The sequence below is a fragment of the Actinomadura sp. NPDC047616 genome, from assembly GCF_040642915.1.
GTDB classification, from domain to species: domain Bacteria; phylum Actinomycetota; class Actinomycetes; order Streptosporangiales; family Streptosporangiaceae; genus Spirillospora; species Spirillospora miaoliensis.
This window is the reverse complement of sequence record NZ_JBEYTB010000013.1, coordinates 57,672-113,913: the sequence shown is the minus strand read 5'-3', so window position 1 is coordinate 113,913 and position 56,242 is coordinate 57,672. Positions and strand designations below refer to the sequence as shown.

Annotated in this window: 56 protein-coding genes (2 of these 56 only partly in view); 22 read left to right on the top strand and 34 right to left on the bottom strand. The window is 72.8% G+C overall.

What is annotated here, in order from left to right:
• From ABZ801_RS28385 to ABZ801_RS28370, 4 genes are all read right to left on the bottom strand, one after another.
• Positions 1–309, bottom strand: partial view of a TIGR00730 family Rossman fold protein gene (locus ABZ801_RS28385; RefSeq protein ID WP_344944463.1) — the 5' portion only. 306 nt of this gene lie to the left of the window's left edge; 309 of the gene's 615 nt are visible here — the first part of the coding sequence; its start codon is at positions 307–309; its stop codon lies off the left edge, out of view.
• The gene (locus ABZ801_RS28380; RefSeq protein WP_344944460.1) at positions 309–1,118 is read right to left on the bottom strand and encodes a TIGR00730 family Rossman fold protein; all 810 of its coding nucleotides are present in this window, start codon (positions 1,116–1,118) and stop codon (positions 309–311) included. Before ABZ801_RS28380 ends, ABZ801_RS28385 begins: the two co-directional genes overlap by 1 nt.
• Positions 1,119–1,220: 102 nt before the next feature.
• Positions 1,221–2,279, bottom strand: a complete 1,059-nt coding sequence (dapE, locus tag ABZ801_RS28375) for a succinyl-diaminopimelate desuccinylase (RefSeq protein ID WP_360703368.1) — start codon at positions 2,277–2,279, stop codon at positions 1,221–1,223.
• Positions 2,280–2,289: 10 nt separating this feature from the next.
• On the bottom strand, positions 2,290–3,126 hold the full coding sequence (locus ABZ801_RS28370; RefSeq protein WP_344944451.1) for a 2,3,4,5-tetrahydropyridine-2,6-dicarboxylate N-succinyltransferase: 837 nt from the start codon (positions 3,124–3,126) through the stop codon (positions 2,290–2,292).
• A 44-nt stretch (positions 3,127–3,170) separates the two neighbouring features.
• On the opposite strand from ABZ801_RS28370, the gene ABZ801_RS28365 reads away from it, so the two are divergent.
• The 3 genes from ABZ801_RS28365 to ABZ801_RS28355 all read left to right on the top strand — a co-directional run bounded on the left by ABZ801_RS28365 (position 3,171) and on the right by ABZ801_RS28355 (position 6,966).
• Positions 3,171–4,070: a hypothetical protein gene (locus ABZ801_RS28365; RefSeq protein ID WP_360703364.1), complete on the top strand. Its 900-nt coding sequence runs from the start codon at positions 3,171–3,173 to the stop codon at positions 4,068–4,070.
• A gap of 56 nt (positions 4,071–4,126) precedes the next feature.
• Positions 4,127–6,028, top strand: a complete 1,902-nt coding sequence (locus ABZ801_RS28360) for a serine/threonine-protein kinase (RefSeq protein WP_360703361.1) — start codon at positions 4,127–4,129, stop codon at positions 6,026–6,028.
• Between the two features lie 113 nt (positions 6,029–6,141).
• Complete coding sequence (locus tag ABZ801_RS28355) at positions 6,142–6,966, top strand: SAM-dependent methyltransferase (RefSeq protein WP_360703358.1); 825 nt, start codon at positions 6,142–6,144, stop codon at positions 6,964–6,966.
• On the opposite strand, the gene ABZ801_RS28350 is transcribed toward ABZ801_RS28355, so the two are convergent.
• On the bottom strand, positions 6,967–8,106 hold the full coding sequence (locus ABZ801_RS28350; protein WP_360703355.1) for an acyl-CoA dehydrogenase family protein: 1,140 nt from the start codon (positions 8,104–8,106) through the stop codon (positions 6,967–6,969).
• Between the two features lie 88 nt (positions 8,107–8,194).
• On the opposite strand from ABZ801_RS28350, the gene ABZ801_RS28345 reads away from it, so the two are divergent.
• Complete coding sequence (locus tag ABZ801_RS28345) at positions 8,195–8,992, top strand: MerR family transcriptional regulator (protein ID WP_360703352.1); 798 nt, start codon at positions 8,195–8,197, stop codon at positions 8,990–8,992.
• Between the two features lie 119 nt (positions 8,993–9,111).
• On the opposite strand, the gene ABZ801_RS28340 is transcribed toward ABZ801_RS28345, so the two are convergent.
• The 7 genes from ABZ801_RS28340 to fdxA all read right to left on the bottom strand — a co-directional run bounded on the left by ABZ801_RS28340 (position 9,112) and on the right by fdxA (position 14,595).
• Positions 9,112–10,656: a polyamine aminopropyltransferase gene (locus ABZ801_RS28340; protein WP_360703705.1), complete on the bottom strand. Its 1,545-nt coding sequence runs from the start codon at positions 10,654–10,656 to the stop codon at positions 9,112–9,114.
• A 38-nt stretch (positions 10,657–10,694) separates the two neighbouring features.
• Positions 10,695–11,120 carry a DUF350 domain-containing protein gene (locus ABZ801_RS28335; RefSeq protein WP_344944437.1) on the bottom strand — a complete coding sequence of 142 codons (426 nt, stop codon included), beginning with the start codon at positions 11,118–11,120 and terminating at the stop codon, positions 10,695–10,697.
• 10 nt (positions 11,121–11,130) lie between these two features.
• Positions 11,131–11,574, bottom strand: coding sequence for a DUF4247 domain-containing protein (locus ABZ801_RS28330; RefSeq protein ID WP_344944434.1), 444 nt, complete (start codon positions 11,572–11,574; stop codon positions 11,131–11,133).
• Positions 11,571–12,080 carry a DUF2617 family protein gene (locus ABZ801_RS28325; RefSeq protein WP_360703348.1) on the bottom strand — a complete coding sequence of 170 codons (510 nt, stop codon included), beginning with the start codon at positions 12,078–12,080 and terminating at the stop codon, positions 11,571–11,573. The genes ABZ801_RS28330 and ABZ801_RS28325 overlap by 4 nt, the downstream gene beginning before the upstream one ends.
• A 4-nt stretch (positions 12,081–12,084) precedes the next feature.
• Entirely contained in the window at positions 12,085–12,711 is a 627-nt protein-coding gene (locus tag ABZ801_RS28320) for a DUF4178 domain-containing protein (protein WP_360703345.1), read from the bottom strand.
• A 164-nt stretch (positions 12,712–12,875) separates the two neighbouring features.
• Positions 12,876–13,967, bottom strand: coding sequence for a succinyldiaminopimelate transaminase (gene dapC, locus ABZ801_RS28315; RefSeq protein WP_344944482.1), 1,092 nt, complete (start codon positions 13,965–13,967; stop codon positions 12,876–12,878).
• 304 nt (positions 13,968–14,271) lie between these two features.
• Positions 14,272–14,595 (bottom strand): ferredoxin, encoded by a 324-nt coding sequence (fdxA, locus tag ABZ801_RS28310; protein ID WP_344944426.1) that lies wholly within the window; start codon positions 14,593–14,595, stop codon positions 14,272–14,274.
• Between the two features lie 113 nt (positions 14,596–14,708).
• On the opposite strand from fdxA, the gene ABZ801_RS28305 reads away from it, so the two are divergent.
• A complete protein-coding gene (locus ABZ801_RS28305; protein WP_344944422.1) occupies positions 14,709–14,957 on the top strand; it encodes a hypothetical protein in 249 nt (82 codons plus the stop codon).
• Positions 14,958–15,035: 78 nt separating this feature from the next.
• On the opposite strand, the gene ABZ801_RS28300 is transcribed toward ABZ801_RS28305, so the two are convergent.
• From ABZ801_RS28300 to ABZ801_RS28290, 3 genes are all read right to left on the bottom strand, one after another.
• Positions 15,036–15,908 (bottom strand): polysaccharide deacetylase family protein, encoded by an 873-nt coding sequence (locus ABZ801_RS28300; protein ID WP_360703341.1) that lies wholly within the window; start codon positions 15,906–15,908, stop codon positions 15,036–15,038.
• Between the two features lie 70 nt (positions 15,909–15,978).
• Positions 15,979–16,854, bottom strand: a complete 876-nt coding sequence (locus ABZ801_RS28295; RefSeq protein WP_344944417.1) for a crotonase/enoyl-CoA hydratase family protein — start codon at positions 16,852–16,854, stop codon at positions 15,979–15,981.
• Positions 16,855–16,925: 71 nt separating this feature from the next.
• Positions 16,926–17,282, bottom strand: a complete 357-nt coding sequence (locus tag ABZ801_RS28290; protein WP_360703338.1) for a hypothetical protein — start codon at positions 17,280–17,282, stop codon at positions 16,926–16,928.
• A 136-nt stretch (positions 17,283–17,418) separates the two neighbouring features.
• Between ABZ801_RS28290 and ABZ801_RS28285 the strand changes: the two genes are divergently transcribed.
• Both ABZ801_RS28285 and ABZ801_RS28280 read left to right on the top strand, forming a co-directional pair.
• Positions 17,419–18,213, top strand: a complete 795-nt coding sequence (locus ABZ801_RS28285) for a class I SAM-dependent methyltransferase (RefSeq protein ID WP_360703335.1) — start codon at positions 17,419–17,421, stop codon at positions 18,211–18,213.
• Positions 18,214–18,222: 9 nt separating this feature from the next.
• Positions 18,223–18,876: a hypothetical protein gene (locus ABZ801_RS28280; RefSeq protein WP_360703332.1), complete on the top strand. Its 654-nt coding sequence runs from the start codon at positions 18,223–18,225 to the stop codon at positions 18,874–18,876.
• A gap of 8 nt (positions 18,877–18,884) precedes the next feature.
• On the opposite strand, the gene ABZ801_RS28275 is transcribed toward ABZ801_RS28280, so the two are convergent.
• Entirely contained in the window at positions 18,885–21,155 is a 2,271-nt protein-coding gene (locus tag ABZ801_RS28275) for a TNT domain-containing protein (protein ID WP_360703329.1), read from the bottom strand.
• A gap of 114 nt (positions 21,156–21,269) precedes the next feature.
• Here ABZ801_RS28275 and ABZ801_RS28270 point away from each other — a divergent pair, with 114 nt between their 5' ends.
• Positions 21,270–21,803: an NADAR family protein gene (locus tag ABZ801_RS28270; RefSeq protein WP_360703326.1), complete on the top strand. Its 534-nt coding sequence runs from the start codon at positions 21,270–21,272 to the stop codon at positions 21,801–21,803.
• Positions 21,804–21,822: 19 nt separating this feature from the next.
• Entirely contained in the window at positions 21,823–23,001 is a 1,179-nt protein-coding gene (locus ABZ801_RS28265) for an alpha/beta fold hydrolase (protein ID WP_360703323.1), read from the top strand.
• On the opposite strand, the gene ABZ801_RS28260 is transcribed toward ABZ801_RS28265, so the two are convergent.
• The 4 genes from ABZ801_RS28260 to ABZ801_RS28245 all read right to left on the bottom strand — a co-directional run bounded on the left by ABZ801_RS28260 (position 22,991) and on the right by ABZ801_RS28245 (position 26,563).
• A complete protein-coding gene (locus ABZ801_RS28260) occupies positions 22,991–23,887 on the bottom strand; it encodes an LLM class flavin-dependent oxidoreductase (RefSeq protein ID WP_344944397.1) in 897 nt (298 codons plus the stop codon). The two genes, ABZ801_RS28265 and ABZ801_RS28260, sit on opposite strands and share 11 nt — an antisense overlap.
• Entirely contained in the window at positions 23,887–24,822 is a 936-nt protein-coding gene (locus tag ABZ801_RS28255; RefSeq protein WP_360703320.1) for a zinc-binding dehydrogenase, read from the bottom strand. The genes ABZ801_RS28260 and ABZ801_RS28255 overlap by 1 nt, the downstream gene beginning before the upstream one ends.
• Before the next feature lie 77 nt (positions 24,823–24,899).
• The gene (locus ABZ801_RS28250; RefSeq protein WP_344944391.1) at positions 24,900–25,679 is read right to left on the bottom strand and encodes an ABC transporter permease; all 780 of its coding nucleotides are present in this window, start codon (positions 25,677–25,679) and stop codon (positions 24,900–24,902) included.
• Positions 25,676–26,563, bottom strand: a complete 888-nt coding sequence (locus tag ABZ801_RS28245) for an ABC transporter ATP-binding protein (RefSeq protein WP_360703317.1) — start codon at positions 26,561–26,563, stop codon at positions 25,676–25,678. The genes ABZ801_RS28250 and ABZ801_RS28245 overlap by 4 nt, the downstream gene beginning before the upstream one ends.
• A gap of 162 nt (positions 26,564–26,725) precedes the next feature.
• On the opposite strand from ABZ801_RS28245, the gene ABZ801_RS28240 reads away from it, so the two are divergent.
• Together ABZ801_RS28240 and ABZ801_RS28235 are read left to right on the top strand one after the other, a co-directional pair.
• On the top strand, positions 26,726–27,322 hold the full coding sequence (locus ABZ801_RS28240; protein ID WP_360703314.1) for a hypothetical protein: 597 nt from the start codon (positions 26,726–26,728) through the stop codon (positions 27,320–27,322).
• On the top strand, positions 27,316–28,077 hold the full coding sequence (locus ABZ801_RS28235; protein ID WP_360703311.1) for a hypothetical protein: 762 nt from the start codon (positions 27,316–27,318) through the stop codon (positions 28,075–28,077). The genes ABZ801_RS28240 and ABZ801_RS28235 overlap by 7 nt, the downstream gene beginning before the upstream one ends.
• Before the next feature lie 123 nt (positions 28,078–28,200).
• On the opposite strand, the gene ABZ801_RS28230 is transcribed toward ABZ801_RS28235, so the two are convergent.
• The 5 genes from ABZ801_RS28230 to ABZ801_RS28210 form a co-directional block, all read right to left on the bottom strand.
• On the bottom strand, positions 28,201–28,797 hold the full coding sequence (locus ABZ801_RS28230) for an HDIG domain-containing metalloprotein (RefSeq protein WP_360703308.1): 597 nt from the start codon (positions 28,795–28,797) through the stop codon (positions 28,201–28,203).
• A gap of 10 nt (positions 28,798–28,807) precedes the next feature.
• Positions 28,808–29,098 carry a glyoxalase/bleomycin resistance/dioxygenase family protein gene (locus ABZ801_RS28225; RefSeq protein WP_360703305.1) on the bottom strand — a complete coding sequence of 97 codons (291 nt, stop codon included), beginning with the start codon at positions 29,096–29,098 and terminating at the stop codon, positions 28,808–28,810.
• A gap of 65 nt (positions 29,099–29,163) precedes the next feature.
• Positions 29,164–31,203 carry a M6 family metalloprotease domain-containing protein gene (locus ABZ801_RS28220; RefSeq protein WP_360703302.1) on the bottom strand — a complete coding sequence of 680 codons (2,040 nt, stop codon included), beginning with the start codon at positions 31,201–31,203 and terminating at the stop codon, positions 29,164–29,166.
• A gap of 320 nt (positions 31,204–31,523) precedes the next feature.
• On the bottom strand, positions 31,524–32,006 hold the full coding sequence (gene rraA / locus ABZ801_RS28215; protein WP_360703299.1) for a ribonuclease E activity regulator RraA: 483 nt from the start codon (positions 32,004–32,006) through the stop codon (positions 31,524–31,526).
• A gap of 16 nt (positions 32,007–32,022) precedes the next feature.
• Positions 32,023–32,502 carry an Lrp/AsnC family transcriptional regulator gene (locus tag ABZ801_RS28210; RefSeq protein WP_360703295.1) on the bottom strand — a complete coding sequence of 160 codons (480 nt, stop codon included), beginning with the start codon at positions 32,500–32,502 and terminating at the stop codon, positions 32,023–32,025.
• A gap of 163 nt (positions 32,503–32,665) precedes the next feature.
• Here ABZ801_RS28210 and rocD point away from each other — a divergent pair, with 163 nt between their 5' ends.
• From rocD to ABZ801_RS28195, 3 genes are all read left to right on the top strand, one after another.
• Positions 32,666–33,877 (top strand): ornithine--oxo-acid transaminase, encoded by a 1,212-nt coding sequence (gene rocD, locus ABZ801_RS28205; RefSeq protein ID WP_360703701.1) that lies wholly within the window; start codon positions 32,666–32,668, stop codon positions 33,875–33,877.
• 164 nt (positions 33,878–34,041) lie between these two features.
• Positions 34,042–34,665 carry a PadR family transcriptional regulator gene (locus ABZ801_RS28200; RefSeq protein WP_344944364.1) on the top strand — a complete coding sequence of 208 codons (624 nt, stop codon included), beginning with the start codon at positions 34,042–34,044 and terminating at the stop codon, positions 34,663–34,665.
• The gene (locus ABZ801_RS28195) at positions 34,662–36,275 is read left to right on the top strand and encodes a DHA2 family efflux MFS transporter permease subunit (RefSeq protein WP_360703292.1); all 1,614 of its coding nucleotides are present in this window, start codon (positions 34,662–34,664) and stop codon (positions 36,273–36,275) included. Before ABZ801_RS28200 ends, ABZ801_RS28195 begins: the two co-directional genes overlap by 4 nt.
• A gap of 49 nt (positions 36,276–36,324) precedes the next feature.
• Here ABZ801_RS28195 and ABZ801_RS28190 read toward each other — a convergent pair whose 3' ends face one another.
• The 4 genes from ABZ801_RS28190 to ABZ801_RS28175 all read right to left on the bottom strand — a co-directional run bounded on the left by ABZ801_RS28190 (position 36,325) and on the right by ABZ801_RS28175 (position 40,162).
• A complete protein-coding gene (locus ABZ801_RS28190) occupies positions 36,325–36,870 on the bottom strand; it encodes a flavin reductase family protein (protein WP_360703289.1) in 546 nt (181 codons plus the stop codon).
• Positions 36,871–36,882: 12 nt separating this feature from the next.
• The gene (locus tag ABZ801_RS28185) at positions 36,883–37,530 is read right to left on the bottom strand and encodes a DUF6113 family protein (RefSeq protein ID WP_360703286.1); all 648 of its coding nucleotides are present in this window, start codon (positions 37,528–37,530) and stop codon (positions 36,883–36,885) included.
• 81 nt (positions 37,531–37,611) lie between these two features.
• Positions 37,612–38,517 (bottom strand): N-acetyl-1-D-myo-inositol-2-amino-2-deoxy-alpha-D-glucopyranoside deacetylase, encoded by a 906-nt coding sequence (gene mshB, locus ABZ801_RS28180; protein ID WP_360703283.1) that lies wholly within the window; start codon positions 38,515–38,517, stop codon positions 37,612–37,614.
• 136 nt (positions 38,518–38,653) lie between these two features.
• Complete coding sequence (locus ABZ801_RS28175) at positions 38,654–40,162, bottom strand: protein kinase (protein ID WP_360703280.1); 1,509 nt, start codon at positions 40,160–40,162, stop codon at positions 38,654–38,656.
• A gap of 355 nt (positions 40,163–40,517) precedes the next feature.
• Between ABZ801_RS28175 and ABZ801_RS28170 the strand changes: the two genes are divergently transcribed.
• Complete coding sequence (locus ABZ801_RS28170; RefSeq protein ID WP_360703278.1) at positions 40,518–42,611, top strand: prolyl oligopeptidase family serine peptidase; 2,094 nt, start codon at positions 40,518–40,520, stop codon at positions 42,609–42,611.
• Between the two features lies 1 nt (position 42,612).
• On the opposite strand, the gene ABZ801_RS28165 is transcribed toward ABZ801_RS28170, so the two are convergent.
• Both ABZ801_RS28165 and ABZ801_RS28160 read right to left on the bottom strand, forming a co-directional pair.
• Positions 42,613–44,391, bottom strand: coding sequence for an ABC transporter ATP-binding protein (locus ABZ801_RS28165; protein ID WP_360703275.1), 1,779 nt, complete (start codon positions 44,389–44,391; stop codon positions 42,613–42,615).
• A 65-nt stretch (positions 44,392–44,456) separates the two neighbouring features.
• On the bottom strand, positions 44,457–46,154 hold the full coding sequence (locus ABZ801_RS28160) for an ABC transporter ATP-binding protein (protein ID WP_360703272.1): 1,698 nt from the start codon (positions 46,152–46,154) through the stop codon (positions 44,457–44,459).
• Positions 46,155–46,452: 298 nt separating this feature from the next.
• Here ABZ801_RS28160 and ABZ801_RS28155 point away from each other — a divergent pair, with 298 nt between their 5' ends.
• From ABZ801_RS28155 to ABZ801_RS28125, 7 genes are all read left to right on the top strand, one after another.
• Positions 46,453–47,712: a SpoIIE family protein phosphatase gene (locus ABZ801_RS28155; protein WP_360703270.1), complete on the top strand. Its 1,260-nt coding sequence runs from the start codon at positions 46,453–46,455 to the stop codon at positions 47,710–47,712.
• Positions 47,713–47,925: 213 nt separating this feature from the next.
• Entirely contained in the window at positions 47,926–48,615 is a 690-nt protein-coding gene (locus ABZ801_RS28150; RefSeq protein WP_360703267.1) for a succinate dehydrogenase cytochrome b subunit, read from the top strand.
• A gap of 1 nt (position 48,616) precedes the next feature.
• Positions 48,617–50,560 carry a fumarate reductase/succinate dehydrogenase flavoprotein subunit gene (locus ABZ801_RS28145; RefSeq protein ID WP_360703265.1) on the top strand — a complete coding sequence of 648 codons (1,944 nt, stop codon included), beginning with the start codon at positions 48,617–48,619 and terminating at the stop codon, positions 50,558–50,560.
• A 169-nt stretch (positions 50,561–50,729) separates the two neighbouring features.
• Complete coding sequence (locus tag ABZ801_RS28140) at positions 50,730–51,482, top strand: succinate dehydrogenase/fumarate reductase iron-sulfur subunit (RefSeq protein ID WP_360703262.1); 753 nt, start codon at positions 50,730–50,732, stop codon at positions 51,480–51,482.
• A 171-nt stretch (positions 51,483–51,653) separates the two neighbouring features.
• Complete coding sequence (locus ABZ801_RS28135) at positions 51,654–51,905, top strand: hypothetical protein (RefSeq protein ID WP_360703259.1); 252 nt, start codon at positions 51,654–51,656, stop codon at positions 51,903–51,905.
• Positions 51,902–52,753: a methyltransferase domain-containing protein gene (locus ABZ801_RS28130; RefSeq protein ID WP_360703256.1), complete on the top strand. Its 852-nt coding sequence runs from the start codon at positions 51,902–51,904 to the stop codon at positions 52,751–52,753. The genes ABZ801_RS28135 and ABZ801_RS28130 overlap by 4 nt, the downstream gene beginning before the upstream one ends.
• 220 nt (positions 52,754–52,973) lie before the next feature.
• Positions 52,974–53,591: a hypothetical protein gene (locus ABZ801_RS28125; protein WP_360703253.1), complete on the top strand. Its 618-nt coding sequence runs from the start codon at positions 52,974–52,976 to the stop codon at positions 53,589–53,591.
• Positions 53,592–53,635: 44 nt separating this feature from the next.
• Here the strand turns inward: ABZ801_RS28125 and ABZ801_RS28120 are convergent, their stop codons facing one another.
• From ABZ801_RS28120 to ABZ801_RS28110, 3 genes are all read right to left on the bottom strand, one after another.
• Positions 53,636–54,880, bottom strand: coding sequence for a M14 family zinc carboxypeptidase (locus ABZ801_RS28120; RefSeq protein ID WP_360703250.1), 1,245 nt, complete (start codon positions 54,878–54,880; stop codon positions 53,636–53,638).
• 136 nt (positions 54,881–55,016) lie between these two features.
• Complete coding sequence (locus ABZ801_RS28115) at positions 55,017–56,015, bottom strand: LysR family transcriptional regulator (RefSeq protein WP_360703247.1); 999 nt, start codon at positions 56,013–56,015, stop codon at positions 55,017–55,019.
• Positions 56,016–56,094: 79 nt separating this feature from the next.
• Positions 56,095–56,242, bottom strand: partial view of an FG-GAP repeat protein gene (locus ABZ801_RS28110; protein WP_360703244.1) — the 3' portion only. 1,400 nt of this gene lie beyond the right edge of the window; only the last 148 of its 1,548 coding nucleotides appear in the window; the start codon falls outside the window, past its right edge — the gene reads right to left on this strand; the stop codon is at positions 56,095–56,097.

Genomic DNA, 56,242 nt, shown 5'->3' with positions numbered 1-56,242 from the left:
CATCTCGCCCTTGCGGCTGCGCATGTCCGGCGTGACGATCAGCTCGTCGCTGTCGTGGTCGGCTATCTCCAGACTGGCCAGGCCCTCGGGGATCACCCCGACGGTGCGGGCGCCGCCCGCCCGCGCGGCGCGGGCCACCGCGCCCATGCACGACACCTGGCCGCCGCCGCTGACCAGGCTGTGGCCGCGGCGGGCCAGCTCGGCGCCGACCTCGGCGGCCAGCTCGACGAACTTGCGGTCGATCCGGCCGCTGGAGGCGCAGAACACGCACACCGCCATGCCGGAGTCCGCGGACTGGGGCCGGCTCATCAGGTGCCGTCCACCCCCGCCTCGGCCGCCGCCGCGCGGGCCGCCTCCTCCTCCTGGATCCGCCGCTCCTGCAGCCGGTGCGCCTCGACGATGACGCGCACGACCTCGTCGGGGTCGTCGGTGAGGTGCACCAGGTCGAGGTCCTCGGGGGAGATCTTGCCGGACGGCAGCATGGTCGCCTTGATCCACTCCAGCAGGCCGCCCCAGAACTCGGTGCCGACCAGCACGATCGGGAACCGGGTGATCTTGCGGGTCTGGACCAGGGTAATGGCCTCGAACAGCTCGTCCAGCGTGCCGAACCCGCCGGGCAGGACGACGAATGCCTGTGAGTACTTCACGAACATCGTCTTGCGGACGAAGAAGTAACGGAACTCCAGCCCGATGTCGACGTGGTCGTTGAGCTTCTGCTCGAAGGGCAGCTCGATGCCCAACCCCACCGACAGGCCGCCCGCGTCGTCGCAGCCCTTGTTGGCCGCCTCCATGATCCCCGGCCCGCCGCCGGTGATCACCGCGTAGCCCGCCTCGTGCAGCCGGGCGCCGATGTCGACGGCCAGCTCGTACTCCTCCGAGCCGGGCTTGGTGCGGGCGCTGCCGAACACGCTGACCGCCTGCGGCAGCTCGGCCAGCAGCCCGAAGCCCTCCACGAACTCCGCCTGGATCCGCAGCACCCGCCACGGGTCGGCGTGGACCCAGTCGACCGGTCCGCGGCCGTCCAGCAGCCGCTGGTCGGTGGTCGTCTGTGGTACGGCGTTGCCCCGCAGCACCGCGGGCCCCTGCCGTCGCTTCCGGGGACTCACATCCGATGTCATGCCCTCACCGTAACCAAGGGCCCCGGGCGGGGCCCTCCGATTAATACCGAGGTGTGACGGCCGGGGCAGGGGAAACCTCCGGCACGCCCCGGGTGGACTCGCTCAGGACGTGAGCCAGGTGCGCATGCGGCGCTCGCACTCGCCGATCAGCGGAATCTCGACGTACTCGTCCTTGGTGTGGGCCAGGGTGGGCTCGCCGGGGCCGTAGTTGACGGCCGGGACGCCGAGCTCGGCGAACTGGGCGACGTCGGTCCAGCCCAGCTTGGCGCGCACCGGGGCGTCGGTGGCCGCGACGAAGGCGGCGGCCGCCGGGTGGTTGAGGCCGGGGCGGGCGGCGGGGGCCGCGTCCGTGACCGTCACGTCGAACCCCGCGAACAGGTCCCGCAGGTACGCCACGGCCTTGTCGAGCGACTTGTCCGGGGCGAAGCGGTAGTTGACGGTCACGACGCACTCGTCGGGGATCACGTTGCCGGCGACGCCGCCCCTGATGAACACCGCGTTGACGCCCTCGTGGTACTCCAGGCCGTCCACGACCGGACGCGCGGGCTCGTAGGCGCGCAGCACGTCCAGGATCGTGCCGGCGGAGTGGATGGCGTTGGAGCCCATCCAGGCGCGCGCGCTGTGCGCCCGCGCGCCCGTCGCGGTGACCTCGACGCGCACCGTGCCCTGGCAGCCGCCCTCGATCTGCCCGGCGGTGGGCTCCATCAGCACCGCGAAGTCGCCCTCCAGCAGCTCCGGGCGCACCGCGGCCAGGCGGCGCAGGCCGTTGCGGTCGGCCTCGACCTCCTCGCACTCGTAGAACACGTAGGTGACGTCGCGGCTCGGCTCCGGCACGGTGGCGGCCAGCCGCAGCGCCACGGCCAGGCCGGACTTCATGTCGGTGGTGCCGCACCCGTACAGCCGGTCGCCCTCCACCCGGGACGGCAGGTTGTCGTTGAGCGGGACGGTGTCCAGATGTCCCGCGATCACGACGCGCTCGGCGCGTCCCAGGCCGGTGCGGGCGACGACGGTGTCGCCGTCGCGCTCCACCGACAGGTGCGGCAGGGGCCGCAGGGCCGCCTCGACCGCGTCGGCGAGGGCGCGCTCGGCGCCGCTCACCGACTCGATGTCGACGATCGCCGCGGTCAGCTCCGCCACGTCCGCGTGCAGGTCGAGCCGCATGCCGCCGTCCTCAGGTGTTGATGCCGTGGTCGCGGAGGATGTCGTTGAGCTCGGCCTTGTCATGCCGCCGCCCCTCCTCCAGCCGCTTGAGGACCAGCACGGCGGGCAGGCCGAACGTGCCGCCCTTGAACTCCTTGATCCGGGTGCCGCCGACCGCCACGCACCAGTCGGGGATGCGGCCCCGGCTGATCTCCTCGCCCGTCTCCACGTCGATGACCGGCATGGACGCCGACAGGTTCGTCCCGGAGCCGACCACCGCGCCGCGGCCGACCCGGGCCCCTTCGACGATCATCGACCGGCTGCCGATCATGGCCTCGTCCTCGATGACCACCGGCACCGCGTTCGGCGGCTCCAGCACACCGCCGATGCCCACGCCGCCCGACAGGTGGACGTTCTTGCCGATCTGCGCGCACGACCCCACGGTCGCCCAGGTGTCGACCATGGTGCCGGAGTCGACGTAGGCGCCGATGTTGGTGAACGACGGCATCAGCACCACGCCGGGCGCCAGGTAGGAGCCCCACCGGGCGATCGCGCCGGGCACCACGCGCACGCCGTCCAGGCGGCTCTTGAGCGGGATGCGGTCGTGGTACTGGAAGTCGCCCACCTGCGACCGCACCATGCCGAGGACCTTGAAGCTGAGCAGGATCGCCCGCTTGGCGCGCTCGTCGACGACGACCTCGTCGGTCTCGGGGTCCACCTGGGCGACCCGGGCCTGGCCGGTGTCGATCTGGTCGACGGCGGCCACGATGGCCGCGCGGGCCTCGGAGTCGTCCGGAGAGAGATCGGCTCGCCGCTCCCACAGCTCGTCGATGACGCCGGAGATCGGGCTGGTGAACGTTTGGGTCATGGCTCCTGAGCTTACTGGGGGCCATTCCCCGGTACGGTCGTCGCGTGACCGCATGGGCGAGGAGGCTGACGACCACCCGGTGGCGCTGGGCCGCCGTCACACTGGCCGTGGTGGTGGGGCTGGCCGCGGGCGGGTACGCGCTGTACTCGCGGGCCCGCCCGTACCTGCACGGCTCCAACTGCGAGGTGCGCACGACGCTGGGCAAGATGCCGCTCGACCTGGAGCAGGCCGCCAACGCCGCCACCATCGCCGCGGTGGCGTACCGCAAGGAGCTGCCCGAACGGGCGGCGGTGATCGCCTACGCCACCGCGATCCAGGAGTCGCACATCCGCAACCTGCCGGACGGCGACCGCGACTCGGTGGGCATGTTCCAGCAGCGCCCGTCGCAGGGCTGGGGCACACCGGACAAGCTGCGCGACCCGGTGCAGTCCACCAGCAAGTTCTTCGACGCGCTGGTCAAGGTGAAGGACTACCTGGACCGCGACCTGCACGACGCGGCCCAGCGGGTGCAGCGCAGCGCCGACGGCCGCGCCTACGCCCAGCACGAGCCGGACGGCAAGCTGCTGGCGCGGGCGTTCACCGGCCGTGAGGCGGCGGCGGTGCGGTGCTGGTTCTCCCCCGACAAGCGCACCTCGCCCCGGCGTCCCGAGGCGATCCGCGAGATGCGGCGCGCGTTCGGCAGCCGCCTGCAGGTGGACACGGCGGCGCAGCGCGCGGTGGGCGGCGCGAACGGGCATGCGAGCGCGGCCGGGCGCGATTTCGAGGCGATCCGCGTCTCCGGCGCCCGCACCGGGTGGGCGGTGGCCTCGTGGGCGGTCACCCACGCCCAGGTGTACGGGCTGACGGAGGTCCGGTACGCGGGCCGGCACTGGACCGTCGACGAGGGCCACGACGGGTGGACCGAGGACGCCAAGGCCCCCTCGGGCAAGGTCATCATCCGCTGATATCCGGTCGGAATCACATTGTGCGAACCTTCGCGACCTCCGCGTGATCTCATGTCGTGGATTCGGAGGTGGCCATGGTGGACGAGTGGCGGATCGACGGCTTCGACGAGGTGCGCGAACTGGGGCGCGGCGCCCAGGGACGCGTGGTCCTCGCCAGGCACGCGGGCAGCGGGACCCCCGTGGCCATCAAGTACCTGTCGCGCGCCGCGAACGTGGAGCGCCTGCGTGAGGAAGCCGTCCTGCTGGGGCGGGTGTCGGACCCGCATGTGGCGCGCCTGTACCGCCTGGTGGAGAGCGAGCACGGCGCGGCGCTCGTCATGGAGGCCGTCAACGGCGTCTCCCTGAAAAGGGTGCTGGCGGAGCACGGCGCCCTCGGGCCGGAGGCGTCCCTGACCGTGCTCAAGGGGTCGCTGCTGGGCCTGGCCGCCGCCCATGCCGCAGGCGTGGTGCACCGCGACTACAAGCCCGCCAACGTGGTGGTGCAGGCCGACGGCCTGAGCAAGCTCATCGACTTCGGCATCGCCGCGCTGGAAGGCGGGGGCGACCGCTCGGGAACGCCCGCGTACATGCCGCCCGAACAGTGGCGCGGCGAACCCGCGACCCCCGCCGCGGACGTGTACGCCGCCACGTGCGTCTTCTTCGAGTGCGTCACGGGCCGCCGCCCCTACGAGGCCGACAACCCGGTCGCGATGCAGGCGCTGCACCTGAACGCGGCCGTCCCCGTGGAGTCCGTGCCCGAGCCCTTGCGGAACCTGCTCGCCCGGGGCATGGCCAAGGACCCCACGCACCGTCCCTGGGGCGCGGCGTCCTTCGTCGCCGAACTGGAAGAAGCGGCGGTCGCCGCGTACGGCCCCGGCTGGGAGACGAGCGGCATCCGCGTTCTGGCCGGAACCGCCGTGGCCCTGGCCGCCCTCTTCCCCTTGGTCGCCGCCGGGATCACCCCCGCCGCGTCCGTCACGGCGGGAGCCGCCGCCTCCGGCGCGGCCGGCGCCGCAGGGGCCTCGGGCGCGGGCGCGGCAGGGGCCTCGGGCGCGGGCGCGGCAGGAGCCTCGGGGGCCGGTGCCTCGGGGGCCGCCGGTGCCTCCGGCGCCGCCGGTGTCTCGGGCGCGTCGGGGGCAGGGGGTTCCGGCATCCTGGCGGGCGCGGGCGCGAAGGTGGCGGTGGCCGTGGCGGGCACCGCCGTCGCGGCGAGCGCGGGAGGCGTCGCCGTCTACGCGGGCATGGACGACGAACCCGCACCGGCGGCACGCCCGGTGTCGGCGACCGTGGCCGTCCAGAACCAGACCCTCACCGACGCCCCCGTGGCCATCCAGAACGCCCAGTACGTGCAGATCTCTGGGCACCGCGACCCCGCCCTGCAGCGCCGCATCAACCAGGAACTGCGGGCGCCCCTCGATCGCGTCATCACCTGGATGCGCGGCAACACCAAGGCGTCGGTCTGCGGCTCACGCAGATCGACGCTGAGCACCACCGCGCAGATCGGATTGCGCGGCCCCGCACTCATCTCCGTCGTCTACACACCCGACGTCAAGTTCTGCGCGCCCGCCGACGGCATGATCCCGGCCGGGGCCGTGACGATCGACCTCAGAAACGGACGCGTCCTCACCGCCGACGACGTCTTCCGGCCCTCCACCCTGACGCCCTCCGGCATCAGAACCCTCTGGACCCGGCTGACCAGCAGCAACCGCTACATGTGGGGCCCGCAGGGCTGCCGCAGGATCGACTCGATCACGCCCGGCGAATTCGCCCCGAACCGAACCGACTCCGGCCCACCGACCCTGGGGGCCGCCTTCACCGCCTTCCCCACCCCCGACCGGTTCGAGCTGAACTACTCGGTCTTCGGGAGCGACTGCCCGCGAGACCGCCTGACCGCCCCCTACGCCAAAGTCCGCGACCTGCTCAAACCCGAATTCCTCGCCCTCGTCGAGGCCGAATCCCCCACCCCGCGGCGAACGTGACGCCGAATTGGCGCGCACTCCTGACGGGGAATGGGGCGTGTCTTTCATGCCGGATCTGCCGGGAGAAGTAACATCGCACCGTCAACAACTGGACAGTAGGAGTTAAGTCCCCCATGGCGGAACGCGTACAAGGCTCTCAGACGCCCCGGACGTCGAAGATCGACAGCAGCGTGCCGCATTCGGCGCGCATCTGGAACTACTGGCTCGGCGGCAAGGACAACTACCCCGTGGACCGGGAGGCCGGCGACCGGTACCGCGAGCAGGCGCCCGGCGTCGTCGACATGGCCCTCGCGTCCAGGGTGTTCCTGACCCGCGCCGTCCGGTACGTCGCCGCCGAGGAGGGCCTGCGCCAGTTCCTCGACATCGGCACCGGGCTGCCGACGATGGACAACACCCACGAGGTGGCCCAGCGCGCCGCCCCCGACGCCAAGATCGTCTACGTGGACAACGACCCCCTGGTGCTGGTGCACGCCGAGGCGCTGCTGACCAACACCACCGCCGAGGGCGTCACCACCTACGTCGAGGCCGACCTGCGCGACCCGGACACGATCCTCGCCGAGGCCGGCAGGACGCTCGACCTCGGCGAGCCGGTCGCGCTCATGCTGATGGGGATCCTCGGGCACATCCAGGACTGGGACGAGGCCAAGGCGATCGTGCGGCGGCTGCTGGACGCCCTTCCGTCCGGCAGTTTCCTCCTCCACTACGACGGCACCTACGAAGTGCAGGGAGAGGCGCTCCAGCAGGCCCAGGAGGAATACGACGACACCGGCGCGGTGCCCTACGTGCTGCGCGAACCCGCCCAGCTCGCCGAGCTCTACGAGGGTCTCGAACTCGTCGAGCCGGGCCAGGTGTCGTGCCTGAAGTGGCGGCCGGAATCCATGGCCTTCGGCGAGCCGGAGGACGTCGACGTCTACGGAGCCGTCGCCCGCAAGCCGTGATCACAGCAGGCTGCGGCCGATGATCTCCTTCATGATCTCGGTGGTGCCGCCGAAGATCGTCTGGATGCGGGCGTCCTGGTAGGCCTTGGCGATCGGATATTCGGTCATGTAGCCGTAGCCGCCGTACAACTGGACGCACCGGTCGACGACGCGCTTGAGCAGTTCGGTGTTCCAGTACTTGAGCATCGCGGCCTCTTCGACGCTCAGTTCGCCGCGCGATTCCTTGTCGACGCATTCGTCGGTGAACGCGCGGGTCACGGTCAGCTCGGTCTTCATCTCGGCCAGCGTGAAGCGGTTGTGCTGGAACTTGCCGATGGGGCGGCCGAACGCCTCGCGGGTGCGGCAGTACTCGAGGGTCTGCTCGAACGCCGCCTCGGCCCCGGCCTGGGCGCTGACCCCGATGGACAGCCGTTCCCGGGCCAGGTTCTGCATCAGGTAGATGAAGCCCATTCCCTCCTCGCCGAGGAGGTTCTCCTTGGGCACCCGCACGTCGTTGAAGATCAGCTCGGCGGTGTCCTGGGCGTGCATGCCGACCTTCTCCAGGTTCCGGCCGCGTTCGAAACCCTCCATGCCGCGCTCGACGACCAGCAGGCTGACGCCCTTGTGCCCGGCGTCCGGGTCGGTCTTGGCGACGACGATCACCAGGTCGGCGAGGATGCCGTTGGAGATGAAGGTCTTGGAGCCGTTGAGGACGTAGTGGTCGCCGTCGGGGATCGCGGTGGTGCGGATGCCCTGCAGGTCCGACCCGGCGGCGGGCTCGGTCATCGCGATCGCGGTGATGATCTCGCCGGAGCAGTAGCCGGGCAGCCAGCGCCGCTTCTGCTCCTCGTTGGTCAGGCGCAGCAGGTAGGAGCCGTTGATGTCGTTGTGCACGGCGAACCCGGGCCCGGACACGCCGGCGCGGGCCAGCTCCTCGTTCAGCACGACGTAGTAGCGGTAGTCGGTGTTGCCGCCGCCCCCGTACTCCTCGGGGACCTCGATGCCGAGCAGGCCCTGCCGTCCCGCGGCCAGCCAGACCTCGCGGGAGACGATGCCGTCCCGTTCCCACTGCTCGTGGTGGGGGGCGATCTCCTTGGCGATGAAGGACCGCACCATGTCGCGGAACGCCTCGTGCTCCTCGGTGAAGATCTCGCGCGCCATCCGTGTCCCCGGCTTCCTCGATAAGTGCCTGCTGATACGGCTTCAATGTAACACTAGAACTGTCACATAGGGGGAGGGGTCCCGGGCGGTGCACAACGAGGAGCTGACGGTCGACGAGCTGGCCGCGCGGGCCGGGCTCACGGTCCGGACCGTGCGGTTCTACGCCGGTCGCGGGATGCTGCCGCCGCCCCGGCTGCGCGGGCGCACCGGCCTGTACGGACCCGACCACCTGGCCCGGCTGGAGCTGATCCGGGAGCTGCAGTCACTGGGGCTGACGCTGGCGGCGATCGAACGGCACCTGGCGCGCCTGCCCGACCACGCCTCCCCCGAGGACCTGGCGCTGCACCGGGCCCTGCTGTCGCCGTGGGCCCCGGAGGCGCCCGAGGAGGTCGACCGGCACGAGCTCGACCGCCGCACGGGGCAGCGCCTGGACGACGCGGCGCTCGAACGGCTGCAGGCCCTCGGCATCGTCGAACCTTCGGGGGACGGCCGCGTGCGCGTCGTCAGCCCGGCGCTGCTGGGCATCGGCGCGGAGCTGGCCAGCCTGTCCATGCCCCTGGAGACGCTGCTGGCCACCCACGAGGCCGTCGAACGGCACACCCGGGCGCTGGCCACGGAACTGCAGCAGGTGTTCCAGGACACGGTCGTCCGCCCCTACCGCGAACGCGGCCGCCCGCCCGACGAACGCCAACGCCTGATCGAGCTGTCGGGCAGGCTCAAGCCCCTGGTGATCCAGTCACTGGTCACCGCCTTCCGCCGCGCCGTCGACGACGCCATCCGAGGGCAGGTGACCGCAGCGGAGCGCCAGCGGAGTGAGGATCACCTGCCCCGGAGGGCGGGCGACCGCAGCGGAGCGCAGCGGAGTGAGGATCGCCCGGCCGACTGACGGGGGGTGTAGGGGGGTCGCCCCCCCACATAAACAACGTGACCGCAGCGGAGCGCCAGCGGAGTGAGGACCGCCCGGCCGACTAACAGGGGGCGTAGGGGGGTCGTCCCCCCACAAGATCACCCGTCGCGCCATTCCTGGTTTTCGTAGTCGACGAGGCGGGGGTGGGTGAGGGTGTTGACGTCGACGTCGCGGTGGCGCAGGTCCTTGCCGAAGACGGTGGCGGCGCGCAGGACGTCGGGGTCCAGGAAGCGCAGCGGCGGGGCGGCGGGGGCGAGGGTCAGCGGCGGTCGGGCCGTGCCGGGGGCGGCCAGGACGAAGCCCCAGTCGCCGAAGCTGGGAACGTCCACGTGGTAGGGGGCGGTGGCCAGCCCGGCGGCGCGGATGGACTTCTCGATGCACCAGAACGAGCGGGGCGCGAAGTACGGCGAGCCGGACTGCACCACCATCCGTCCGCCCGGCGCCAGCACCCGTTTGACGAGCCCGTAGAACTCCACCGAGTACAGCTTGGCCGTGGACACGTCGTCGGGGTCCGGCATGTCCACGATCACCGCGTCGTACTGCCGGGACGCGCCGCGCAGCCAGGAGAAGGCGTCGGCGCCGACGGTGCGCACGCGCGGGTCGGTGAAGGCATGCCCGTTGAGGTCGGCCAGGTCGCGGTAGGTGCGGGCCAGGCGGAGCATCTCCGGGTCCAGCTCGACGAGCGTCACCTCGCGCACGTCCCGGTAGCGCAGCACCTCGCGCAGCGCCAGGCCGTCGCCGCCGCCGAGCACCAGCACCCTGCCCCGGCCGCCCGACAGCGCCGGATGCACCAGCGACTCGTGGTAGCGGTACTCGTCGACGGACGAGAACTGCAGATCGCCGTTCAGGAACAGCCGCAGGTCGGGACGGCCCGACACCGCGACCTTCCGGGTGATCACGATCTCCTGGTACGGGGTGCGCTCGGCCAGCGCGATCGGGTCGCGGTACAGGGCCTGCCGCGCGGTCACCTCGAATCCGTCCGCCAGGGCGTAGGTGGCGCCGAGGACCGCCAGCACGCCCGCCATGCCCGCCCACAGCCCAGCGCCCGCGCCGCGTCCCACCTGCCGCCGGAACAGCCACAGCACCACGGCGATGCCCGCGACCGCGTTGACCACGCCGACGACCAGGGCGCCCTTGATGTGCCCGAACATCGGCAGCAGCACGAACGGGAAGGCCAGCCCGCCCACCAGCGCGCCCACGTAGTCGGCGGCGAACAGGTCGGCGACCGCGCTGCCCGCGTCCTGCCGCCGGATCCGCTGCAGCAGCGTCATCAGCAGCGGGATCTCCGCGCCGATCAGCGCGCCCACCGTGAAGGCGACCACCACCAGCGCCGGGACGTACAGGTCCAGCCAGGCGAACGCGGCGTACAGCGCCAGCACCGACAGTCCGCCCGTCAGCGCCAGCGCCGCCTCGACCAGCGCGAACGCGGCGACCGGGCGGCGCTGCAGGGGCTTGGCGGCCAGTGAGCCGACGCCCATCGCGAACACCATGACCGACAGCACGATCGACGCCTGGGTGACCGAGTTGCCCACCAGGTAGCTGCCGAGGGCGACGAGCGCCAGCTCGTACACCAGCCCGCACGCGGCGCAGGTGAACACGGCCGCCAGCACCAGGGCGCGCGCGGCCCGGGCGGGCAGCCGCAGCCCCCCGCCCTCGCCGGCCCGGTCCGGGTGGACGGCGGTCAGGAGACCGCCCCGGCCACGATCGCCGCCACGGCGAGGTCGGCGGCGGCCACCACCCAGCCCGCCGGGTGCACCCCCGCGCCGTCCACCAGCGTCGCGCCGAGTTTGCCGGGGGTGAGCAGGTCCAGCAGGTAGAACGCGACGACCATCAGCACGATGCCGAGCAGCCCGTAGACGGCGGTGTCGACCAGGCCCTGGCCGAGGTCGTCGTCGCTGGTGACGATGGCGGTGGTGACGATCGCGCCGACGCCGAGGAGCTTGACCGACAGCAGCAGCGCGGCGCCGCGGTTGCCCTCGCTCCAGATCTGGTGGCCGAGCCGCCCGGGGGTGGTCACCTCGACCACCAGGTAGCCCAGCGCCATCAGCGCGATGCCGAGCGCCCCGTAGGCGAGCGTGGCGCCGCCCTCGTGCAGGATGTCGTTCAACGGTTGCTCCTCACTTGCCCGACCCGGGGCCGCCGCCGCGGAAGGACGCGCTGCCGCTGCTGGTCCAGCCGTTGCTGCCGGGGCTGGACCAATGGCTGCCGACGTGGCTGTGGTACCGGCTGTAGCCGGCTCTCGCGTCGTCGACGGTGATCCGGCTGCCCGACCCGTCCGGCAGGACCCCGACGACGAGCTTGGGGTAGCGCAGGAAGATCCCGCCGTCCCGGCCCAGCGCGGTCATGTCGTCCACCCGGTCGATGGCCTTGTGCTTGGCGTTGATCTCGCGGGCGACGGCCTGCGGGGGCTTCGGCGAACGGTAGGTGTCGGTGTAGAGCCGCGTGTACCGGTCGGCGATGAAGCCGCGCGGCCCGCCGTCCCGCGCCAGCACCGCGACCAGCACGATGACGCCGACGACGGCCGCCGCCACGCCGCCGATCACCCAGTACCTGCGTCTCACGATGACCTCACCAGCCGGCTGCGCGTCATGACGATCTCCCGGGTCTGCGGGTAGGCGTGCCAGGTGCGCCAGCCGACTCCGGCCCCGGGCGTGCCGGTGTCGTCGAGTGCCAGCGCGGTGACCGCGTGGTCCGATCCCGGGAACGTCCCGGTCAGCGCGTCGGGACGGCCGGCGAGCCGGTCGCGCAGGGCGTCGACGGCGCGGGCGAACGCGGCGTCGTCGTCGTGGACGGCGGTGCGCGCGGCGAAGTCGTAGGACCATCCGGGCAGGGCGTCGCGCATCCGCGCGGGCAGCGGGCGGGCGCCGTCCGGCAGGTCGCAGGCCACGGTCTCGCTGAGCGGGCCCGCGATCACCTGGTGGGACGCGCCGAGCAGCCGCATCTGCACGCGCAGGCCGGCGCGCTCCAGGGGCAGGACGGCCAGGGCGTCGCGCGGCGGCAGCCCGACCGCGAACGACAGGGCGTCGGCGCGGGTGTCGGCGTAGGGGGTGTCGAGCGTGGCGAGCAAGGCGTCAGCTTCCCGGGTAGATGGTCAGCGTGCCGTTCGGCACCCGTTCGCCGGTGCCCATCTCCCACTCGGCGCCACCGAACCGCTCGAACGACAGGTAGCGGCCGCCGGGGGCGGCGTAGTCGACGTACTCCACCCGGCCCCGGTCGCCGAGGCCCGTGGTGCCCTCGCTGCCGTACTCGGCGGTGCCGTGCTCCTCGCGGTGGTACTCCACGCCGTCCACCGTGAGCGTCCGGCGGTCGGGGCGCAGGTCGCCGGGGTCGCGGGCGGTCCACCAGACGACCTCCAGGTCCGGGTCCTCCTCGACGGAGATCCAGATCTTGGCGCCCTCGGCGGTGTCGGCGTCCAGCAGGTGCTCGCTCCAGGTGAACCCGCCCTCGCGCATGCGCAGCGAGCCCCGCACGAAGTACCGGACGCCCAGGTACTCGATCATGTCGCCGGCCTTGATGGCGCGCGGGTCGCCGCCCACCGCGTCGGCGGCGGCGAACGGGTCGCGCGGCACGGCGGGCGCGGCTCCCGGCGCCGCGGGCCCCGGGCCGCGCCGCCGCAGCAGCACCACCAGCAGCACGCCGATGACGAGCAGGGCGGCAAGGATCAGGACGAGCAGGACCGGGACCGCTGCTCCGCCCATGCGGACCTCCACGGATTCGACTACAGCGCCGGGATGGACCTGCGGATCCTATCGATATCGGTCACGCAGGAACATCGGCAGCATAGACGTCACCGCCGTCCCAATGGTTTCGATCCGCGCGTAACAGATGCGTCCCGGCGCGAAGCGCCGTGCACGGCCGCGCGTCAGAGGCGGGAGGCGGCTGCGGCGACGCGTTCGTCGGTCGCGGTGAAGGCGATGCGGACGTGCCGCGCCCCGCCCTGGCCGTAGAAGTCGCCGGGGCCGACGAGGATGCCGAGGCCGGCCAGGTAGCCGACGGTGTCCCAGCAGGGCTCGTCGCGGGTCGCCCACAGGTACAGCGACGCCTCGGAGTGGTCGATGCGGAAGCCGTGCCGCTCGAACGCCTCGCGCAGGGCGGCGCGGCGGCGGGCGTAGCGCTCGCGCTGGGCGTCCACGTGCGCGTCGTCGTCGAACGCGGCGGTCATCGCGGCCTGCACCGGCGCGGGGACGATCATCCCGGCGTGCTTGCGGACCTCCAGCAGCCGCTTGACCAGCGCCGGGTCGCCGGTGACGATCCCGGCCCGGTAGCCCGCCATGTTGGAGCGCTTGGACAGCGAGTTGACCGCCAGCAGCCCCTCGTGCGAGCCCTCGCACACGTCCGGGTGCAGGATCGAGATCGGCCGCCGCTCGGGGTCGGCGTCCCAGCCGAACTCCAGGTAGCACTCGTCGCTGACCACGATCGCGCCGCGGCCGCGCGCCCAGGCCACCACCTTGCGCAGGTGCTCGGTGGGCAGCACCCGGCCCGTCGGGTTGGACGGGGAGTTCACCCAGACGATCTTCGGGTTGACCGGGCCGAGGGACAGCAGCCCGTCGGCGGGCACCGGCTCGGCCCCGGCCAGGCGGGCGCCCACGTCGTAGGTCGGGTAGGCCAGCTCGGGGAACACGACCCGGTCGCCGGGGCCCGCGCCGAGCAGGGTCGGCAGCCACGCCACCAGCTCCTTGGTGCCGATCACCGGCAGCACCGCGTCGGGGTCGGCGCCGGTCACGCCGAGCCGCCGCCGCAGCCAGCCGGCGACGGCCTCGCGCAGCCGGGGCGTCCCGTAGGTCTGCGGGTAGCCGGGGGCGTCGGCGGCCTCGGCCAGCGCCGCGCGCACGGGTTCGGGCGTGGGGTCCACGGGGGTGCCGACCGACAGGTCGACGAGCCCGCCGGGGTGCGCGGCGGCGCGTTCCCGGTAGGGCTGCAGCCGATCCCATGGGAAGTCCGGCAGCGTGAACACCACAGATGGCTCCGTTTCTGCGACAGGCGTATGGGTCAGCCGGGCACCGTCCCGGCGGCCCCGGCATTCGGGGCGGCGGCGCACGGGAGGACGGCGTCCCCGGTCAGCACGAAGGCCGTGGCCCCGATGTCGGGGCCACGGCCTTGAGCGTACGCGACCGGTGCCGGTCCTGCGCGCAGGAGTCCTGCGCCTCCGGCCCCTGTCATCAGGGTTTCCGGGGGTTCGTCCCCGGGCGGACGCTCCGGGCCCCGGCGAAGGCGGACGGACCGCCGCGCCCCGGTCGGCCGCACGGCGTCGGCAGGGGTTACTCCTCGCCCTGCGGAGGCAGGGCGGCCACGATCGGGTGGTCCCTGTCGATCTTGCCCACCTTGGAGGCGCCGCCGGGCGAGCCGAGCTCGTCGAAGAACTCCACGTTGGCCTTGTAGAAGTCCTTCCACTGCTCGGGGGTGTCGTCCTCGTAGTAGATGGCCTCCACCGGGCAGACAGGCTCGCACGCACCGCAGTCGACGCACTCGTCGGGGTGAATGTAGAGCATTCGCTTCCCCTCGTAGATGCAGTCGACAGGGCACTCCTCGATGCACGCCTTGTCGAGCACGTCCACGCAGGGCTGCGCGATGACGTAGGTCACGTTAGTGACTCCTCTCGGATCCTTCGGCCCCGCCGTACGCCACGGCTCACCGCAAGCTCGCTGTGAATAGTATTGCCACCACGGCGTAGTCGATTCGACATGGGGGTCCTCACATGTCAGACCGTCGCGCCGCGCGGCCACTGGTGTCGATCACACCGGCCGACGCGGGGCAGCGGATCTCGCTGCGCCGCCGGCTGCCCACCGGAGAGTACAGCGACGTGGTCGGCGTCCTCGAGTCGTGGTCCGGTCGTCTGCTGCGGGTCCGCCGGCGGCACGGCGAGGTGGTCGAGGTGCCCGAGGACATCGTGGTGGCCGCCAAGGTCGTCCCGCCCGCTCCCCCGCCCCGCCGTCCCCGCACCTGATCGTTTCCGCGCCGTGCCGGGCCGCGACACGCCGTGGGGCGCAGGGCACGGCAAAACCTCGGTGAAGCGTCCCGGGGCTCAGCGTCCGGCGTACCGGTGGCCGGGCGTGAGGGTGCGGCCGTCGAACAGCTCCGAGACGGTGACGAACGTGAAGCCGCGTTCCCGCAGCCCCTCCAGGACGCTCGGCACGGCGGCGACGGTGGGCCGGTGGATGTCGTGGAACAGCACGATGCCGCCCCGGCGGGGCTGGCGGACCCCGACGATGATGTTGCGGCGGACGTCGCGGTGCAGCCAGTCCAGGGAGTCGACGCTCCACAGGACCAGGGGCATGCCAACGGCGTCCGCCACCCGTCCGTCGACGGCCCCGTACGGCGGGCGGAACAGCACGGGGGCGACCCCGGTGACGTCCTGGACGGCCTGCTGCGTGCGCCGCACCTGGGCCCGCACCTCCCAGGACGGCAGCGTCGTCAGGTCGGGATGGGACCAGCTGTGGTTGCCCACCTCGTGCCCCTCCTCCACCATCCGCCGCACCAGGCCGCGGTGCCCGGCCACGTTCTGCCCGAGCAGGAAGAACGTGGCGTGCACGTGGGCGGCGCGCAGCTGGTCGAGCAGCCGGCCGGTGTAGGCGCCGGGCCCGTCGTCGAAGGTCAGCGCGACGCACTTGCGCAGGGAGCAGTCGACGCGGGAGGACGGCGGCACGGGCGGCTCCGCCGTGGGCGGCTCGGGCTCGGGCTCGGGCCGCTGCGGCGCGACCTCGTCCTCCTGCGAGGCGGGCGACGTGGACGGGTCGTGACCGGGCTCGGTGGAGGCGGAGGGCTGCGGGTCGCCGGTGCGGTCGCCGGCGTCCCTCGTCCTGGACGGTTCGGCGCGCTGGGTCGTGGAGTGCCCGCATCCCGCGGCGAGCATCAGCCCGAGCAGGGCGAAGACGACACAACTCCTGCCGCGCACCACGCCCCCCGGTAGATCCCGCCCTGCCGCTGGGCGCTGCATACCCCGTGCCGGGCCCAGCACACCCCGGCATCTAGGCCCGAACCGGCCACTCCGGGACCTCGGGCGGCAGATCGGTCGTGACCTTCATGGGGAACGCGGCGGCGCGCTTCTCCAGGAATGCCGTGACGCCTTCGCGGGCGTCGGCGGCGCCGCCCAGCGCGGCCATCAGCCGGGAGTCGGCGGCGTGCGCGTCCCAGGGGGACGGGGCCGACAGGCCCGACCACATCAGGCGGCGGATCGCGGCCACCGAGACGGCGGAGGTGTTGTCGCGGATCTCGGCGGCCAGCTCGTAGGCGGCGGGCAGCAGGTCCTCCGGGGCGACGACCCGCGAGACCAGGCCGCCGCGCAGGGCCTCGTCCGCGTCGAACACCCGTCCCGTCACCGCCCACTCCATGGCCTGGGAGATGCCGACCAGGCGCGGCAGGAACCAGCTCGACGCGGCCTCGGTGACGATGCCGCGCCGGGCGAACACGAACCCGAACCTGGCGTTGCCGGCGGCCAGCCGCACGTCCATGGGCAGCGTCATGGTGACGCCGACGCCGACGGCCGCGCCGTTGAACGCGGCGATGACCGGCTTGAGGCAGCGCGCGACGCGCAGCGCGACCGTGCCGCCGCCGTCGCGGGGCGTGCCGTCCTCCAGGACGTCGTCCTCGCCCGCGAACATCTCCTGGGACTTGCCCCGGTCGAAGGTGTCGCCGCCCGCCTCCAGGTCGGCCCCGGCGCAGAACGCCCGGCCCGCCCCCGTCACCACGACCGCCCGCACCTCGTCGTCGGCGTCGACGCGGTCGAAGGCGTCCAGCATCTCGTTGCGCATGGTGTAGGTGTAGGCGTTCATGCGTTCCGGACGGTTGAGCGTGAGCGTGGCGATCCCGTCCCGCACCCGGTAGTCGATCTCGCTGTACGGCACCTGCGACCCCTCTCCGGCGATGTTTCCGAACAGGATTCTAGAAAGCCGCCGGTACGGCTCGGGCGGGGGCGTCAGGAGCGGGCCGACGGGAACAGCCGCAGGACGACCTCGCGCCGCCACTCGTCCGCCGCGCCGGTGAAGCCGCCGGGCGGACCGGGAACCAGGTGGTCGCCGTCGGACGTCAGGCGGAACGCGACGTCCGGCGCGAGCTCCACGTCGCCGGCGGGCGGGCCGCCGGCGACGGCGACGCGTGCGGCCAGCGCCGCCAGGATGCGCGCCCAGCCCTGCCCGAGATAGGGCGGCAGGCCGCCGGCGCGCAGCTCGGGCAGCCCGCGGAAGGCCAGGCCGCGGGTGCGAAGCTCCAGGCCGTCGGGGCGTTCGGCGCCCACGACGCGCACCTCGCCTGGTGTCCCCGCGCGTTCGTCCACGCCACGACCGTACGCCGCCCGCTGGACGGCACACGCTGTGGATCGGTGCGTCGCGGTACGTGAAGCTGATCACTGTAGCCGTCCGCCTGGTGGAACGCCACCCCGCAACTGGCGGTTTGTCGGATAAATTACGACGGTGCAATGGGCCGTCACGACGTACGACTCCGTCTTCGGGTACGTCTCCGCGCACGGCGCGCCTCTGGTCGATCTGCTCGACCCCCAGCCCGGTGAGCGGATCATCGACCTGGGGTGCGGCACGGGCGCGTTCACCGCGGAGATCGCCGAACGCGGCGCCGAGGTGCTGGGCATCGACGGCAACCCCGAGATGGTCGCCCAGGCCGCGGCGCTGAATCCGGGGCTGTCGTTCGTGGTCGGCGACGCCCACACCTTCACCACCAGCGAGCAGTACGACGCCGTCGCCTCCAACGCCGCCCTGCACTGGATGAACCGCGACCCGGACGCGGTGATCGCACGGGTGCACGCGGCGCTGCGGCCCGGCGGCCGGTTCGTCGGCGAGCTGGGCGGGGCGGGCAACTGCGCCGAGCTGATCGCCGCGATGCAGACCGCCTGGCGGGTGTTCGGGCTCGGCGAACCCGAGCTGCCCTGGTACTTCCCCAGCCCGGCCGAGTACGCCACCCGCCTGGAGGCGGGCGGCTTCACGCTGCGGCTGCTGGAGCACGCCGACCGTCCCACCCGCATGACCGAGGGCCCGGACGGCGCCGCCGACTGGGTGCGCACCTACGCCGCGGCCGCCCTGGCCGACGTCCCGCCCGACCTGGTCGAGCCGCTGCTGGCGCGCATCAACGAGCTGGCCGCACCCGCGCTGCGCCGCGAGTCCGGCTGGGTCGCCGACTACGTGCGGCTGCGCTTCGCCGCCGTCCGCAAGGCCGACACGGCGGCCGCCGTGCCCGACATGGCGCCCGGCTTCTAGCCTGGGGTCATGCTGCGGCTGTACGACCATCGCACCGGACGGCCCGAGGAAGTGGCGCGGGGCCCGCTGCGCGTCCACGTCGCCGCCGGGGCCGACCGGGCGCTGATCATCGCCGACCTGCTGCGGCGGGTCGCCGAACGCACCGGCCGCCGCCCGGCCGTGGTGACCCGCACCGAGGGCGTCGAGCCGTCCGCGCACGGCTTCTCCGACCTGCGCCTGCCGGACTTCCCCGTGGCCGACGCCCCGGCCCCGGACGGGACGGTGTTCATAGGCCCCTCACCCGGGCCTGGGCATTCCCTGCTCGTCCCGGACGCCGCACCCGCAGGCGGCGACGCTCTGTGCCTGCGGCTGGCGGTGCTGCGCGTCCACTACCGCGAACCGGCCGAACTGGAGGACCTCAGCAGGCGCGCGGGGGCGGACCTGTCGCGCTGGCGCGCGCTGATGGCCGAATGGGCCCGCTCCCCAGGCCGTCCCATGGACCGCTCGTACGCGACGCGGGCGCAGGCGGCCCTCGCCGACGACCTCGACAGCCCGACCGCCCTGGCGACACTCGACCGGCTGGCCGAGGACCCGGACGTGGCCCCCGGCGCCAAGCTGGAGACCTTCATCCACCTGGACCTGCTGCTCGGCCTGGACCTGGTCTCCCGGATCGGCTGGGCCTGACACCCGGCTCAGCCGGGCGGGGGCGGCGCGTCCCGCACCTCCACCAGGACGCCTTCCGCGACGAGTTCACCCAGCGACCGCCGGAACACGTACGCCGTCCCGCCTCCGGGCTGGTCGAACCAGGGGATCGCGACCCCCGCCAGCGCCCGCACCGGCCGCTCCACCCGGTACAGGTGGTACGGACGGTTGGCCCAGTCCGGCGGCAGTGACCGCTGCCCGAACGGAATCCGCGCCGTATAGGCCACGTTGCCGTCGGCGTCACCGAACCGGTCCACGGTGTCGCCCACCTGAAGCTCGACTTCCGCCGTGTCGCGGAACAGGCTCAGCGGCGGCTCCCCCGCCGACGGTTCGTACGGCGACTCCACCGTGGTGGGCGGCGCGTCGCCGATGGGCGGCGGCCCCGGAGCGTCGGCCGCCGGGGCCGGAGCGTTGAGCGTGGGGGCCGGAGTATCGGCCGGCGGGACAGGGGCGTCCTGTTGCCGGGGCGCGAGCAGCAAGGCGCCCAGCAGCTGTGCGGCGGCCTGTTCACCGGTGTCGAAGACGACCTCCTTGCGGCGCTCGCCGTCCTCGAACCGGAACACCGCCCAACGCAGCCCGTCCCGCACCAGGCACCAGGCGCCCTCGGCCGTCTCCTCCAGCCGATAGGAGCCGGGGTCCACCCCGAACTCCTCAAGCCGCCGCCGCACCCGCGCGATCCACACCTCACCGGCCGGCCGAAGCTCGAACGTCCGCCACCGGTATCCCCCGGCGGCCTCGTCACCAGCGGCTTCCTCCGTTCCCTGGGCGGGCACAGCCCCATGCGCAGGGTTCGGGGCGCTCGCAGGCCCGGACGCGGGCGCCGCCCCCGGCGCCGGGTCGGAATGCGCAGGGCCCTGAGGAGAAGGCGCCTCATGCTCTGAGGGCTGCATACCGGGCACGAGCCCCGGCTCCGGTGTAGCCGCTACGGGGGGAGCCGGGTCCGCAGCGGGGGGAGGCGGCGTCGCGGGCCCAGGAGCGGGGGGCGGGGGCGGGGCGGGCTTGTTGGACAGGGCCGCGGTGGCGGCCTGCAGGGTGGGTTCGTCCACCTCGGGAATGCGGAAGCCCTGGGCGCGGATGTGGGCGACGAGGTCGGGTTCGGGCGGGAGACCGTGCTCGCGCAGGTAGTAGCCGACGGCGCCGGCCCAGATCCAGGTGCCGTCGGTGTGGAAGGTCAGCGGTACCCGGTCACCGCGTTCGGGTGCGAGCTGGTCGGGGGCGTAGGAGCGGGCGGCCCGCACCAGCGGCGCGTTGTGCAGGTAGTCCGCGAGGCGTTCGGCCTCGTCGGGGGCCACGGGCGGACGGGACACCGAGGGCGGGGCGCCGTCCGATCCGGCGTGGTCGAAGACACGGGCCTTGCGGAGCGTGCGCGTCGCGGTGCCGCCCAGGCGGCGGCCCATCCAGTCGGGGACCTTCTCCATGGGGAAGCGCTGGAGTTCCCGGCGGACGTCGTCGACGGTGGGCTCGGTGTTCCAGGCGGGTTCCGCGTCGCGCGAGTAGCTTCCGTCGACGAGCACCCTGCCGTTCTCCAACCTCACCTGGAACTCGAAACGCGACCAGGTGCTGCCTTCGAACGCGTACATGCCCGCGCGCAGCCGGTCCAGCAACGGCCCGGCGGCGGCGGGGGGCGTCCAGGGGCGCATGGTGCCGTCGTCGAAGAAGACCATCACCGGCGGCAGCTCGACGTGGTCCCCCACCGCCTGGTAGTGGCCGTGCAGCCTGCGCCACAGCGCCGGAGCGTGGTCGGCCAGCAGCACGGCCAGGTCGTGCGTCAACAACTCCATCTGCTGGACGGGGTTGAGCGGCTCGGGGGCGGGGTCGGGACGGTGCTCGGGTTCGCGTCCCTCCAGGCGCGCCGCCAGCCACGCGGGCATGTGCTCGGCGGCGCGCGGCATGACGACCTGGTCGCGCTGGTAGCACTCCACGGGGATCGGCGGGTCCCAGAGGGGGTCGAAGTCGCGGTTGTAGAGCCGTTCGACGAGCCCGCCGGGTTCGATGAGGAACAGCACGGAGAACCACGTGCCGCGTTCGGGTTCGTAGTGCGCGCGGCGCAGTTCCATCAGCAGGTCGGTGAGCTGGGACGGTACGCCCTCGGACGGGACGGCCGTGCCGTCGGCGGTGAGGACGGTCGCGGTCACCTCGCTCACCGCCACCGTGGCCGCGCAGCGAAGGTCGATGCGGCGCCATCCCGGCGGCGCCGTCCGCTGGACGAGCTCGACGATCTGGCCTTCCAGCTCGGCCACCCGGTCACCCGACACGGACATGTCCCCTCATCGTCTACCGTTGCACGACCTTGGGCAGCGTATCGGGCCGCACCCACACCGACGTCCGGGTAAAGGCGTTGCCCGGACGCGGTCATGTGCCGGATGCTCGGAGGCATGCGGATCGAGCAGCTGATCGAACTGGAGGAACGCGGCGAACTCCCGGAGTTCGTGCTGTTCTGGGGTGGCACGAAGCCCAAGGGGTGTCTCAGCCAGTGGTATCCGTCGCCCTTCACGCTCGACGGCGTCACCTACGACACGGCCGAGCACTACATGATGGCCGAGAAGGCGCGCCTGTTCGGTGACGCGCAGGCGGTCGAACGCATCCTCGCCGACCCCGACCCCGCGCGGGCCAAGGCGATGGGGCGCCGCGTCAAGGGCTTCGACGAGGACACCTGGGTCAAGCACCGGTACGACATCGTCGTGACGGGCAACAAGGCCAAGTTCGGCGCCCACGAGAAGCTGCGCGACTTCCTGCTGGGGACGACGGGCAAGGTGCTGGTGGAGGCCAGCCCGCACGACACCATCTGGGGCATCGGCCTGGGCGAGCAGCAGCCCGAGGCGCGGCGCCCGTCCCAGTGGCGGGGGTCGAACCTGCTGGGGTTCGCCTTGATGGAAGTGCGTGAGTCGCTGCGAGACTACTCGGCCTGAGGCAATACGGTCGGGTCTCGTGTCGAGCGAAGCCGTCTCCGTCTCCGGGCCCACCGTCACCCCTCCCCCGCCGCGTCGCCGCCGCCGGAGGCGCGTCCTGCTGACCGTGGTGCTGGCCGTCGTCGTCGTGCTGGGCCTGGGGACGGGAGGGGTCGGCTGGTATTTCTCCGGTGTCGCCACCGAGGTGTCGCACGAGGAGGAGTTCCCGCTGACCGTGCTGGACGTCGGGAACGGCACCGTGACGCTCCCCCGCGACGAGGCCACGGTACGGCCGGGCACGTGGGCGCTGGCGTGGAAGGGCGGGCGTGCCCTCCTGGGTCCGGTGGTGAGCCGGGACGGGCGCGGCGTCGTCCGCAGGGTGACGAACGTTTCTCAGGGCACGCTCACCAAGGGCTTGCGCGTCTACCTCGACCATTGGGTGTACGCGGGGGATCCCCGGCGCGCCCTGGGCCTGGAGTTCCGCGACGTCACCTATCCCACGCAGGCGGGGGCGATGCCCGCATGGTTCCTGCCTGGCAGGACGAACCAGACGACGTGGGTCATCGCGGTGCACGGACGTAACGCCGACAAGGCCGAGACGTTCCGGGTCATGCCGGCCGTGCACCGCTTGGGTCTGCCCATGCTGTCCATCGCCTACCGCAACGACGTGGGCGCGCCCCGCTCACCGGACCACCGCAACCACCTGGGCGACACCGAGTGGCGCGACGTGGCCTCCGCCGTGGCGTACGCCCGGTCGCAGGGCGCCACGGGGGTGGTCCTCTACGGATGGTCGATGGGCGGGGCGATGGTGATGACCGCCCTGCGTCACTCCGACGACCCCGGGTTCGTCCACGGCGTGGTGCTCGACTCCCCGGTGATGGACTGGAGCGCCACCCTCGACAAGCAGGGCGCCGACCGCAACCTGCCGGGCTTCGTCACGGCCGCGGCCAAGCGCATCCTGCAGTGGCGTACCGGCATCGATCTGGACGACTACGACCAACGCCGGTACGCCCCCGGCCTGAAGACTCCGACGCTGATGTTCACCACGGACTCCGATTCCATGGTGGACAACGCACCGTCCCTGGCCTTCGCCAAGCGCGCGCCTCAGGGGCTGGTCACGCACGTCCAAGCCCAGGCGGACCACACCGAGGCGTGGAACGTGGACCCCGCCGCCTACGAGCGCGCGTTGCACACCTTCCTCACCGGCCTCAAGGCGTGAGCAGGCGCGCCGTCTCCCCCAGCAGTTCGGTCTGGCGCAGCGAGCTTCCCGCGAACGGCAGGCCGATGACGCGGTGCGCCCCCGCGTCCGCCAGCGCGGCAAGGCGTTCGGCGGCCTGCGCGGGGCCTCCCACGGCCAGCGCGTCACGCGCGTCTTCTTCCGACATCCCGTACTGCGTCAGCCCCCGCACCTGGGCGTCGACCACGGACGCGGGCAGGTCGCCCAGGCCGAGGCTGACGCTGGCGGTCAGCTTCGGTGCCGGGCGGCCCTGCTCGGCGGCCAGCTCCGCCAGCCGCGCCGCCGCGTCCCTGAGCGCACGCGGCGTGGGGAATCCCGCGTACCACTCGTCCCCGAACCGCAGAAGACGGCGTGTCGTCGCCGCGCCGAGCCCTCCGCCGACGAGCACCGGCGGCATGGGCGCGCCCGGCTCAAGCGTGACCTCCTCGCCGTTCACGACCGTGGGCCTGCCCTCGACCAGGTCCGGCAGGATCTCCAGCGCGGCGTCGGTGCGCCTGCCGCGTTCGGCGTAGGGGACGCCCACCGCCCGCCATGCCGCCTCACCGTGCACGGCCCCGCCCGTGCCGACGCCCAGCAGCACCCGCCCGCCCGACAGGTGCTGCAGGGTCGCGACCTGCTTGGCGGCCCACGCGACGGGACGCAGCGCCAGCACCATCACGCCGAAGCCGAGCTTGACGCGTTCGGTGGCGGCCGCGGCGGCGGCCAGCCGCAGGGTGCTGTCGAGGAACGGCCGCACCGCGATCAGGTGGTCCCCCGACCACACCGACTCCAGTCCGGCCTCCTCGGCGAGCCGGGCCTGCGGGGCGACCCCCGCCGCGTCCTGCGGGTTCGCCGACGAGAGGCCGATGCCCACCTTGAGCCGCCCCATCACCGCACCTCCAGCAGCGTCTTGCCGACGGTCGCGCGCGACTCGATGGCCGCGTGCGCGTCGGCGGCCCGTTCCAGCGGGAACCGCTGGCCGATCAGCGGACGCAGCCGTCCGGCGGCGGCCTCGGCGAGCGCGCTCTCGGTGCACTCGCGCATCAGCTCGGGCGTCGGCGCCGGCCTGACCAGCGTCACTCCGCGCCCGGCCGCCTCCTCCTCGGTCACGTCGGACCACTCGCCGCTGGCCAGGCCGTAGCTGACCATGCGTCCCCCCGGGCGGAGCAGCCGGAACGCGGCGCGTCCCACGGCGCCGCCGACGCCGTCGAAGACGACGTCCACCCCGTCGATCTTCTCGGTCCAGTCCGGTTCCAGGTAGTCGGCGACCTCGTCGGCGCCGAGCTCCCGCGCCACCTCCAGCTTGCGCGGACCGCCCGCCGCCGCGACGACCGTCGCCCCGGCCGCCTTGGCGAGCTGCACCAGCAACGACCCGACACCTCCCGCGGCCGCCTCCACCAGCACGCGCTCCCCCGCACGCGGCGCACCGGCCCGCAGCTCGAACGTGGCGGTACGCCCGTCGGCCAGCAGCGCGACCGCCGCGTCCAACGCCAGCGCGTCGGGCACCGGGTACAGGCCCGCCGCGTCCACGACGGCCCGTTCGGCATAGCCGCCCGAACCGCCGGTGGAGCTCACCACCCGCCTGCCCACCAGCCCCGGGTCCACGCCGTCGCCCACCGCCGCCACGACACCGCCGACGCCGTTGCCGGGAATCATCGGCAGCCGTGCCTTGAACGGCCCGCTGCCGGTCGCGCGGAACTGCGTCTCCACGAACGTGATGTTGGCGAACGCCACGTCCACGACCGCCTGCCCCGGCCCCGCCACCGGGTCCGGCGCGTCACCGGCGACGAGCACCTCCGGCCCGCCGAACTCCCTCAACCACACCGCTCGCAATTCACAGCCCTCCAGTACGAGAAAACGTCCTGGACGAGGCTGCTACCTCAAGCGCGCTTCAGGTCAAGTCAGGTGATGTCGCGGCGGACCGTGGTGACCATCGCGATCACCGCGAACACCAGCCCGTAGCCCAGCAGCACCAGCGTGCCGCCCCAGGCGGGCAGGGTGTCCAGCTCCCCCGCGCCGCCGAAGCCGCCGGTCGTCCGCGTGATCGCGCGCACCGCCCCGGCGGGGAGCCACTGCCCCACCTGCGGCAGCGCCACCGTCAGGATCGCCTCGACGAGCTGCACCCAGCCGACCGCCACCAGGATGGCCGCGATCTGGTTGCGGATCAGCGCGCCCAGCCCCAGCCCGACGAGCGCGTACAGGCCCATGGCCAGCACCGTCCCGCCCAGGATCATCGGCACGTCGTTGTCGAGCAGCGACGTCGGGCCGCCCCGGATCGCCAGCGCGGGCAGCGCCACCGCCACCGTCACCAGCACCGTCGCCAGTCCGAACCCCAGCCCGAACACGAAGTAGGACACCAGCTTGGCCGCCAGCACCCGGCCCCGCCGCGGCGTGACCAGGAACGCCTGGGTGATCGTCCCGTGCCGGTACTCGCCGGTGATGCCGATGACGCCGAGGATCATCATGAACAGCACGCCGCTGCTGGCGGTGGCGTAGAAGGCGCGCACGGTGTCGGGGTCGGTGACCGGCGGCAGCGCCTGCCGCCCGTCCATCTCGACGCCCGCCAGCGCGATGTAGAACGCCAGCCCCATCACCGTGAACCCCACGCTGAGACCGAGCATGCCCAGCCACATCCGGGTGGACCGGATCTTCAGCAGCTCCGCCTGGATCAGCCGGATCATCCCGTCTCTCCCATCTCCGCCCGGGTCAGCTCCAGGAAGACGTTCTCCAGCCCGGACCGCTCCTCCACCAGCTCCGTCAGCACCGCGCCGGCGTCCAGCGCCGCGCGCCCGACCCGCTCGGCGTCCACCCCGCTCACCCAGAGCCGGTCGTCCTCGGACCGCACGGTCGCGCCCGCGTCCTCCAGCGCCCGCCGCAGCTCCTCCGGCTGCCGCGTGCCCACCTTCAACTCGCCGCCGCGGACCAGCTCGGCCAGCGGCGCGTCGCGCAGCACCCGGCCCCGCGCGACGATCACCACGCGGTCGGCGACCTGCTCGACCTCGGCCAGCACATGACTCGACACCAGGACGGTGCAGCCGATGTCGGCCAGGTGCCTGAGGAACTGGCGCAGCCAGTGGATCCCGGCGGGGTCCAGGCCGTTGGCGGGCTCGTCCAGGATCAGCACGCGCGGCTCGCCCAGGGTCGCCTCCGCCAGCGCCAGCCGCTGCCGCATGCCGAGCGAGAACCCCAGCACCCTGCGGTCGGCCGCGTCCTTGAGCCCGGTCACCTCCAGGGCCTCGTCCACCCGCCGCGTCGGCAGCCCGGCCGCCGTGCACACGACCTTCAGATGGTCGCGCGCGCTGCGCCCCGGGTTGAACCCGGTGGCCTCCAGCGCCGCGCCCACCTCCACCACGGGGCGTTCCAGCTCGGCGTACCTGCGTCCGTTGATCAGCGCCCGCCCGGACGTGGGCGCCACCAGCCCGAGCAGCATCCGGAGCGTCGTCGTCTTCCCCGCCCCGTTCGGCCCGAGAAAACCCGTCACCTCCCCGGGCCGGGCCGCGAAGCTCACCCCGTCCACGGCCCGGACCGTCCCGAACCTCTTGGTCAGTTCCTCAACCTCAATCACGGACACATCGTGCCAGCCGCGACAATCCCCCCGCATTGCCCCAATCGGCGGCCCGAGCGCGCCCGCCGACTCTCCCCACGAAGCTCTTTTCTGCTCACAAGCTCCTCTGTAAGCTTTGCGCCGTACTCCACCCCCGTCGTCGGCTAATGATCAGGGATGGCGATGAGCGCCCGGTTGATCGGCCTGTGCCCCGGCTCCGGGCCCGCCCGCCGCGCACGCCTCGCCGTCGCCCTCACCGCGATCACCGCGACGGCCTCCTGCGGCGGCTCGTCCTCCGGCGGCGCCTTCCAGCCGAGCGGCACCTTCGGCGGCCCCTCCGCCCCGCCGGCCACCACGGCCGCCCCGCCCCCGTCGGCCCTCCCCACCGCCCAGGTCGACCAGACCGTCCTGCAGCGCTACCGCGAGTACCAGCGCGTCTACAAGCAGGTCTACGAGACCAACGACCCGGCGCCCCTCGCCGCCGTCGCCACCGACCCCCTCCTCACCGACGTCACCCAGGACGTCGAGAAGACCAGATCGAAAGGCGAGATCTGGCGCTTCACCAACGTCCTCAACCCGAAGATCCAGGGCCGGAGCACCGACGGGACGCAGGTGATCGTCCTCGACTGCGTCCGGACGCTCGGCGCCTACCGCTACTCCGCCAGGACGGGCGAACGGCTCGGCAGCCTGCCCGGCGGCACGGCGCTCTACCAAGTGTTCATGAGGTACGACGCGGGCACCTGGAAAGCCTCCAAAGCCACGCTGGGGAAGAAATGCTGACCAAACCGATCAGGCCGACCGTCACCGCCCTCGCCCTGAGCCTGCTTCCTGCCGGTGCGCTGTTCCTCCTCCCCGAGACCGCCTCGGCCGCCCCCTGCCCGGTCGGTCAGGGCGATGGCTCGGTCAACGTCTGCGCCGGTGGCGGCAATACCCGGCCAGGGTCGGGCGGCGGAGGCGGCGGTGGCGGAGGCGGCGGTGGGGCCGCCCCCACCACGGAAGAGGACCTGGGCTGCCCGGAGGCGGCCGGCGGTTTCGCCTGCAACCTCACCGAGGACGGCCCCGAGCCCGCCCCCGCCGTCCCCACCGTCACCGTCGCCAGCATGGCGCGCGACCAGCTGACGATCCCGTCTCCGACCATCCACACCGCCCCCAGCCCGCGGACCTATGTGAAGGTCCGCACCTCCCTGTGGATCGACCAGGCCGACTTCACGACCCGCACCGCCCAGGCCTCGGCCGGCGGTCAGACCGTCACCGCCACCGCGAAGCCGACGTCGGTCACCTGGAACATGGGAGAGAACACGGTCACCTGCACCACGGCCGGCTCACCCAACGGCAGCGAGTGCGGCTACACCTACAATCGCTCGTCGGCGGGCCAGCCCGGCGGCAAGTACTCGATCACTGCCACGACCACCTGGCAGGTGACCTGGACCTGCACGGGGGCGTGCGACCAGCCCGGCGGGACGCTGGACGACATGGCCTCGGCCGCCACGTTCCCCCTCGCCGTCGGAGAGATCCAGACCAACACCAGGAACTGACCGGCGGCGCGGCTGAGGCGCCCGGCGTGCGGCGTGCGGGCCAGGGCCTGCCGCCCACGCCGCCATGTGTTCTGCGCGCCCCGGCACGGTGTCGGCCGTGCTCACGAGTCGTCGCCCGGCCCGTCACACCACGGTGTGCCCATAGGCGGTGGCGAGGGGGGTTAGGTCGGGGTCGCCGTAGTGGGCGCGTAGCTGGGTGAATCGCTGGGCTTTGGAGTCCCCGAAGCGGCGGATTTTCTGGGTGTAGGTGGCGGGGGTGACGAAGGTCGGCGGTGTTGTTTTGCTGTGGAACTTGTCGGCGTACAGGACGAGTTCTTCTTCGCCGGTTTCGGGCGGGTAGTCGGCCTCCGGGATGGGCAGGGACTGGGCGCGGACGTCGTCGCGGGTCAGGCCGACGCCGGTGTGGCAGGAGCAGAAGCGGCAGAGGAACTCGGGGAAGCCGAGGTCGCGCAGGAGTTCGTGGCCGAGGACGCCGTGACGTATGTAGCCGGCGTGGTCGAGTTCGCCGGACGGGGTGTAGAGCAGGTAGACGCCGATGTCGTGCAGGAGGCTTCCGGCGCGTACGAGTTCCGCGTCCAGGTCGAGGGTGTCGCGGGAGAGGAACTGTTCCGCGATTTCGCAGACGATCTGGCAGTGCGTGTAGACGAGTTCGAACGCTTCGGGTGTGGGCGCGTATTTCTCGTGCAGGGCTCGGATCTCTCGGTCTGACGGCAGTCGCATGGAGGACGTCCTATCGAACGTGTACCTCGACCGCCCGGCCGTCGGGATCGTGCAGGACCCCGTGGCCGGGGTTCAGGGAGGTTGACGCGGCGTCGACGGTGCATGCCAGCCGCAGGGAATCGGTCCGGCGGTCTGATGTCGCGGGGTAGAGCTCGAAGACGGTGCCGTCGGTCATGACCGCCGCGTAGTGTTCGGGGCCGTTGCCGTGTTGTTCGGGTTTGAAGGTCAGGCCCAGGGACTCGTAGAAGCGGCGTGTCTCGTCCAGCAGCGGGGTGTAGATGACCAGCAGGCGCAGTCGCACCGTCTGAGTGTAGGAGGCGCCTGAGGCGGCCGGGATCGCCCCGCCGCCTCAGGCGCCTTGGTGGTTCAGCGGATCCGGCAGGTGGCGGTGGCGGTCTTGGTGGTGTCGCTTTCGGAGGTGGCGGTCAGCGTCACGTCGCCCTTGCGGGTGCCGTTCGACGGCTTGGCCCAGACGTCCACGGTGGTGGCGCCGCCGACCTTGGCGGTGGCCAGGGCGTTCGGGAGCCAGGTCTGCCAGCCCTTGGCGCCGGCCTTCAGGCGGTAGACGTCGGCCGCACTGTGGCCGGTGCCGCCCTTGCCGGTGTTGCGCAGCGGCAGCGTGCACTTGACCCAGCCGGAGCCGGCGGAGCGGACCGTGGCGGAGTTGAGGCGGACGCCGCGGCGGGCCGGGCCGGCACCGTCCAGGGACCGGATCGCGACGGTGTAGGAGAGGATGCCCTTGTCGTCGCGTTCGAGGTCGAGCACGTAGAAGTGCAGGCGGTTGGCCTCGTCGACGTACTCGTACTCGCTGCCGGAGTCGGTGCCGGCGTGGAACAGCGCGTCCGACAGCTGACGGTAGTCGCCGATCGTCATCTTCTGCGGCTGCCCGTTGGGCAGGACGAAGTCGACCTTGTCGATGTCCTGCGGGTTGGCGTCCTTCACCCAGATGAACGGCTCACCGCGCGGTTCGGTGTCCTTGGTCTTGGCGAGCAGGACGCCGGAGTCGGGCGTGAACGAGTCGAAGCCCATGCGGTCGACGACCTCGACGGTGTAGTTGTGGTAGCCGCCGCCGTCGCACAGCGGGTCGGTGGCTTCGTTGCAGGCGGGGCTCTTGTCACCGTCCGCGCCGAGCTTGAGGTTGATGCCCGCCAGCTCGTTCTTGCCGGGCTGGACGGCGCGCGCCGTCACCTTGGCCACGACGACGCCGGACGCGGCCAGGGCCTCGCGGCTGGTCTGCAGCACCTTGGAGTCGTCGACGATGCCGAGCTTGAGCTTGTTGCGCAGCATGTGCTGGGCGCCCATCGAACCGCCGCCGGTGGCCGGGATCGTCCACCGGCTGTGCGGGCCGCCGGGGCCGTTGAACGAGCCGCGGCTGAGCATCTCCCACGGGCCCGAGTAGGCGCGGCGCGGCGGGTTGCCGTACGGGTTGTTGTAGTTGTCGCCGATGCCGAGGATGTGGCTGAACTCGTGGGCGAACACGCCCATGCCCGAACTCTCCGCCTGCGTGGAGCTGCCGGTGACCGCGTTCGGCCAGATGGTGGAGCCGGCGGCCCAGGACGTCCAGTCGACGTAGCGGGTCTTCACCCAGTTGGGCAGGTTCGGGTCCTGCGGCCCCCACTCGGGCGGGACCTCCTCCTTGGAGTTGAACTTCATCTGCCCGAATTCCTGCCATGTGGACGACTCGTCCTGCCCGGCCGACAGGTAGAAGACGAAGTCGAACTCGGCGGCCTTGGCCTCGCCGACGTCGGCGATCCAGGCGGCGCGGGCGTCGCGGCGGATGTCGCGTCCGCAGGTGTCGCCGGAGGGGCAGCCGGTGCCGCCCTGGAAGGAGTCGATGCCGTACTCGTGGGACTTGCCGGGCATCCGGTAGCCGCCGAACGCGGTCAGGTCGACGCCGTACCGTCCGCCGGAGTCCTCCATCCAGTACTCGTGCAGCGTGTGCCCGCGGTTGAGGGCCTGCGGCTTGTTGAGGAAGTCCTGGTAGAACTTGGCGACCTGGTCGCGCGGGACGCCGCCGACGAGGGTCGGGTTGCCGAAGATGGTGGAGTTCTTCGGCTGGGTCACCACGAACGGCTGGTTGGGGTAGTCGACCAGCACCACGGCGCCCTTGAAGTTCTTCACCGACCCCTTGCGCGACGGGTCGGCCCAGTTCGTGCCGGGGACGGGCTTGTAGTCGTCCCAGGTCATGGTGTCGGGCAGCTCGTAGTTCTGCGGGTCGACCGGCCGCGGCTGCCCGGCGGCGTAGGTGCGCGTCCGCTGGCTCTCCTGCCACGGCTGGGTCTTCGGCCAGTGGCGCATCTGCCAGGGGTTGGGGGTCGGCTCGGGTACGCGCGGTCGCGGTTGCGCCGCGGCCGGCGCCGCCGCCAGGACGGTCGCCAGCGCCAGCCCCGCCGCGGCGGACACCATGAGTCTCTTTCGGGCGAGCATGTCTCCCCTGTCTCTCAAAAGGTCGGTGAGACGGTAAAGACGCGCGAATCGCGGTGCAACGGCCGACTTAGACGATCTTGTCCGGGCCGGCCTGGCAGCTCACGCCAGCATCTCCGCTGAGCTGGGACGAAAACGGTCAGAGCGTCGCCATCCGGCCGCCGGGCAGGCGTTCGAACCGGGCGACGAGGTCCCGACCCGCCTCGCCGCCCGCCGCGTACCGCGCCTTCGCAGTCGTGCCCGGTCAGAAGCGGGAGCGTGCCCAGCCGTTCCGGCCCGGGGGGAAGCCTCCCCGGCCGCGCCTACGCCAGCAGGTCGCGGGTGGCCAGGACGATGCCGTCCTCGTCGCTGTAGAGCCAGTCGCCCGGGCGGAACTCCACGCCGCCGAACGTCACCGGGACGTCGACCTCGCCCGCCGCGTCCTTGGCGCTCTTGCGCGGGTTGGAGCCCAGGGCCTTGATGCCCAGGTCCAGCGTGCGCAGCGTGGCGACGTCGCGCACCGCGCCGTTGATCACCACGCCGGCCCAGCCGTTGCGCACCGCCGACCCGGCGATCAGGTCGCCCATCAGCGCCGACGCCAGCGAGCCCGCGCCGTCCACCACCAGCACGCGCCCCTCGCCGGGGGTGTTCAGCAACCGCTTGACCAGGCCGTTGTCGCGCAGGCAGCGCACCGTGGCCACCGGGCCCGCGAACGCCGCGCGCCCCCCGTAGTGGCGGAACTGCGTCTCGCAGCTGCGCAGCTCGTCCCCGAAGTCGTCGATCAGGTCGGCGGTCGCGAACTCCATGCCGGGAGCCTACCGTTCAGTAATCCGCCGCCGGGCGCTCGGGGCGCTCGGGGGAGTCGGTGGGACGGCCGATCAGCCGGGACAGCACGATCGCGGTCTTGGTGGCGGTGATGTTGTCCTCCCGCCGCAGCCGCTCCAGGGCCTGCTCCAGGTGCTGGATGTCGCGGGCGCGCACGTGCACCAGCGCGCTGGCGTCGCCGCTGACGGTGTAGGCGGCGACGACCTCCGGATGCTTGCGGATGCTGGCGTAGATCTCCTCCGGCGACGTCGCCCCGGTGCAGAAGATCTCGATGAACGCCTCGGTGGTCCAGCCCAGCGCGGCCGGGTCCACCACCGCGGAGAACCCGGTGATCACGCCGTCCGCCCGCAGCCGGTCGACCCGCCGTTTCACCGCCGGGGCGGACAGGCCCACCGCGTCACCGATCTGCGCGTACGAGGCGCGGCCGTTCTCCAGCAGCTGCGCAACGATTCGACGGTCCAGCTCGTCAAGACGCAACAAACATCTCCCTGGAAGTGCACTTTCTTCAATGGTCGGCGGGTTCATCCCGAACATACGCTGTGAGGGGAACACCGGCCACCGTCCGGCGCCCCGGCATGCCGCATCGCGTCCACACCGCTGTTAAGGAGCTTGCGTGTCTCGTACCGAACGGCTGCGGGCCATGTCCGAGGAGCACGGCGCGCACACCTACCACCCGCTCCCGGTCGTCATCGCCGAGGCCGAGGGGGCGTGGGTGACCGACGTGGAGGGCCGCCGCTATCTGGACATGCTGGCGGCGTACTCCGCGGTCAACTTCGGGCACCGCAACCCGCGGCTGGTGGCCGCGCTCGCCCGGCAGCTCGAGCGCGTCACGCTGGTCAGCCGGGCCTTCGACCACGACCAGTTCGGGCCGTTCGTCGCGGAGCTGGCCGAGCTGTGCGGCAAGGACATGGTGCTGCCGATGAACAGCGGCGCCGAGGCGGTGGAGAGCGCGCTCAAGACCGCCCGCAAGTGGGGTTACGAGGTGCGCGGCGTGCCCGCCGACCGCGCCACGATCATCACGTTCGAGGGCAACTTCCACGGCCGGACGACGACGATCATCAGCTTCTCCACCGACCCGGAGGCGAAGAACTCCTACGGCCCGTACACGCCCGGCTTCCGCACCGTCCCGTACGGCGACGTGGCGGCGCTGCGCGCGGCCATGGACGACACCACGGTGGGGGTGCTCGTCGAGCCGATCCAGGGCGAGGCCGGGGTGAACGTGCCGCCCAGCGGGTTCCTGACCGCGGTGCGCGAGCTGTGCACCGAGTTCGGCGCGCTGATGATCGCCGACGAGATCCAGTCGGGGCTGGGCCGCACCGGCACCACGTTCGCCGTCGAGCACGAGAACGTCGTCCCGGACATGTACCTGCTGGGCAAGGCGCTGGGCGGCGGCATCCTGCCGGTGTCGGCGGTGGTGGCCGACGCCGACGTGCTCGGGGTGTTCCGGCCCGGCCAGCACGGCTCCACGTTCGGCGGCAACCCGCTGGCCTGCGCGGTCGCCCGGGAGGTGATCGCCATGCTGCGGACCGGCGAGTACCAGGAGCGCTCCCGCGAGCTGGGCGCCCACATGCACCGGCGGCTCGGCGAGCTGCCGTCCGACCTGGTGCGGGAGGTGCGCGGGCGCGGCCTGTGGGCCGGCGTGGAGCTGCGCGGCAAGGCCCGGGCCGTCAGCGAGCGCCTGATGGAGCTGGGCGTGCTGGCCAAGGAGACCCACGACACCACGCTGCGGCTGGCCCCGCCGCTGGTGATCGACCGCGCGGACCTCGACTGGGCCCTGGACCGGCTGGCCGTGGCCCTGTCCGCCGCCTCCCCCGCTCCCGTGGCGGCTCGCGAGGCGATCGGGCAGGCGTGATCGTGTAGATCGCGAGCTTGACGAGGGCTTCCCACAACGGCGTGGGGAGCCCTCGTCGCGTTGTGCGCCCGCGTTGTGCGTCAGGTTCGCGGCGCTACGCGTGACATGGGACGTCCACGCGGAATAGTCTAGGTGGACTATTCCGCAAGGATCAGGAAACCCGCATGTCGAGACCCATCACACCGCTGGCGCTCACCGTGCTGCGGATGCTGTGCGACGGGCCCATGCACCCGTACGAGATGCAGCAGCGCATCCGCAAGCACGCCTACGACCACGCCGTCAAGGTCACCCACGGCGCGCTGTACAACTCGGTCGAGCGGCTGGCCGGGCAGGGGCTGATCGAGCCGGTGCAGACCAGCCGGGAGGGCCGCCGGCCGGAACGCACCGTCTACCGCATCACCGACACCGGCCGCGACGCCGCGCACCGGCGGCTCGCCGACATCCTGTCCGCGCCCGTCGAGGAGTACCCCCTGTTCGACGCGGGGCTGGCGTTCATCAACCTGCTGCCGGAGGACGAGGTCGCCCAGCACCTGGAGACCCGGCGCAACGCGCTTGAGTTCCTGCTGGGCGGGCACCAGACCGCCTATGAGGCGCTGCGCGAGCGCGGCGTCGAACGTTACAAGCTCCTGGACATGGAGCTGAACATCGCCCGCGTCCGCACCGAGCTCGAGTACGTGCGGGCGCTCGTGGACGACCTCGCCGAGGGGCGGATGACCTGGGCCGACGACGACCGACTGACCATCTGTCACCCGCACGGTGACACTCCCGACGAGGAGATCTCCGCATGACGCGCTGGCGCGGCAATCCCTGGGCGATCCTGCTCACCCTGTCCCTCGGGTTCTTCATGACCCTGCTGGACCTGACCATCGTGAACATCGCGATCCCCAGCATGATCGACAAGCTGGGCGCGTCGCTGGACGAGACGCTCTGGGTGCTGAACGCCTATGTGCTGGTGCTGGCCGTGCTGCTGATCACCGGCGGCCGGCTCGGTGACCTGGTGGGCAAGAAGACCCTGTTCATCGCCGGCGTGGCCGTGTTCACCCTGGCCAGCCTGGCGTGCGGGGTGGCCCAGGACCCGGCCTGGCTGATCGGCGCCCGGGCGGTGCAGGGCCTGGGCGCGGCGCTGCTCATGCCGCAGACCATGGCGATCATCATCGACACCTTCCCGCCGCAGCGGCGCGGCGCCGCGCTCGGCCTGTGGGGCGCGGTGGCCGGGGTGTCCACGATCGCCGGGCCCACCGTCGGCGGCCTGCTGGTCACCACCCTGGACTGGCGGTGGATCTTCTTCGTCAACCTGCCGATCGGCGTGCTGGTGCTGGCCATGGCGGTGCCGATCCTGCCCGCCCCCACCCGCACCGTGCGGCACCGCTTCGACGTGACCGGGGTGCTGCTGGCCTCCGCCGCGCTGTTCTGCCTGACCTTCGCGCTCACCGAGGGCGAGAAGTTCGAGTGGGCCCGGTGGATCTGGGCGATGATCGGCGCGGCGGCGGTGCTGTTCGCCGTCTTCCTGGTGCACCAGCGCTCCCGCCAGGACCGCGAGCCGCTGGTGCCGTTCACGCTGTTCCGCGACCGCAACTTCGCCGTGCTGACCTTCGTCGGCGCCACCGTGTCGGTCGGCATGATCGGCCTGTTCCTGCCGATGACGATCTACCTGCAGTCGGTGCAGGGCCACAGCGCCCTGGCCGCCGGACTGATCATGGCGCCGTCGGCGGTGATGTCGATGCTGCTGGCGCCGGTCGCCGGACGGCTGACGGACCGGATCGGCGGCAAGTTCCTGCTGATGGGCGGGCTGGTGCTGTACGCGGTGGGCACGGTGTGGCTGGTGGCCGTCGTGGAGGTGGGCACCTCCTGGCCGACGTTCCTGGCGCCGCTGGTGGTGTCGGGCGTGGGCGTCGGCGGGGTGTTCGCGCCCATGACCACCGAGGCGACCCGCAACGTGCCGCCCCGGCTGGCGGGCGCGGCCGCGGGCGTCAACAACACCGTCCGGCAGGTCGGCTCCGTGCTGGGCAGCGCGGTCGTCGGCGCCGTCATGCAGAACCGGCTGGCCGCGGCGCTGCGGGACGAGGCCGTGGCACGGTCCGGCGCGGTGCCCGCGCAGCTCCGCGAGGGGTTCGTCGCCGGGTTCGCCAACGCGGCCAAGGGCGGGCTGGAGGTCGGGCCCGGCCAGACGGGCGCGCACCCGCTCCCGTCGAACGTGCCGCCGAGCGTCGCGCAGCGGGTGCAGGAGGTGGCCGCCCAGGTGTTCGGCCACGGGTTCGTGCACGCGCTCAAGCCCACGATCGCGGTGCCCGTCGTGGCCGTCCTGCTGGGCGCGGCCGCCTGCCTGGGCGTCCGCAGCTACCGGGCGCCCGCCCGCGCCGTGGACGCCGACACCACCCCCGCGCCGCTGGCCGGCTGAGCCGGACGCCCCGCGCTCCGGGCCGTCCCGGCGCGCCGGGCCGCCGGGGTCAGGCGATGCCCCGGTACTCGCCCTCGTAGAAGATCAGCGGCTTGCCGGACGGGTCGGGCACGTCCAGGGCGAGGACCTCGCCCACCACGATGCTGTGGTCGCCGCCGTCGTGCACGGCGTGCGTCCGGCACTCCAGCGCGGCCACCGCGCCCGCGAAGATCGCGGCGCCGGTGGCCGCGCCGCGCCGGCGCTCCCAGCCGCGCAGGGGGTCGTCCAGCGGCCGTCCCCGGGTGGCGAACCAGCGCGAGGCGTCCTCCATGTCCTCGGTCAGCACCGACACCGCCCACACCCCGGTGTCGAGCACCACGTCGTGGAACCGCGCCGTCCTGTCCACGCAGAACAGCACCAGCAGCGGGTCCAGCGACACCGAGGTGAAGGCGTTGACGGTCATGCCGTGGTCGACGCCGCCCGCGACCGTGGTGACGACGGCGACGCCGGTGGCGAACCTTCCCACCACCTGCCGGAACCGCAGGGGGTCGACCTGCGGTGCGGCGACGTCGGGATCGGGGCACCGCGCACAGGGGTCACTGGGGTCACTGCTCACGACGCGACCACTTTAGGGCCGCGACTGGCGCTCGCGCGCGTGCCCGTGTCCCATCTCACGCGGCCCGGCGTCCGGTGCCGCCTCCGGCTCCGCGCCCGGGCCCGCGTCCGGTCGGATGTCCGCCTTCGGCGCGGACATCGGGCCCCGGACGAGCCACTCCCCCGGCGGACGGCGGCCCGGCTGCAGCGCCGCCGCGATGACCGCGCCGACGACCCCGCCCAGGATGAAGACGTATCCCGCCGCCGTGCCCGGGACCACCAGGTCGCCCTCGGCCCGCTTCATCGACATCAGCAGCACCACCACGCCCCACGGCACGGCGAACACCACGCCGCCCAGCGGCGACCGCATCGCCCAGGCCGTCAGCCGCACCGCGGCGAAGTTCACCGCGGTCAGCACGATCGCCGCCGCCGGCACCGAACCGACCAGCCATCCCTGGGCGAACGACCCGAGCACCCCGAACAGCAGCCCCAGCACACCGAGCGCCGCGTAGGCGGCCCCGGCGGCGACCGCCTCGGCCGACGACTCGCCCGGCGGCTCGGCCGACGGCCCATCCGGCGGCCCGCCCTGCGGCCCGTTCTCCGCTGCGGCGGGCTCGGCGTCCGCGTCCCGCACCGGGGGCGTCCCGGCCTCGGACGGCCGCTGGTCGTCGTCCCTGTCCACGCCCGTCAGCGTAGCCCCGCGCCACCGTCTCGGCGAAACGACCGAACCCCCGGGCCGGGGGCCCGGACGCCCGGCGAGCGGTCAGGCGGATCCGGCGCGTCCGGCCGGTTCGGCGAACAGGTCGGTCTCGCGGCCGTTGGGACCGGCCGGGCCGAGCTCCCCCGCCAGCAGGATGAAGTACTCGGTGCCGAACGCCTGCTGTCCCAGGTTGTTCGACAGCGCGAAGAACGGGCCGACCTCGTCGGGCGCCACCGTGATCTGGGTGTGGTGCGCGCGCAGCGCCGCGATCTTGGCGGGCAGATGGGCGCGGGCGTCCACCTGCGTGGTGACCTGGTGGTCGGGGATGCCCGAGCCGAGGTCGTCCAGGCTGGCGACGCGCGGGAACGGCAGCCGCGCCTCGCGCATCACCGCGACGGCGCGCGCCAGCACCGACCGGGGCATGGCGTAGGCGTAGAACTTGGCCACCTGCCAGGGCTCGCCGCCGTCCTCGTACCGCGGGTCGGCGGCCAGCTCGAAGGCCCGCCAGGTGACCCGGTGCGCCTGGATGTGGTCGGGGTGGCCGTAGTTGCCTCGCTCGTCATAGGTGACGATCACCTGCGGCCGCACGTCCCGGATGATCTTCACCATCTCGGCGGCGGCCTCGTCCAGGTCGGCCCGCCAGAAGCAGCGCGGGTCGTCGTTGGACGGCGTGCCCATCATCCCCGAGTCGCGCCAGCGGCCCGGTCCGCCCAGGTAGCGGTGGTCGCGCACGCCCAGCGCGGCGCACGCCTCGGCGAGCTCGCCGATGCGGTACTCGCCGAGCCGGTCCTCCTTGTCGGCGGCCAGATGGCGCAGCTCGCCCGGGATGACCTCGCCCTCCTCACCGAGCGTGCAGGTGACCAGGCAGACGTGGGCGCCCTCGGCCGCGTACTTGGCCATGGTCGCCCCGGTCCCGATGGACTCGTCGTCCGGGTGGGCGTGGACGAACAGGATGCGCGGCTCCTTCATAGGATCCGAGCCTACTCAGGACCGACACGTTGGTCGCGAGCCCTCCAGGGGTGATGCGGGGCACGCCCGCGCGGAACGTCACCGCCGGGCGTCCTGCCGCCGTCTCGCGCTCCGCGTCCGCGCGGCGCGCCGGGTGCTACTCGCCGGTCCCCTGCTCGCCCCCGCCACCGCCACCGCCGCCGCCGGTGCCGCCACCACCGCCGCCACCGGTGCCCCCGTCGCCGCCGTCACCGCCGTCGCCGGTGCCGCCGCCTCCGCCGGGAGGCTCGGTGTCGGGCGTGGACGGGGAGCTCGGCGGCGTGAACGTCGGCCGGGTGGGCCGGATCGGCGTGGTCGGCTCGACGCTCGGACGGGTCGGCTCGGTGGTGCGCGGGCGCGTCGGCAGCTCGCGCGTGGGCTCGGGCTCCTCGGTCTGCTGCGGCTCGTCGGTCTCGGTGTCGGTGACCGACTCCGACGCGGGCGGGCTGCTCGGCGAGCTGGGCTCCTCATCGCCGTTGGACATCATCACCATGCCGACGACGAGCGCCAGCACCGCGATCGCCGCGACGGCGGCCAGGATCGGCCACCGCGAGGACCGGTCGTCGTCCGGGTAGCCGCCGTAGCCGCCCCCCGCGGAACGGTGCCGGCCCGGCGGGCGGCCGGGCGGCGGGCCCATCGGCTGCACCGGCGGGAGCGCCTCGCGGATCGCCTGGGTCTCGCTCACCGGCTGCATCGGCCCCGTCCGGCCCATCGCCCGGGTGGCGTGCGGGGGCGGCGGCGCGCCGTGGCCCGCGGCCATCTGCGACCCCTCGGCCAGCAGCGTGGTGGCCTGCGCCGGGTCGTCCATCCGGGTCTGCGCGGCCGGGCCGCTGCCGATCAGCCGCATCATCAGGTGCTGCGCGGTGGGCCGCCGGGTCGGCTCCTTGGCCAGGCACGCCGCCAGCAGCGGCTTGAGGTCGTCGGGGACGCCGTCCAGCGTCGGCGGCTCGTGCATCACCCGGTTGATCACGGCGACCACGGTGTCGTCGCCGAACGGCGGACGGCCGGTGGCGGCGAACACCATGGTGGCCGCCCACGCCCAGATGTCCACCGCCTCGGTGAGGGTGGCGCCCGCCACCTGCTCGGGCGCCATGTAGGAGGGCGTGCCGATCGCCTTGGTCGCGGCGGTCTGCCCGGTGTCCAGGGCCCGCGCGATACCGAAGTCGATCACGCGCGGCCCGTCCGGCGCCATGATCACGTTGTGCGGCTTGAAGTCGCGGTGCACGATCCCGGCCTGGTGGATGGCCACCAGCGCGGTCGTGGTGCCGATCGCCAGCCGCTCCAGCGCCGCCCCGTTGAGCGGACCGTCCTCGATGATCTGCCGGTGCAGCGACTTGCCCGGCACGTACTCGCTGGCGATGTACGGCTGGTCGCCCGCGACGTCGGCCTCCAGCACCTGGGCGGTGCAGAAGCGGGCGACCTGCTTGGCGGCCTGCGCCTCCCGGACGAACCGGTTGCGCGCCGAGGCGTCCCCGGCCAGGTCGGCGCGCAGCAGCTTGATCGCGGCCTGGGTGCCCGTGGACGGGTCGACCCCGAGGTACACCACGCCCTGCCCGCCTTCTCCGAGTCGTTCGACCACGTCGAACGAACCCAGCCGCCGGGGATCTCCCGGCTGCAGCTCCGGCATGGACCACTCCTTACAGCCCGCGACGACATGTGCGATGGGGAAGCTTTGAGCTTACGCGAGCCCGGTGACGGGCACGGGCCGTTCTCGCCCGTCGCGATCGCCGGCCACCGGCCGGTGCCCTCGCGTCCGGGCGCGTGTCGGCAACCCCGTCCTGTCTAGAGCACTGCCCGCCCCGGTTCAACCGGCATGCCGGAATCCACCCGGGTTACCCGTCACGTCACCCGCCGCGCCCGCGCCCGCGCGCGCCCGGTGCGGGGCACCCGTCACGCGGGATGTCCGGCGCGGCTGGCAGACTCGTTACGCGTGGGCGGCGCCTGAAGGCGATCTGCAGGGCTAGTGGTGGGAGACAGGGCAATTGAGCATCAGCTTTCCGCGGCAGAGCGCGCGTACGCGGCGGTTCACCCTCGGCGTCCCACGGGCCTTCCAGGTGGCGCCGGACGGGTCCCGCGTGGTGTTCCTGCGCACCCGGGCGGGTGACGACCCGGTGACGTGCCTGTGGACGCTCGACCCCGCGTCCGGTGAGGAGCGGCTGGTCGCCGACCCGGCGGCGCTCGACCTGCCCGGCGAGCAGAGCCTGCCGCCCGAGGAGCGCGCCCGCCGCGAACGGGCCCGTGAGCAGGCGGGCGGCATCGTCGGTTACGCCGTGGACCGCGACGTGCGCCAGGCCGTCTTCACCCTGGCCGGGCAGCTGTTCCTCGCCGACCTGGAAACCGGGCAGGTCCGCGGCCTGCCCGCCACCACCCCCGTGTTCGACCCGCGTCTCGACCCGGCCGGGCGGCGCGTGGCGTACGTGTCCGGCCGCACCCTGCGCGTGCTGGACGTGGCGAGCGGCGAGGACGCCGCGCTGGTGACGCCCGAGTCCGAGCAGGTGTCCTACGGGCTGGCGGAGTTCATCGCGGCCGAGGAGATGAACCGCATGCGGGGCCACTGGTGGGCGCCCGACGGCGAGACCCTGCTGGCCGCGCGGGTGGACGAGACGCCCGTGCTGCGCTGGCACATCGCCGACCCCGCCAACCCCGAGCAGCCCCCGGTCGAGGTGGCCTATCCCGCCGCCGGCACGCCGAACGCCATCGTCTCGCTGGTGCTGCTGAAGCTGGACGGCCGCCGCACGGCGGTCGCCTGGGACCGCGGCGAGTTCCCCTACGTGGTCACCGCCGTCTGGGACGGGCACGGCCTGCTGGTCGTGGTGCAGACGCGCGACCAGCGCGTCCAGCGGCTGCTGAAGGTCGACCCGTCGTCCGGCGAGACGGCGCTGCTGCACACCCTGCACGACCCGGTGTGGACCGAGATCGTGCCGGGCGTCCCGGCCCGGCTGGGCAACGGCGAGGTCGTCTGGATCGTCGACGACCGGGAGAGCGACACCCGGCGCCTGACCGTCGCCGGGAAGCCCGTCACCCCGGCGGGGCTGCAGGTGCGGTCCGTGCTGGGCGTGGAGGGCGAGACGGTGCTGTTCACCGCCTCGCAGGAGCCGACGGAAGCGCACGTGTGGTCCTACGGCCCGGACGGGGTCGTCCGCCTCACCGACGACCCGGGGGTGTTCACGGGCGTCCGCTGCGGCGAGGTGACCGTGCTGACCGGCTCCCGGCTGGACAGTCACGGCGTGTCCACCGAGGTCCGCGGGCCCGGCGGCGCCGTCCACCCGATCGCGTCGCGCGCCGAGACCCCGGTGGTGACGCCGCGGGTGGAGCTGCTGCACGCCGGGGAGCGCGCGATCCGCACGGCCGTGGTGCTGCCGGCGGACTGGAAGCCCAGCGACGGGCGGCTGCCGGTGCTCATGGACCCCTACGGCGGCCCGCACGCCCAGCGGGTGCTGGCCGTGCGGCGCGCCTACAACGAGGCCCAGTGGCTGGCCGACCAGGGCTTCGCCGTCGTGATCGCCGACGGCCGCGGCACCCCGGCACGCGGCCCGGCCTGGGAGCGCGCGGTCGACCGCGACTTCACCGGGCCGGTGCTGGAGGACCAGATCGCCGCGCTGGAGGAGGCCGCCCGCCGCCACCCCGGCGCGCTGGACCTGGGCCGGGTGGGCATCCGCGGCTGGTCGTTCGGCGGCTGGCTGGCCGCGCTGGCGGTGCTGCGCCGCCCCGACGTGTTCCACGCGGCGGTGGCGGGCGCCCCGCCCACCGACTGGCGGCTGTACGACACCCACTACACCGAGCGCTACCTCGGCCACCCGGACGAGGAGCCCGAGAGCTACGCCGCCCACTCGCTGATCGAGGACGCGCCGCGGCTGGAGCGTCCGCTGCTGCTGATCCACGGCCTGGCCGACGACAACGTGGTGGCCGCCCACACGCTGCGCCTGTCCAGCGCCCTGCTGGCGGCCGGCCGGCCCCACACCGTCCTGCCCCTGTCGGGCGTCACCCACATGACCCCGCAGGAGGTCGTCGCGGAGAACCTGCTGAACCTCCAGGTCGGTTTCCTGAAGGACGCGCTGGCCGAACGCAGGGCGTGAGTCACCGCGAGGGCTCCCTGTCACCGTGCCGGGACGAGTCGCCGTGCCGGGAGGAGTCGCCGTGCCAGGAGGACCAGAGGGCGGCGTAGGAGCCGTCCGCGGCGATGAGCTCGTCGTGGGTGCCGAGTTCGGTGACGCGGCCGTTCTCCACGACGGCCACGCGGTCGGCGTCGTGCGCGGTGTGCAGGCGGTGCGCGATCGCCACGACCGTGCGGCCGTCCAGCACGGCGGCCAGGGTGCGTTCGAGGCGGCGGGCGGCGCGCGGGTCGAGCAGGGACGTCGCCTCGTCCAGCACGAGCGTGTGCGGGTCGGCCAGGACGAGCCGGGCCAGCGCGAGCTGCTGGGCCTGAGCGGGTGACAGCGCCTCGCCGCCGGATCCCACCAGCGCGTCCAGGCCGGGGCCGTCCCAGTCGACGGCCCGCAGCGCCGCCTCGGCCTCGGCGTCGGTGACCGGCCGCGCCATCACCAGGTTGTCCCGGACGGTGCCGCGGAACACGTGGTGGTCCTGGGTGACCAGGGCGACGTGGCCGCGCAGGTCGTCCAGCGGCAGGTCCACCAGCGGGACGGCGCCCGCGCCCTCGCCCACGGTGACCGTGCCGGCGCGCGGCCCGTCCACCCCGGCCAGCAGGCGTCCCAGCGTGGACTTGCCCGCGCCGCTCGGCCCCACCACGGCCAGCCGCTCGCCGGGACGCAGCGTCAGGTCGACGTCGTGCAGGACGTCGTGGCCGCCTCGGTAGGCGTAGTGCACGCCCCGGGCGGCCAGGCGTTCCCCGTCGGGCCGGGCGCCGCCCGGCGAACGGTCGGGCGGGACGTTGCCGACGCCCAGCAGCCGGGCCAGCGACGCGCCGCCGAGCTGCAGCTCGTCCAGCCAGGTGAGCAGCACGTCCACCGGGCCGATGAGCTGCTGCACGTACAGGGTGGCGGCGGTCACCTGGGCCAGCGACGCCATGCCGTGGATGTGGAACAGGCCGCCGACGAACACGGTGGCCGCGACCGGCAGCACGAAGGAGAACTCCGCCACCGGGAACAGCACGGTGCGCAGCCGCAGCGTGTAGCGCTCGGCGCGGTAGGAGCCGGCGATGTCGTCGTCGCAGCGCCGCATCCGCCGCTCGGCCAGGCCCAGCGCGTCGACGGTGCGGGCGCCGTGCACGGTCTCGGCGAGCCCGTCGGTCATGTTCGCCCAGGCGACCATCTCGCGCTCGTAGCCGGCGCCGGCACGGCGCAGGTACCAGCGCATCACGCCCCACAGCAGCGGGACGACGACCAGGCACGGCAGCGCCACCAGCGGCCCGGTCAGCGCCAGCGCGCCCAGCGTGAACGCGATGGACAGCAGGGAGATGAGGATCTCCGGCGCGGCGTGCCGGACGGTGTTCGACAGCGTGTCGACGTCCCGGGAGGTGCGGCTCAGCAGGTCGCCGGTCCCGGCGCGTTCGACGCGCGACAGCGGCAGCGCCAGCACCCGGCCGACGAACTCCTCGCGCAGCTCGGCCAGGATCCGCTCACCCAGCCGCGCGGACGCGTAGTAGGCGTACCGGACCAGGACGCCCTGTGCGACCACGAAACCGGCGATGGCCAGAGCGACGGTGTCGATGTCGGCGTCGCCGCGTTCCACCCCCTCCACCAGGTCGCCCAGCAGCCGCGGGGTGACCAGCCCGGCCACCGCGGCCAGCGCGTGCAGGGCCAGCGCGCCGAGCAGGGCGCGGGGGTGGCGCAGCAGCAGGCGCCGGGCGTGCGCGCGCACCTGCGCCGACGTCGCCACGGGCAGGATCTCGGTGCTCACGGCCGGTGGTCCTCCTGGGTCGTCGTGGGCGGACGGCCGCCTCGCCGGGCGCTGTCAGGGGTGTGTCAGGGTGCGGCCTCGCCGCGGGTGACGGCCGCGGCGTAGCGGGGCTCGGACGCCAGCAGGTCGCGGTGGCGTCCCTCGGCGGCCACCGCGCCGTTCTCGACGTACGCGACGTGGTCGGCGCGGTCGAGCATGAGCGGGCTCGTCGTGCACACCACGGTGGTGCGGCCCGCGCGGGCGGCGCCGAGCCGGTCGGCGATACGCGCCTCGGTGTGCGCGTCGACGGCGCTGGTCGGCTCGACCAGGACCAGCACCTCGGGGTCGGCCACCAGCGCGCGGGCCAGCCGCAGCCGCTGCCGCTGCCCGCCGGAGAACTCGCGTCCGGCCTCGGCGACGTGCGCGTCCAGGCCGACGGCCTCGACGATGTCCTCGGCACTGGCGGCCCGCAGCGCCGCGTGCAGCGTCGCGTCGTCCACCGGGCCGCCGAAGCCCGGGGTGAGGGCGTCGCGCAGCGTCCCGGAGAACAGGCGGTCCTCGTTGACGGCGACGACGATCCGTTCCCGCACGTCGGCGATGTCGCGCAGCGGGACGCCGCCGTAGGCGACCTCGCCGTCGGCGTGCCGGCCGAGGCGGTCGGCGATGGCCTGGGCGTCGCGCGGGTCCGACGCGGCGAGCGCGGTGAGCCGTCCCGGCCGCACGACCAGGCCGGACGCCGCGTCCGCCAGCTCGGCGGGCCCGTCCGGGACGATGCCGCCGGGGTGCGGGAGGTCAGGTTCCGTGCGCAGCACCCGCACGACCCGTCCGGCCGCGACGTGCCCCCGGGTGAGCTTGCCCGCCATCTCCCCGATCGTCTTCAGCGGCGCGACCAGGAACACCGCGTACCCGTAACCCGAGACCAGCTCGCCCACGCTGATGGCGCCGGACTGGGCCAGCCGCGCGCCCACCCAGGTGACCACGGCGAGCAGCAGTCCGAGCAGCAGCCCCTGGGCGCCCATGAGCCGCGAGTCGGCCCACGCCACGGCCGCGCCCGCCCGGCGCACCCGCTGCGACTCGTCCCGGTAGCGGTCGGCGAACAGCGCCTCGCCGCCGATGCCGCGCAGCACCCGCAGGCCCGCCACCAGGTCGGTGGCGCGGCTGTTCAGCTCGCCGACCAGCTCGCGGTGGCGCTGCTCGCGCTCGCGCAGCGGCCGCAGCATCGGCCCGCCCACCGCCAGGATCACCGGGACGCCGACCAGCACGACCAGGCCGAGCGGCGGAGAGGTGGCCAGCATCAGGCCCGCCACCACGACGAGCGCGGCGACGGCGCCGCTGCCGCGCGACAGGATGTCCAGGGAGTCGCCGATGTCGTCCACGTCCGACACGCCGACGCTGACCGCCTCACCCGCGCCGATCCGCCGCGGCAGCGTCCCGCCGAGCCGGGTCGCCTGCCGGGTGACGAGCTGGACGGTGCGGTAGGCGGCGGACAGCCAGTTGTAGACGGCCATGCGGTGCCGCAGCACCCCGGTCGCGGCGACGCCGACGCCGAGGCCGAGCAGCGCGCCCGACCACAGCGCCAGTGCGGACGCGTCGCGTGCCGTCACGCCGTCGTCCACCGCCCGGCCGATCACGGCGGGCATGAGCGCCTGGCAGAGCATCCACACCACGCCGAGGGCCGCCCCGGCCAGCACGGTGCGCCACTGCAGGCGCGTCAGCCACAGCAGGTAGCGGCCGGGCGAGCGCACGTCGGGGATCCCGGGGTCGGCGACCGGTAAGCGCTTCACATGGCCGAAGAGTATGCGGCGCGGATCCGGAGTTCGACTGGTTTTTCCGGCGCGCGAGGCCCGTTCCGAGGGCTCTTGCCATGATGCCGGGGTGCGGGCGGTCGATCGAAGACGCTAAGGTCAGGGTGTACGGAGCGGCCCCGCACCGCTCCCCTGAGCCGCGATCCGCCGCCCGCCGCGATCCGCCGACCGCGATCCGCGCGCGCCGCGATCCGGCCCGTGGTCGCGGGACGGTCGTCGTCCGTCGGAGCACCGCGGGTGCCCCGTGCCGTCAGACCGCCGAGAGTCCGGAACCTCAGTGAGCACGATCAGCCAGCACACCCGTCCCGCGGCGCCGCCGGGCACCGAGGACAGGATCGACCTGCTCCTCATCGACGACGACCCCGGCAACGTCCGCGTGGTCGAGAAGATGCTCGTCGAGGCCGGGCTGGACATCAGCATGGCCGTGGCCGACAGCCTGGACGCGGCGCGCCGCCGGCTGACCCGCCGCATCCAGTGCGTCCTGGTGGACCTGTCCACCCCGGGCATCGACCACCTGGAGGGGCTGCGGCAGGTGCTGGGCATGTCCGAGCACGCCGCGGTGGTGGTGCTGACCGGCCTGGCCGACGTGCACCTGGGGATTCGGGCGGTCGCGGCGGGCGCCGAGGACTACCTGGTCAAGCAGGAGGTGGACGGACCGCTGCTGGCGCGCGCCATCCGCTACGCCATCGAGCGCAAGCGCGCCGAGGAGAGCGAGCGGCGGCTGGTCGAGGCGCGCATCGTGGGCCGGGAGAACGCCCGGCTGGAGCGCGGTCTGCTGCCGGTGCCGCTGATCGACGACCCGTCCATGCGGCACGACACCCGCTACCGTCCGGGCCGCCGCCGGGCCCTGCTGGGCGGCGACTTCTACGACACCGTGCAGACCGAGGGCGGCGCGGTGCACCTGATGATCGGGGACGTGTGCGGGCACGGCCCCGACGAGGCCGCGCTCGGCGTGCAGCTGCGCATGGCCTGGCGGACGCTGGTGCTGGCCGGGCACACCGGGCAGCAGCTGCTCGGCATCCTCGACACCGTCCTCGGCCACGAGCGGCGCAGCGAGGAGCTGTTCACGACGCTGTGCATGGTGACGGTGGCGCCGTCGCGCCGCACCGCGCGCATGCACCTGGCCGGGCATCCGCCGCCGCTGCTGTTCCGGCACGGCTCCGGCGAAGCCGACTCCGGAGGCGCCGACTCCGGCGGTGCCGACTCCGGTGTGGAGGTGGCGGCGCTGCCCGACTACGCGCACGGCCCGGCGCTGGGCCTGGCGCCGAGCGCCGAGTGGCCCACCACCGAGATCGACCTCGGCGAGTCGTGGGAGCTGATGCTCTACACCGACGGGCTGATCGAGGGACGGGTCGGCACGGGCCCGGCCCGGCTGGGCACCGAGGGCCTGGTCGACCTGGCGCGCAGCGCCCGCCGCCGCGGCTTCACCGGCCGCGCGCTGATCGACGAGCTGGTCAACGAGGTCGAGGCGCTGAACGGGGACGCGCTCACCGACGACCTGGCCGTCCTGCTGCTGTCGCACACGCGGTCCGGCTGACGGTCTCCCGGCGGGCCGAGGGGGGCAGCGAGGCACGGAACGTCCCCGCACACCAGGGCCGAAGTTCCCTTACCGCGTGTGAAGTCCCTCACTTTCCCACCCGTGTCGAATGGGCGAAATGCCCGGTCCCGCATGGGCTATAGCCATGGGCTATGGAAACAAGGCCCGTGATGACTTGGAACTCTTTCCGCAGGCAGGCGTAGCGTCACGCGCGTGGCTATAGCGATACCCGCGATCTACCGGACGACCGTCGGCAAGAAGGCCGTCATGGCCGTCACCGGCGCCGTGCTGGTGCTCTACCTGATCGCGCACATGATCGGGAACCTGAAGATCTTCTTCGGGGCGGAGGACTTCAACCACTACGCGCACTGGCTGCGCACCATCGGGGAGCCCGCCGTCCCGCACCGCACCGTGCTGACGCTCATCGAGGTGGTGCTCGCCGCCTCGGTCGTCCTGCACATGTGGTCGGCGGTGTCGCTCGCCCGGCGCGCGTCCGCCGCCCGGCCGGTCAAGTACCAGGCCAAGCGCAAGTCGCACGCGCAGGGCTACGCCACCCGCACCATGCGGTACGGCGGCGTCATCATCCTGCTGTTCGTCATCTGGCACCTGCTGGACCTGACGTTCTTCGTGGTCAACCCCAAGGGCTCCGACGCCACCCCCTACGAGCGGATGGTCGCCGACTTCGCCCCCGAACGCTGGTACATCACGCTCTGGTACGTGCTGGCCGTGGTCATGGTCGGACTGCACCTGCGGCACGGCATCTGGAGCGCCTTCCAGACCCTCGGCCTGCGCACCGCGCGCGGCGACGGCGCACTGCGCGGCCTGGCCACCGCCCTGGCCGCGGTGGTCACCGTGGGCTTCGTGGCCGTGCCTCTCTCGATCACCTTCGGATGGGTGAGCTGACATGACCGACGACGGTTTCTTCACCACCGGCGACCCCATCGCCGACACCAAGGCCCCGGCCGGCCCCATCGAGGAGCGCTGGACCAAGCGCCGCTTCGGGGTCAAGCTGGTCAACCCCGCCAACAAGCGCAAGAAGACGATCATCGTGGTGGGCACCGGGCTGGCCGGCGGATCGGCCGGCGCCACCCTCGCCGAGGCGGGCTACCACGTCATCCAGTTCTGCTTCCAGGACAGCCCGCGCCGCGCCCACTCCATCGCCGCGCAGGGCGGCATCAACGCCGCCAAGAACTACCGCAACGACGGCGACAGCGTGCACCGGCTGTTCTACGACACGGTCAAGGGCGGCGACTTCCGCTCCCGCGAGTCCAACGTGCACCGGCTCGCCGAGATCTCCACGCAGATCATCGACCAGTGCGTGGCGCAGGGCGTGCCGTTCGCCCGCGAGTACGGCGGCCTGCTCGACAACCGCTCCTTCGGCGGCACCCAGGTCTCGCGCACCTTCTACGCCCGCGGCCAGACGGGCCAGCAGCTGCTGCTCGGCGCGTACCAGGCGATGATGCGGCAGGTCGACGCGGGCAACATCGAGCTGTACCCGCGGCACGAGATGCTCGACCTGATCATGGAGGACGGCCGGGCCCGCGGCGTCGTCGTCCGCAACCTGCTCAACGGGGAGATCAAGCACTACACCGCCGACGCGGTCGTGCTGGCCACCGGCGGGTACGGCAACGTGTTCTTCCTGTCCACCAACGCAATGGGCTCCAACGTCACCGCGACGTGGCGGGCGCACAAGCACGGCGCGTACTTCGCCAACCCCTGCTACACGCAGATCCACCCCACCTGCATCCCCTACAGCGGCGAGCACCAGTCCAAGCTGACGCTGATGTCGGAGTCGCTGCGCAACGACGGCCGCGTCTGGGTGCCCAAGAAGGCCGGCGACAAGCGCAGGCCCGCCGACATCCCCGAGGACGAGCGCGACTACTACCTGGAGCGCATCTACCCCTCGTTCGGCAACCTGGTCCCCCGCGACATCGCCTCCCGCGCCGCCAAGAACGTCTGCGACGAGGGACGCGGCGTCGGCCCCGGCGGCCAGGGCGTCTACCTGGACTTCGCCGACGCCATCAAGCGCCTCGGCCGCAAGACCGTCGAGGCCAAGTACGGCAACCTGTTCGAGATGTACGAGCGCATCACCGGCGAGAACCCCTACGAGACGCCGATGCGCATCTACCCCGCCGTCCACTACACGATGGGCGGGCTGTGGGTGGACTACGACCTGCAGTCCAACCTGCCCGGCCTGTTCGTGATCGGCGAGGCCAACTTCTCCGACCACGGCGCCAACCGGCTCGGCGCGTCCGCGCTGATGCAGGGCCTGGCGGACGGCTACTTCGTCCTGCCGATCACCATCGGCGACTACATCGCCCGCAACAACGACCTGCCGCCGGTCGACGCCTCGGCGATCAGCGAGGCCGAGACCCGCGTCCAGGACCAGATCGAGAAGCTGCTGTCGATCGACGGCGACCGCACCGTCGACTCCTTCCACCGCGAGCTCGGCCACATCATGTGGGAGTACTGCGGCATGGAGCGCACCGACGAGGGGCTGCGCAAGGCGCTGGAGCTCATCCCCGCCCTGCGCGAGGAGTTCTGGACCCGCGTCAAGGTCACCGGCAAGGGCGAGGAGCTCAACAAGGAGCTGGAGAAGGCCGGCCGCGTCGCCGACTTCCTCGAACTCGCCGAGCTGATGTGCGTCGACGCCCTGCACCGCACCGAGTCGTGCGGCGGTCACTTCCGCGCCGAGAGCCAGGACGAGGACGGCGAGGCCAAGCGCGACGACGACAACTTCTCCTACGTCGCCGCCTGGGAGTGGGCCGGCCCGGAGAACCGGCCCATCCTCCACAAGGAAGAGCTCACGTTCGAATACGTGAAACCGACTCAGAGGTCGTACAAGTGACATCCCCCAACACGGCGACCGCCGGTGGGTTTCCAACCCGAGAGTTGGTGGTTGGCGCTTCACAGACCGGCCATCGCCGAGGTCTCCACGCCCTGCAACGGACTGCCCGCCCGCCGGTCGCTTGGCTGTCGCGACGTCAGAACTTTACTAGAAGGGAACGCCAGCGGCCATGAAGTTGACACTGCGCATCTGGCGCCAGAAGGGGCCTGAGGACAAGGGCGGAATGGTCGAGTACAAGCTCGACGACATCTCTCCCGACGCCTCGTTCCTGGAAATGCTGGACGTGCTCAACGAGCAGCTCATCCAGAAGGGCGAGGAGCCGGTCGCCTTCGACCACGACTGCCGCGAGGGCATCTGCGGCATGTGCTCCCTGGTCATCAACGGGACCCCGCACGGCCCCGAGCGCAACACCACCACGTGCCAGCTGCACATGCGCAAGTTCAAGGACGGCGAGGTCATCGACGTCGAGCCGTGGCGCGCCAAGGCGTTCCCCGTGGTCAAGGACCTGGTCGTCGACCGCTCGGCGTTCGACCGCATCATCTCCGCCGGCGGCTACATCACCGCGCCGACCGGCACCGCCCCGGAGGCCCACTCGGTGCCGGTGCCGAAGCCGGACGCCGACAAGGCCTTCGAGGCCGCCGAGTGCATCGGCTGCGGCGCCTGCGTCGCCGCCTGCCCGAACGGCTCGGCGTCGCTGTTCCTCGGCGCCAAGGTCACCCACCTGGGCCTGCTCCCCCAGGGCCAGCCCGAGCGCTGGGACCGCGTCGTCAGCATGCTCGACGCCCACGACGCCGAGGGCTTCGGCGGCTGCACCAACACCGGCGAGTGCACGGTCGCCTGCCCCAAGGGCATCCCGCTGGACGTCATCGGCCGCCTCAACCACGACTACCTCAAGGCCACCGCCGGCGGCAAAAAGAAGTAACCCACGACAAAGCGCGCGTCCCGGGACCCGGGACGCGCGCTTTGCGCTATCCGAACCCATCCAGCCGCCGCAGGCCACGGCGCCCTCAACCGGGGCGCCCCTCCCACCAGCCGGATACCGCCGCCCACCAAGGCCCCGATCCCCCGACAGCGATGGCCCGGCGCCCCTGAGGTGTACACATCAGCGCATTCGCTGGATGCCGACGTCTATCCACCGAGCGACATCCGCGGCATGGACGCCGCCGTTAGGTTGGGTCGTGATTTGTCTCTCGGCGAGAAAGGCGACGACACGATGGGCAAACACGCCAAAAAGGAAGAATGCAACGCGTGTAACGGCGCCAAGGGCCAGTGGGTGACCGACAACGGGCACGAGAAACGGCGGTGGGAACCGTGCGTGGTGTGCAACGGCACGGGTGAGCAGTGAGGTCTCCGGCGGAGGCCCTCGCAGCGATCCCTCGTGAGCAGTTCATCCCGGACGTGGTCTACGTCCCGGGGCCTGACCATTGGCTGGTCCCGCTGCGGCGCTCGGAGCAGCCCGTGCGGTGGCGGCAACTCGTGGACGATGACGACGGGGCGGTGATCACCAAGGTAGGTCCCCACCCCGGCGTTCCGGTGGAGGTGAGCGACCCCGCAACCGGCCGGGGACTGGTGGCCACCAGCTCCAGCAGCTCCCCGCGGGTCATCGCCGCGATGATCCAGGCGCTGGACCCGGCCCCCGGCATGAAGGTCCTGGAGATCGGCACGGGGACCGGATACAACGCGGCCGTGCTGGCGTACGTGCTCGGCCACGACAACATCACCAGCATCGAGATCGATCCCGATGTGGCCGAGCAGGCCCGGACGGCTCTGCACAAGGCCGGGCATCCCGTCGAGGTGATCGTCGGCGATGGTGAGAACGGCCACCCGCCGCGTGCGCCCTACGACCGGATCATCGTCACCGCCGCCGCGCACACCGTGCCCTACGCCTGGGTGGAACAGACCACGCCAGGCGGAACGATCGTCGTCCCCTGGGCCCCCACGATCCATCCGGACTGGCCACTCGCACGGCTCACCGTCCGGGCCGACGGAACCGCCGTGGGCCGATTCATCGGCAGGGCGGGATTCATGCCCCTGCGCGCGCAGCGCCTGCTGCCCCGAGTCATGCACGAGGCCGAGGAGAGGTGGATCAAGGCCGGGCGGCCTCATTACTCGCGGTATGGAGTGACCGTCACTCGCGAGGGGCAGTCCGTGTGGCTGGATTCGCCCGCGAATCCTGTTGATCCGGCGCAGTAGGCGGGGGGCGGGGTCGGGCCTGGAAGGATCGCTGGACTTCGCCGACTACGCCGACATGGCCGACGAGTCCGGTACGTTTCGCGGCTTCGACCGGCCGTAGCCGGTCGTTTCCCCCGTACGGGCGAGGTGGTTCCCTCCCGCGGAGGGTGAGCGCGTGGCGGTCTCGCTGCGATCTTCGTAGGTGCCGGGCACGTTGTGCCCCCGCTCAGGAGGAACGCAGATGACCACTCTCATGGAAGCCGCGCCGGCCGGTCGGTTGCGCACCGCGTGGCGGGCGGCGCACGACCCGGTCGCCGGGGTACCGCGATGGGCCCGGATCGCCGCCTACGCCGTCCCGTTCACGGTGCTGCCCTCCAGCGTCTGGCGGATAGCGGTGTGCACCTTCCACGCGCCGATCGTTGACGGCGTGGACGCCCAGGGCTCGGGGAATCTGCCGTGGTGGCTGCCGCTGGAGGTGTACGTCATCCTGCTGTCGGTGGTGTCGGAGCTGCTGGCGTTCACGGCCGTCGGTCTGGTGGCTCGGTGGGGAGAGGTGTTCCCGCGCTGGGTGCCGGTGCTGCGCGGCCGCCGGGTGCCGCCCCTCGCCGCCGTCGTCCCCGCCGCTCTCGGCGCCACCGTCCTGACCGCGTTGTGGACGGTCTCGTGGGGCAACGCGCTGTTCCAGCGTGATCTCTACGGCCGCCCGATCGACGATGGCTTCTCCTCCCTCTTCGATCCTGGCCACTGGCAGGGCGTGCTGGCCCTGGCCGCCTATCTTCCGTTGCTGCTGTGGGGGCCGTTGCTGGGGTTGCTCACCGTCGCCTACTGGCGGCGCAGGCGGGGCGTCCGAGCGCGGTGAGGCCGCCGGTTCGCCGGCGGACCGGCGGCCTCATGACGATCGCGTCAGTCTTCGAGGGCGGCCGTCGACTGCTGCTCGGCGGTGCCGGGGAGTTGTTCGAAGGTGTCGGGGTCGATGGTGCCGACCTCGCCGGACGCCACGTCGCGCAGCATGGCGGTCAGGCCCGCGGTGACGGCGCGGATGAAACGTTCGGACTGGTAGTGGCCCATCGTCTGGGTCTGGCCGCGGACCTCGAACAGCACCGTGCCCGTGCCGATCAGGCCGAAGGAGGAGCGGGCCTGGCCTGGCAGGTCGCGGGTCGGCGGGTGCGGGTAGCGGGCGGGGATGTAGCCGCGTTCCTCGATGCCGCGGAACGCGCTGATCGCCAGCTGCTTGGACAGCGTCTTGGCGTAGGTCCGGGCGTACGGGGCGTACTTCTGGCCCGGCTCGAAGAAGCGGTCGGGCAGCGGCGGGTAGTCGACGGCGACGTCCAGCAGCCGGTTCTGGGCGTCCTCCCGGACGCAGGCGCCCTGGTGGTGCAGGTCGACGTAGGTGTGCACCTTGCCCTTGCGGGCGCGCCAGTACTTGTAGATGTCGCGGAGCGTCTGCGACTCGGGGTTGAGGAACCAGCCGGGCCTCGACCCGTCGCCCGGCACGTCCTCGGGCTTGGGCTGGTACTCCAGGTCGGGGTTGAAGTCGCGGTTGAGGTCGAAGCCGGGCTTGGTGGTGTAGTCGTCGCCCTGCAGCTGGGTGTTGAGGTAGTTCCAGGCGGGTGGTCGGCCGGCGAGCTGGGGGAAGTCGCGCTGGACCTCGGCCCAGGAGTTGTCGTTGCCGCGCCGGTCCAGTTCGGCGCCGTCCGGGTTGATCTTCGGGACGGCGACGAACGTGATCTCCTTGCGGATCCGCGCGGCCTCGGGGGAGCCGGACGTGCCCAGCCAGTTCAGGATGCGCAGCAGCGCGGTGGTGCCGGTCTTCTCGTTGCCGTGGATCTCGGAGGTGACGATGAACACCTTCGGCCCGGTGCCGACCGTCGCGGTGTGGATGGAGCGGCCCCGGTTGGACTTCCCGGCGACCTTCACCTCCACGCGGCCGTGGCTGACGCGTTCGAGCCGGGCCAGCTCGGCGCGCATCTCGTCGTAGTCGATGAACTTCCAGGTGGGCAGGTCGCGCGGCTCGTCGCTGCACTGCTGCGGCGCGGCCGGGGCGGGCGACGCGGAGGCGGGCGGGGCGGCGGTCAGGGTGAGGGCGAGGGGCGCGGCCAGCAGGGAGGCGGCCAGCGCGGTGCGGTGGCGGCGGGGGGACGGACGCATACGGCCTCCGAAAAAGGGGTCGGACGGTCAGATCGGACCCTAGATGCGCAGGCCGCACGACGGACGGTCAAGATCCACTGATTCGCCGTCCGGTGTATCGGTGACGGTTGTCCTTGACGTCAGGCGGTGACGGGCGTCAGGCGGTGACGAGGGCTTCCACGCCCGAGGGCAGGCTGCCCGCCAGGGCCGCCTCCACCAGGAAGGTCTCCAGGGTCTCCTGGAAGGCGCGGGCGGCGTGGGTGGGGTCGACGTCCTTGCGGTGCGCGAGCGCGATCGTCCGCAGGAGGCCGGGGTGGTGGCCGCGGCGGGACGCGTCGGGATCGGAGTCGTCCAGCACGAGGGGCGTGCCGCGCAGGCCGGGGCGTCCGGCGAGCACCATGCTCGGGACGACGGCGATGCCCAGCCCGGCCTCGACGAACCGCAGCACCGCGTCCATCTCGCCGCCCTCGACCGCGAAGCTCGGCTCGAACCCGGCCGCGCGGCAGGCGCCGATCGTCGCCTCGCGCAGGTCGTAGCCGGAGCGGAACATCACCAGCGGACGGTTGCGCAGGTCCTCGATCCGCAGGTAGGGGCGGCGCGGCAGCATCCCGCGGTGCGTCCGGTCGGCGTTCTCCGGGTCCGCGGGGGACGCGACGACCAGGTTCTCGCGCAGGATGGGGACGGTGTCCAGCGGCGGGTCGCCGTGCAGGGGCAGGATCACCAGCGCCAGGTCGAGGGAGCCGCGGGTGAGTTCCCGGACCAGGTCGCGGGAGCCGCCCTCCTCGACGATCAGCCGGATGCCGGGGTAGGCGTCGTGGAATCGGCGCAGGACGTCGGCCAGCAGCCCGGCGCACAGCGACGGCGTGGCGCCCAGCCGCACCCGGCCGCGCCGCAGGCCCGCCAGCTCCTGCACCTCCAGCCGGGCGGTGTCGACGTCGGCGAGGATCCGCTTGGCCAGCGGCAGCAGCGCCTCGCCCGCGGGGGTCAGGGTGATGTTGCCGCGCGCCCGGCTGAACAGGGACGCGCCCAGCTCGGTCTCCAGCGCGCGGATCTGCTTGGACAGCGACGGCTGCGCCACGTGCAGGATCTCCGCCGCGTGGGTGAAGTGCCGGACCTCGGCCACCGCGACGAAGTAGGCCAGCTGCTGCAACTGCACCCTGCACAGGGTACGGCCCGCGGGAGCGGCGGTCGGCGGCCACCCCGCCGGGCGTCCGCCGGCCGCCCCCGCGCACCGGTCAGGCGAGCCCTGCGCCGAAGCGGACCGCGTCCGCCGGGACGCCGTCGCGGCCCGGGACGAACAGCGGGCCGGGCGTCGGCGTGCCGAACACCGCCGGCCACGCGATCCCGTGGACGACGCCCCTGTCGTAGGTCGCGTCGTCGGGG

What these genes read in the sequence shown, in the direction of transcription:
- ABZ801_RS28380 (WP_344944460.1), bottom strand. Translation starts at nt 1,118, where the DNA reads ATGACATCGGATGTGAGTCCCCGGAAGCGACGGCAGGGGCCCGCGGTG.
- dapE (WP_360703368.1), bottom strand. Translation starts at nt 2,279, where the DNA reads ATGCGGCTCGACCTGCACGCGGACGTGGCGGAGCTGACCGCGGCGATC.
- ABZ801_RS28370 (WP_344944451.1), bottom strand. Translation starts at nt 3,126, where the DNA reads ATGACCCAAACGTTCACCAGCCCGATCTCCGGCGTCATCGACGAGCTG.
- ABZ801_RS28355 (WP_360703358.1), top strand. Translation starts at nt 6,142, where the DNA reads ATGGCGGAACGCGTACAAGGCTCTCAGACGCCCCGGACGTCGAAGATC.
- ABZ801_RS28350 (WP_360703355.1), bottom strand. Translation starts at nt 8,106, where the DNA reads ATGGCGCGCGAGATCTTCACCGAGGAGCACGAGGCGTTCCGCGACATG.
- ABZ801_RS28320 (WP_360703345.1), bottom strand. Translation starts at nt 12,711, where the DNA reads ATGGGCGGAGCAGCGGTCCCGGTCCTGCTCGTCCTGATCCTTGCCGCC.
- ABZ801_RS28305 (WP_344944422.1), top strand. Translation starts at nt 14,709, where the DNA reads ATGTCAGACCGTCGCGCCGCGCGGCCACTGGTGTCGATCACACCGGCC.
- ABZ801_RS28280 (WP_360703332.1), top strand. Translation starts at nt 18,223, where the DNA reads ATGCTGCGGCTGTACGACCATCGCACCGGACGGCCCGAGGAAGTGGCG.
- ABZ801_RS28275 (WP_360703329.1), bottom strand. Translation starts at nt 21,155, where the DNA reads ATGTCCGTGTCGGGTGACCGGGTGGCCGAGCTGGAAGGCCAGATCGTC.
- ABZ801_RS28270 (WP_360703326.1), top strand. Translation starts at nt 21,270, where the DNA reads ATGCGGATCGAGCAGCTGATCGAACTGGAGGAACGCGGCGAACTCCCG.
- ABZ801_RS28260 (WP_344944397.1), bottom strand. Translation starts at nt 23,887, where the DNA reads ATGGGGCGGCTCAAGGTGGGCATCGGCCTCTCGTCGGCGAACCCGCAG.
- ABZ801_RS28250 (WP_344944391.1), bottom strand. Translation starts at nt 25,679, where the DNA reads ATGATCCGGCTGATCCAGGCGGAGCTGCTGAAGATCCGGTCCACCCGG.
- ABZ801_RS28240 (WP_360703314.1), top strand. Translation starts at nt 26,726, where the DNA reads ATGAGCGCCCGGTTGATCGGCCTGTGCCCCGGCTCCGGGCCCGCCCGC.
- ABZ801_RS28235 (WP_360703311.1), top strand. Translation starts at nt 27,316, where the DNA reads ATGCTGACCAAACCGATCAGGCCGACCGTCACCGCCCTCGCCCTGAGC.
- ABZ801_RS28230 (WP_360703308.1), bottom strand. Translation starts at nt 28,797, where the DNA reads ATGCGACTGCCGTCAGACCGAGAGATCCGAGCCCTGCACGAGAAATAC.
- ABZ801_RS28220 (WP_360703302.1), bottom strand. Translation starts at nt 31,203, where the DNA reads ATGGTGTCCGCCGCGGCGGGGCTGGCGCTGGCGACCGTCCTGGCGGCG.
- rraA (WP_360703299.1), bottom strand. Translation starts at nt 32,006, where the DNA reads ATGGAGTTCGCGACCGCCGACCTGATCGACGACTTCGGGGACGAGCTG.
- rocD (WP_360703701.1), top strand. Translation starts at nt 32,666, where the DNA reads ATGTCCGAGGAGCACGGCGCGCACACCTACCACCCGCTCCCGGTCGTC.
- ABZ801_RS28200 (WP_344944364.1), top strand. Translation starts at nt 34,042, where the DNA reads ATGTCGAGACCCATCACACCGCTGGCGCTCACCGTGCTGCGGATGCTG.
- ABZ801_RS28195 (WP_360703292.1), top strand. Translation starts at nt 34,662, where the DNA reads ATGACGCGCTGGCGCGGCAATCCCTGGGCGATCCTGCTCACCCTGTCC.
- mshB (WP_360703283.1), bottom strand. Translation starts at nt 38,517, where the DNA reads ATGAAGGAGCCGCGCATCCTGTTCGTCCACGCCCACCCGGACGACGAG.
- ABZ801_RS28175 (WP_360703280.1), bottom strand. Translation starts at nt 40,162, where the DNA reads ATGCCGGAGCTGCAGCCGGGAGATCCCCGGCGGCTGGGTTCGTTCGAC.
- ABZ801_RS28145 (WP_360703265.1), top strand. Translation starts at nt 48,617, where the DNA reads ATGACCGACGACGGTTTCTTCACCACCGGCGACCCCATCGCCGACACC.
- ABZ801_RS28140 (WP_360703262.1), top strand. Translation starts at nt 50,730, where the DNA reads ATGAAGTTGACACTGCGCATCTGGCGCCAGAAGGGGCCTGAGGACAAG.
- ABZ801_RS28125 (WP_360703253.1), top strand. Translation starts at nt 52,974, where the DNA reads ATGACCACTCTCATGGAAGCCGCGCCGGCCGGTCGGTTGCGCACCGCG.
- ABZ801_RS28120 (WP_360703250.1), bottom strand. Translation starts at nt 54,880, where the DNA reads ATGCGTCCGTCCCCCCGCCGCCACCGCACCGCGCTGGCCGCCTCCCTG.